General features: G+C 72.2%; 35 protein-coding genes and 2 pseudogenes. 18 read left to right on the forward strand and 19 right to left on the reverse strand.

Features of this window, described 5'->3' with window-relative positions; genetic code table 11:
- Positions 1-599 precede the first annotated feature (599 nt).
- From ACFTZL_RS03915 to ACFTZL_RS03935, 5 genes and pseudogenes are all read left to right on the forward strand, one after another.
- Positions 600-2,816 (forward strand): annotated as a pseudogene (locus ACFTZL_RS03915) (SpoIIE family protein phosphatase); the annotation flags it as partial.
- 485 nt (positions 2,817-3,301) lie between these two features.
- Positions 3,302-4,384 (forward strand): substrate-binding domain-containing protein, encoded by a 1,083-nt coding sequence (locus ACFTZL_RS03920; RefSeq protein WP_382577916.1) that lies wholly within the window; start codon positions 3,302-3,304, stop codon positions 4,382-4,384.
- A gap of 15 nt (positions 4,385-4,399) precedes the next feature.
- The gene (locus ACFTZL_RS03925) at positions 4,400-5,179 is read left to right on the forward strand and encodes an ATP-binding cassette domain-containing protein (protein WP_382577918.1); all 780 of its coding nucleotides are present in this window, start codon (positions 4,400-4,402) and stop codon (positions 5,177-5,179) included.
- On the forward strand, positions 5,170-6,462 hold the full coding sequence (locus tag ACFTZL_RS03930; RefSeq protein ID WP_382577920.1) for a sugar ABC transporter permease: 1,293 nt from the start codon (positions 5,170-5,172) through the stop codon (positions 6,460-6,462). Before ACFTZL_RS03925 ends, ACFTZL_RS03930 begins: the two co-directional genes overlap by 10 nt.
- Positions 6,463-6,520: 58 nt before the next feature.
- On the forward strand, positions 6,521-7,873 hold the full coding sequence (locus ACFTZL_RS03935) for an ABC transporter substrate-binding protein (RefSeq protein WP_382577923.1): 1,353 nt from the start codon (positions 6,521-6,523) through the stop codon (positions 7,871-7,873).
- 8 nt (positions 7,874-7,881) lie between these two features.
- Here the strand turns inward: ACFTZL_RS03935 and ACFTZL_RS03940 are convergent, their stop codons facing one another.
- Positions 7,882-9,378: a sensor histidine kinase gene (locus ACFTZL_RS03940; protein WP_382577925.1), complete on the reverse strand. Its 1,497-nt coding sequence runs from the start codon at positions 9,376-9,378 to the stop codon at positions 7,882-7,884.
- A gap of 144 nt (positions 9,379-9,522) precedes the next feature.
- Entirely contained in the window at positions 9,523-12,240 is a 2,718-nt protein-coding gene (acnA, locus tag ACFTZL_RS03945) for an aconitate hydratase AcnA (RefSeq protein WP_382577927.1), read from the reverse strand.
- Between the two features lie 276 nt (positions 12,241-12,516).
- Here acnA and ACFTZL_RS03950 point away from each other — a divergent pair, with 276 nt between their 5' ends.
- Positions 12,517-12,717 carry a DUF4236 domain-containing protein gene (locus ACFTZL_RS03950; protein WP_033308449.1) on the forward strand — a complete coding sequence of 67 codons (201 nt, stop codon included), beginning with the start codon at positions 12,517-12,519 and terminating at the stop codon, positions 12,715-12,717.
- Between the two features lie 84 nt (positions 12,718-12,801).
- A complete protein-coding gene (locus ACFTZL_RS03955) occupies positions 12,802-14,331 on the forward strand; it encodes a helix-turn-helix domain-containing protein (protein ID WP_382577929.1) in 1,530 nt (509 codons plus the stop codon).
- Positions 14,332-14,345: 14 nt separating this feature from the next.
- Here the strand turns inward: ACFTZL_RS03955 and ACFTZL_RS03960 are convergent, their stop codons facing one another.
- The gene (locus tag ACFTZL_RS03960; protein WP_382577930.1) at positions 14,346-14,978 is read right to left on the reverse strand and encodes a hypothetical protein; all 633 of its coding nucleotides are present in this window, start codon (positions 14,976-14,978) and stop codon (positions 14,346-14,348) included.
- A gap of 282 nt (positions 14,979-15,260) precedes the next feature.
- Between ACFTZL_RS03960 and ACFTZL_RS03965 the strand changes: the two genes are divergently transcribed.
- The 6 genes from ACFTZL_RS03965 (at position 15,261) to ACFTZL_RS03990 (ending at position 22,163) form a co-directional block, all read left to right on the forward strand.
- Positions 15,261-16,712 (forward strand): serine/threonine-protein kinase, encoded by a 1,452-nt coding sequence (locus ACFTZL_RS03965; protein WP_382577932.1) that lies wholly within the window; start codon positions 15,261-15,263, stop codon positions 16,710-16,712.
- 157 nt (positions 16,713-16,869) lie between these two features.
- Positions 16,870-18,336 carry a Y4yA family PLP-dependent enzyme gene (locus tag ACFTZL_RS03970; RefSeq protein WP_382577935.1) on the forward strand — a complete coding sequence of 489 codons (1,467 nt, stop codon included), beginning with the start codon at positions 16,870-16,872 and terminating at the stop codon, positions 18,334-18,336.
- Positions 18,333-19,652 carry a pyridoxal-phosphate dependent enzyme gene (locus ACFTZL_RS03975; RefSeq protein WP_382577937.1) on the forward strand — a complete coding sequence of 440 codons (1,320 nt, stop codon included), beginning with the start codon at positions 18,333-18,335 and terminating at the stop codon, positions 19,650-19,652. The genes ACFTZL_RS03970 and ACFTZL_RS03975 overlap by 4 nt, the downstream gene beginning before the upstream one ends.
- A gap of 5 nt (positions 19,653-19,657) precedes the next feature.
- Entirely contained in the window at positions 19,658-20,854 is a 1,197-nt protein-coding gene (locus tag ACFTZL_RS03980; protein WP_382577940.1) for an aminotransferase class V-fold PLP-dependent enzyme, read from the forward strand.
- Between the two features lie 91 nt (positions 20,855-20,945).
- A complete protein-coding gene (locus tag ACFTZL_RS03985; RefSeq protein WP_382577942.1) occupies positions 20,946-21,710 on the forward strand; it encodes a class I SAM-dependent methyltransferase in 765 nt (254 codons plus the stop codon).
- 153 nt (positions 21,711-21,863) lie between these two features.
- A complete protein-coding gene (locus ACFTZL_RS03990; RefSeq protein WP_382577943.1) occupies positions 21,864-22,163 on the forward strand; it encodes a hypothetical protein in 300 nt (99 codons plus the stop codon).
- A 29-nt stretch (positions 22,164-22,192) separates the two neighbouring features.
- Here the strand turns inward: ACFTZL_RS03990 and ACFTZL_RS03995 are convergent, their stop codons facing one another.
- The 6 genes from ACFTZL_RS03995 to ACFTZL_RS04020 form a co-directional block, all read right to left on the reverse strand.
- Positions 22,193-22,846: an ABC transporter ATP-binding protein gene (locus ACFTZL_RS03995; protein ID WP_382577946.1), complete on the reverse strand. Its 654-nt coding sequence runs from the start codon at positions 22,844-22,846 to the stop codon at positions 22,193-22,195.
- Positions 22,839-23,765, reverse strand: coding sequence for an ABC transporter ATP-binding protein (locus ACFTZL_RS04000; RefSeq protein ID WP_382577987.1), 927 nt, complete (start codon positions 23,763-23,765; stop codon positions 22,839-22,841). The genes ACFTZL_RS03995 and ACFTZL_RS04000 overlap by 8 nt, the downstream gene beginning before the upstream one ends.
- Positions 23,766-23,860: 95 nt before the next feature.
- A complete protein-coding gene (locus ACFTZL_RS04005; protein ID WP_382577948.1) occupies positions 23,861-24,760 on the reverse strand; it encodes an ABC transporter permease in 900 nt (299 codons plus the stop codon).
- A complete protein-coding gene (locus ACFTZL_RS04010; protein ID WP_382577950.1) occupies positions 24,750-25,718 on the reverse strand; it encodes an ABC transporter permease in 969 nt (322 codons plus the stop codon). Before ACFTZL_RS04010 ends, ACFTZL_RS04005 begins: the two co-directional genes overlap by 11 nt.
- Positions 25,719-25,738: 20 nt before the next feature.
- Positions 25,739-27,325: an ABC transporter substrate-binding protein gene (locus ACFTZL_RS04015; protein WP_382577952.1), complete on the reverse strand. Its 1,587-nt coding sequence runs from the start codon at positions 27,323-27,325 to the stop codon at positions 25,739-25,741.
- A gap of 117 nt (positions 27,326-27,442) precedes the next feature.
- Positions 27,443-27,883: a DUF6299 family protein gene (locus ACFTZL_RS04020; protein ID WP_382577955.1), complete on the reverse strand. Its 441-nt coding sequence runs from the start codon at positions 27,881-27,883 to the stop codon at positions 27,443-27,445.
- Between the two features lie 243 nt (positions 27,884-28,126).
- On the opposite strand from ACFTZL_RS04020, the gene ACFTZL_RS04025 reads away from it, so the two are divergent.
- On the forward strand, positions 28,127-28,321 hold the full coding sequence (locus ACFTZL_RS04025; protein ID WP_382577957.1) for a DUF5999 family protein: 195 nt from the start codon (positions 28,127-28,129) through the stop codon (positions 28,319-28,321).
- A gap of 8 nt (positions 28,322-28,329) precedes the next feature.
- Here the strand turns inward: ACFTZL_RS04025 and ACFTZL_RS04030 are convergent, their stop codons facing one another.
- Together ACFTZL_RS04030 and ACFTZL_RS04035 are read right to left on the reverse strand one after the other, a co-directional pair.
- Positions 28,330-28,728, reverse strand: coding sequence for a RidA family protein (locus tag ACFTZL_RS04030; protein WP_382577958.1), 399 nt, complete (start codon positions 28,726-28,728; stop codon positions 28,330-28,332).
- Positions 28,725-29,852, reverse strand: coding sequence for an acyl-CoA dehydrogenase family protein (locus tag ACFTZL_RS04035; RefSeq protein ID WP_382577960.1), 1,128 nt, complete (start codon positions 29,850-29,852; stop codon positions 28,725-28,727). The genes ACFTZL_RS04030 and ACFTZL_RS04035 overlap by 4 nt, the downstream gene beginning before the upstream one ends.
- 127 nt (positions 29,853-29,979) lie before the next feature.
- Here ACFTZL_RS04035 and ACFTZL_RS04040 point away from each other — a divergent pair, with 127 nt between their 5' ends.
- The 3 genes and pseudogenes from ACFTZL_RS04040 to ACFTZL_RS04050 all read left to right on the forward strand — a co-directional run.
- Complete coding sequence (locus ACFTZL_RS04040; protein WP_382577963.1) at positions 29,980-31,602, forward strand: AMP-binding protein; 1,623 nt, start codon at positions 29,980-29,982, stop codon at positions 31,600-31,602.
- A gap of 15 nt (positions 31,603-31,617) precedes the next feature.
- On the forward strand, positions 31,618-32,430 hold the full coding sequence (locus tag ACFTZL_RS04045) for a PaaX family transcriptional regulator C-terminal domain-containing protein (protein WP_382577965.1): 813 nt from the start codon (positions 31,618-31,620) through the stop codon (positions 32,428-32,430).
- 26 nt (positions 32,431-32,456) lie between these two features.
- Positions 32,457-32,648 (forward strand): annotated as a pseudogene (locus ACFTZL_RS04050) (isochorismatase family protein); the annotation flags it as partial.
- Positions 32,649-32,670: 22 nt separating this feature from the next.
- Here the strand turns inward: ACFTZL_RS04050 and ACFTZL_RS04055 are convergent.
- Both ACFTZL_RS04055 and ACFTZL_RS04060 read right to left on the reverse strand, forming a co-directional pair.
- A complete protein-coding gene (locus tag ACFTZL_RS04055) occupies positions 32,671-35,010 on the reverse strand; it encodes a bifunctional salicylyl-CoA 5-hydroxylase/oxidoreductase (protein ID WP_382577967.1) in 2,340 nt (779 codons plus the stop codon).
- Positions 35,007-35,834, reverse strand: a complete 828-nt coding sequence (locus tag ACFTZL_RS04060; protein ID WP_382577970.1) for an enoyl-CoA hydratase family protein — start codon at positions 35,832-35,834, stop codon at positions 35,007-35,009. Before ACFTZL_RS04060 ends, ACFTZL_RS04055 begins: the two co-directional genes overlap by 4 nt.
- A gap of 310 nt (positions 35,835-36,144) precedes the next feature.
- Here ACFTZL_RS04060 and ACFTZL_RS04065 point away from each other — a divergent pair, with 310 nt between their 5' ends.
- A complete protein-coding gene (locus ACFTZL_RS04065) occupies positions 36,145-36,612 on the forward strand; it encodes an ATP-binding protein (protein WP_382498220.1) in 468 nt (155 codons plus the stop codon).
- Positions 36,613-36,619: 7 nt separating this feature from the next.
- Here the strand turns inward: ACFTZL_RS04065 and argF are convergent, their stop codons facing one another.
- From argF to ACFTZL_RS04095, 6 genes are all read right to left on the reverse strand, one after another.
- Entirely contained in the window at positions 36,620-37,627 is a 1,008-nt protein-coding gene (gene argF, locus ACFTZL_RS04070; protein WP_382577972.1) for an ornithine carbamoyltransferase, read from the reverse strand.
- A gap of 61 nt (positions 37,628-37,688) precedes the next feature.
- Positions 37,689-38,912 carry an arginine deiminase gene (locus ACFTZL_RS04075; RefSeq protein WP_382577975.1) on the reverse strand — a complete coding sequence of 408 codons (1,224 nt, stop codon included), beginning with the start codon at positions 38,910-38,912 and terminating at the stop codon, positions 37,689-37,691.
- A 93-nt stretch (positions 38,913-39,005) separates the two neighbouring features.
- Positions 39,006-40,709: an aKG-HExxH-type peptide beta-hydroxylase gene (locus tag ACFTZL_RS04080; RefSeq protein WP_382577977.1), complete on the reverse strand. Its 1,704-nt coding sequence runs from the start codon at positions 40,707-40,709 to the stop codon at positions 39,006-39,008.
- 96 nt (positions 40,710-40,805) lie between these two features.
- Positions 40,806-41,042, reverse strand: coding sequence for a hypothetical protein (locus ACFTZL_RS04085; protein WP_382577980.1), 237 nt, complete (start codon positions 41,040-41,042; stop codon positions 40,806-40,808).
- A 97-nt stretch (positions 41,043-41,139) separates the two neighbouring features.
- A complete protein-coding gene (locus ACFTZL_RS04090) occupies positions 41,140-42,267 on the reverse strand; it encodes a caspase family protein (RefSeq protein ID WP_382577982.1) in 1,128 nt (375 codons plus the stop codon).
- On the reverse strand, positions 42,264-43,439 hold the full coding sequence (locus ACFTZL_RS04095; RefSeq protein ID WP_382577985.1) for a hypothetical protein: 1,176 nt from the start codon (positions 43,437-43,439) through the stop codon (positions 42,264-42,266). The genes ACFTZL_RS04090 and ACFTZL_RS04095 overlap by 4 nt, the downstream gene beginning before the upstream one ends.
- Between the last annotated feature and the right edge of the window lie 100 nt (positions 43,440-43,539).

The raw sequence follows: 43,539 nt of genomic DNA on the forward strand, positions 1-43,539 counted from the left end.
CGCCCGCGGCCGGGCGCGAGGTGCCCGGGGCCGGGGGTGGAAGTACGCCGATGCCCGAGAGCCCCGAGACCGGGGCCGGGGCCGGGGGTGGAAGTTCGCCCGTGGCCGGGAGTGAGGAGGCCGGGGCCGGGGGCGGAAGCACGCCGATGCCCGGAAGCCAGGAAACCGGCCCCGGGGCTGGTGGCTCGTCCGGGCCGGGGGGCAGTGGGGCATCCGAGCCGGAGGGCGAGGGCGGCTCGGCCAGGCCGGGACCGGGTGACTCGCCCCCGCCGGGACCTGACTCGACCAAGCCGGGACCAAGCGGCCCCACGGAGCCGGGCGGTAACGACGCCTCCGGGCCGGAGGGAGACCGCGCCCCATCCAGGCCAGAGGGAGACCGCACCCCCTCCAGGCCAGAGGGAGACCGCACCCCCTCCAGACCGGAGGAAGACCGCACCCCCTCCAGGCCGGAGGAAGACCGCACCCCATCCAGGCCGGAGGGCAGCGGCACCCCCTCCAGGCCGGAGGGCAGCGGCACCCCGTCCAGGCCGGAGGGCAGCCGCGTCCCACCCCTCCCCTCCCCCGCCGGCCCCCCAGGGGCGGAACACGCAGGGGCGGTCATCGCCAAGGCCTTTCGGACCGGGCGGGCGTTGTGGCTCGGGGGTGTGGTGTTCGCCGGTCGGGAGGAAGGCGGAGCCTCCGCCGCGCCGCTCGGGGCGTTGCCGCTGGGGGCCGCGGGTGGGTGGCTGGGCTGCCTTGTCGTGGTGGGAGAGGCCGGGGAGGGCTTCGGGGCCGAGCAGCGGGAGTTCCTGGAGCGGTATGCCGAGGCGGTCGCCGGGCGGCTGCGGGGCGAGGCCGACCGGTGCGCCCCCTCACCCCTGCTGGATTCGGCGCTGCGCGCCATGGGCGTCGGTTCCTTCGCCCTGGTGCCGGGCACCGGCCTGGTCGAGACGGACCAGGCCTTGCTCGAACTCGTCGGCATCCCGGAGAACGGCTTCGACGGCAAGACCGACACCCTGCTCTCGTGCAGCGTCCCGGAGGACGTCCCCGCCCTGATGTCGGTGATCGAACCGTCCGCGCAGACCCCCGGCCGCCGGGAACTGGAGTTCCGGATCCGCCGCCCCACCGGTGAACTGTGCTGGCTGCGCCTGAACTGCCGCGTGCGCAAGGGGCCCGAGGGCGCTCCGGAGCGGGTGCTCGGCGTGGTGACCGCCGCCCCCGTGCTGCGCCGGAGCGCCAGCGACGTCGCCCGGATCCAGTGGCTGACGGCCGCGCTCGACGACGCCGTGACGGTCCGGGACGTCAGCCGCGTGGTGGTCGCCGCGCTGCGCGAGCCGCTGGACGCCGACCGGGTGGCGCTCGCCGAGCTGCTGGAGGACCGGCTGGCGGTCACCGTGCTCGATCCGCCGAGTGCCGGCGCCTGGCCGGAGCTGTGGCGTGCCGAGTGGCGCTCGGAGTGGCCCGACGCGCCGGTCGCCGCCCTGCCCACGCTCCAGGCCGCGCTGCGGGACGGGCGGATGAGCCTGTGGCCGGCGGGTGCCGTACTGGAACCCGGGCTCGAGGGGATCGGCCCCGGCGGGCTCGCGGTCCTGCCGCTGCCGGCCAAGAGCAGGGTGACCGGGGTGTGCCTGGTCGGCTGGGACGCACCGCACGAGTTCGCCCCCGAGGAGCGGGCCCTGCTGACGGCGACCGCGGGGCTGGTGGGGCAGGCCCTGAAACGCGCGCACGCCTACGACGCCGAGCAGGAACTCGCGACGATGCTGCAGCGCAGCCTGCTGCCGCGCCGGCTGCCCCGGCTGCCCGGGGGCACCGCCGTGGCCCGCTATCTGCCAGCCCGGCGCGGGCTCCAGGTGGGCGGCGACTGGTACGACGTGATCGCGCTGTCGGAGGCGAAGGTGGCCCTGGTCATCGGTGATGTGCAGGGGCACAGCGCCGGGGCGGCGACGATCATGGGCCAGATGCGTACCGCGGTCCGGGCGTATGCCGTGGAGGGCCACCCTCCGGACGTGGTCGTCGGACACGCCAACCGGCTGCTCGTCGGCATGGAGACCGATCTGTTCGCCACCTGCTGCTATGTCGAACTGGACATGGAGGAGGGCAACGCGCTGTTCGTGCGGGCCGGGCATCTGTCCCCGCTGGTGCGTCTTCCGGACGGCGGCACCGAGGAGATCGCGGTGGAGGGCGGGCTCCCGCTGGGCGTCCTCGCGGACGCGGAGTTCCCGATGACGGCGCTCGCCCTGGCCCCTGGCTCGGTGCTCGCGCTGGTGACGGACGGTCTGGTCGAGTCGGCCGATCTGCAGGTGGACGAGGGCATGCGGCTCGTGCGCGAGGCGCTCGCCACGGCCGACCCCTCCGACCCGGGACGGATGGCCGACGATCTGCTGGGCGGCGCCGGCCGCCGTGAGGACGACGTGGCGTTGCTGCTGCTGCGCTACGACGGGATGCGGGTCCGGCCGGTGCGGGCGGGCTGGGTGGTGTGGCGGCTGCCGGACGCGGTCATGCACGCCCGCCGGTTCAGCGCGCGCACGCTGCGCTCGTGGGACGTCGTGGCCGAGGCCGACACCGTCCTGCTGGTGGTGTCGGAACTGGTCACCAACGCGCTGGTGCACACGCAGGGCGCGGTCCGTCTGGACCTGACCCTGGCCGCGGACCGGCTGCGGGTGACGGTGAGCGACTCCTCGCCGCGCGCGCCCGCCAAGCCGGTGGTGGTGGACTGGGAGTCGACGGGCGGCCGTGGGCTCTTCCTGGTCGAGGCGATGTCGACGGCCTGGGGTTCCGTGCCGGTCGGCGGCGGCAAGCAGGTGTGGAGCGAGATCGTCGTGTCCCGGCCGGATCCGGAACAGGAACCGGAACCCGAACCCGAGCAGGGGGCGGAACCACCGCGGGTCGAGCCGGAGCGTGTGCCGGAGCCGGGCCGGACCTGGGACCGCGGCTGGAGCCTGGTCCGCGACCGGAGCTGGGGCATGGGCCGAAACCGCGACCGGAACAAGGGCCGGGACCGGCCCCCGGACCCACCCCCGGGCCGCCGAATCCGTGGCCGGAACAGGGACCGGGACCAGACGCCGGACCCGAACCCGGGCCGCCGAGACCGTAGCCGGAGCAGGAACCGGGACCAGACACCGGACCCGAACCCGAGCCGGCCCCGCGACCGCGACCGCGACCGCGAGCCCGACCGGAACAGGCACAGCGACCGGAACCCGGAGCCGACCCCGAGCCTGGCCCCGGACCGGAACCCGGAGCTGGCCCCGAGCCGGAACCCGGACCGGAACCCCGAACGAAATCCCCGCCAGGGCCCGGCGCGGCCCGATGAAGGAGGTCCGCCGTGAGAGGGCGCAGATGGCGTGTGTTCGTCGCCCTGATGGCCGGTGTCCTGGCCACGTCCCTGGCCGGCTGTACCGAGAGCGGCGAAGAGGGCGACAACAGCCTGACCCTCGGCCTGCTGCTGCCGAGCCGCGCGGTCCCCCGCTGGGAGCAGTCCGACAAGCCCCTGATCGAGAAGCGGGTGAAGGAGCTGTGCCCCGAGTGCAAGGTGATGTACGCCAACGCCGAGAACGACGCGGGCAGCCAGCGGCAGCAGATGAACTCCATGATCACCAGGGGTGTCTCGGCCCTGATCCTGGACGTCGTGGATCCCAAGGCCCTGCGCTCCTCGGTCCGGGCGGCGGACCGCGAGGGCATCCCCGTGATCGCCTACGACCGGCTCGCCGAGGGCCCGATCTCGGGTTTCGTCAGTTTCAACGGCGGCCAGGTCGGCCGGCTCCAGGGCCAGGACCTGCTGAAGGGCATGGGTGCCAGGGCCGACGGCGGCGGCGTCGTCATGATGAACGGCGATCCCTCCAGCCCCAACGCCGCCTGGTACGAGGGCGGGTCCCGGTCCGTCCTGCGGAACAAGGTGCGGATCCTCAAGTCGTACAGCACCCTGGGGTGGCGCACGGAGAACGCGCACGACCACATGGCCGCCGCGATCAGCGACCTCGGCCCGAACCAGATCGACGGCGTGCTCGCGGCCAACGACTCGATCGCCGCCGGTGTCATCGCGGCCCTCAAGAGCGCCCGTGTCTCGCCGCTGCCCCCGGTCACCGGCCAGGACGCCGATCTCGACGCCGTGCGGCGCATCGTCGAGGGCGAGCAGTACATGACCGTCTACAAGCCCTTCCGGCTGGAGACCGAGGCGGCCGCCGCGATGGCCGTGGCCCTGGCGCGCGGCAACGACCTCGGCTCCCTCGTCACGCGGACCGTGGACAGCCCGACCACGAAGGACATCCCGGCGGTGCTGCTCACCCCGATCGCCGTGACGGCCGAGACCATCGGGCGGACCCTCGTCCGGGACGGCGTCTACACGATCGACCAGATCTGCCCCCCGAAGCTCCGGCCGGCCTGTGACCGGATCGGGCTCACCCGGTGAGGGACGTGATTCCCCGTGGCCCATCCCCCTGTTCTGGCGTTGCGCGGCATCTCCAAGCGGTTCGGCGGCGTGCAGGCGCTCGTGGACGTCGACCTCCAGGTCCGGGCCGGTGAGGTCGTGGCCCTGGCGGGCGACAACGGCGCCGGCAAGTCCACGCTGATCAAGGTGATCTCCGGTGTCAGCCCCGCCGACCGCGGCGTCATCGAGTGGGAGGGGCGGCTCGTGCAGATCAAACGCCCGCACGACGCCCACGCCCTGGGCATCGCGACCGTCTACCAGGACCTCGCCATGTGCGACAACCTGGACGTCGTAGGCAATCTCTTCCTCGGCCGTGAGATCGACCGGGTCGGTGTCCTCGACGAGGTGGAGATGGAGCGCCGCTCCCGTGACCTGATGCGCGCCCTGTCGATCCGGATCCCCGATGTGCGGGTGCCGGTCGCGGCGCTGTCCGCCGGTCAGCGGCAGGCCGTCGCGATCTCCCGCTCGCTCATGGGAGCGCCCAAGGTCCTGCTGCTCGACGAGCCCACCGCCGCCCTGGGCGTGGAGCAGACCAGCCATCTGCTCGACCTCATCGAGGAGGTGCGCGACCGCGGTATGGCGATCATCCTGATCAGTCACAACATGGGCGACATCAAGGCCGTCGCGGACCGGGTCGCGGTACTGCGGCTCGGGCGCAACAACGGTCTGTTCGACGTGAGCACCGTGACGCAGGAGCAGATCATCTCCTCCGTGACCGGGGCGGCGGACAACGCCGTGGCGCATCGTTCGAAGGGCGACGAGGAGGCATGGCCGTGAGCCGGGGCGGGCCGAACCGGGGCGGCGGGCCGGGCAGCGCCGGTCCGGTCGCGCCCGACCGCGGTCCGCGCACCCGGGGCTGGTCAGGGAATCTGCGCGGCTACGCCCTGGAGGTGCGCGGCAGTGTGCGGGACGGCGAGCGCGGGCCGCTGTTGGTCATCGCCGGGCTGATCGTGATCTGGTGCGTCTTCCAGGGTCTCGACGACAAGTTCCTCTCGCCGCGCAACCTGTCCAACCTCGGCGTGGGCATCGTCGGGACCGGTCTGGTCGCCGTCGGCATCGTGTTCGTGCTGCTGATCCGGGAGATCGATCTGTCGGTCGGCTCCGTCAGCGGCCTGGCAGGGGCCTCGTTCGCGGTGCTGAACGTGAACCAGGGGATACCGGAGTGGCTCGCGGTGGTCGTGGCGGTGGCGGTGGGCACGGCCGTGGGCGCCTTCCACGGGTTCTTCTTCGCCTCGCTGGGCGTGCCCGCGTTCGTCGTGACGCTGGCGGGCCTGCTGATCTGGAACGGCCTGACGCTCTACCTGCTGGGCGCGAGCGGCACGATCAACATCGACGAGGAGGGTCTGGTCGCGTCCCTGACCAGCCGCCACTTCGAGGACGACGCGGCGGCCTACACGGTGGCGGCGCTCGGCACGGCCGGGTACTTCCTGGCCGCCCGCCGCAAGCGTGCCCGCCATCTGGCCGCCGGGATGCCGCACCGGCCGACGGGTGACATCTGGCTGCGCACCGCTCTTCTCGCGGGGATCGCCTTCGCCGCGGCCTACACCCTCAACCGGTTCCAGGGGCTGCCGCTCGCGCTGCTGATCTTCCTGGTGGTCCTGGTCGTCTCGGACTACGTGCTGCGCCGCACCCGCTACGGGCGGCGGGTGTACGCGCTCGGCGGCGGGGTCGAGGCGGCGCGGCGGGCGGGCATCGGGGTGGAGCGGGTGCGGGTCGCCATGTTCATGGTGTCGGGGACGCTGGCAGCGTTCGGCGGGCTGTTCGTGGCCTCGGAGCTGACCTCGGCGAGCCCCACGACGGCCCGTGCCGCCGGCTCCGGCATGCTGCTGATCAACGCGATCGCGGCGGCCGTCATCGGCGGTACGAGTCTGTTCGGCGGGCGCGGCTCGCCCTGGTCGGTGCTGCTCGGGGTGCTGGTCATCCAGTCGATCGCCTCGGGCATGGGGCTGCTGGGGGTCGAGGACGCCGTGCAGTTCATGATCACCGGTGGGGTGCTGCTGGCCGCCGTCGCGGCCGACGCGCTCTCCAGACGCGGGGAGGCCCGCCGGGTTCGTAGATAATTCCCCTTTGCCCGCATATGCCTAAGAAATGGCAAAGATGGGTACTAGCCGGGTTGTCATGAAACGCAGCCGCCTCGCCCAGATGGCCATGGCAGCAACGGCCGTCCTGGGTCTGGTCCTCGCCGGATGCGGTGACACCGACCCGACCGGCGGCGACCAGGCCGACCTCAAGGTGCTCGCGATGGACGCGCCCCAGGTGCAGACCCTCAAGAAGCTCACCAAGGAGCACTTCACCGCGGAGACCGGCATCACGGTCGACTACACCCTGCTGCCGGAGAACGAGGCGCGGGAGCGGATGAACCGCGAGTTCGCGACCCAGGCCGGCAACTACGACGTGGCGAGCCTCAGCGCCTACGAGGTGCCGATCTACGCGAACAACGGCTGGCTCGCCCCGCTGGACTCCTATGTGAAGGCGGACGAGCACTTCGACCAGGGCGACGTCTTCCCCAACCTGGTGGAGTCGCTGACCGGGGAGGACGGCAAGGTCTACGCCGAGCCCTTCTACGGCGAGGGCTCCTTCCTGATGTACCGCAAGGACCTCTTCCGCAAGGAGGGGCTGGTCATGCCGCAGCACCCGACCTGGGAGCAGGTCGCCGACCTCGCCGCCGAGGTCGACGGTGTCGACGGCACCAGCGGCATCTGCCTGCGCGGCCTGCCCGGCTGGGGCCAGAACCTCGCCCCGATCAACACGGTCGTCAACACCTTCGGAGGCGCCTGGTACGACATGGACTGGAACGCCCGCCTGAACTCACCCGAGTTCAGGAAGGCCGTCGGGTTCTACGTCGATCTGCTCCGCTCCCACGGCCAGCCCGGCGCCGACCGGATGGGCGTGCTGGAGATCCTGGACCGCTTCGTCGAGGGCAAGTGCGCCATGATGTACGACGCCACGTCGCTGGCCTCGTCGATCGAGGCCGACGGTTCCTCGGTCAAGGGCAAGGTGGGCTACGTCCCGGCCCCGCACGACAGGACCGACCGGGCCGGCTGGCTGTGGACCTGGGCGTGGGGCGTCCAGAAGGCCTCCGACGACAAGGACGCCGCCTGGGAGTTCATCTCCTGGGCCTCCTCCAAGGAGTACCAGGAGCAGGTCGGCCAGGAGATGGGCTGGACCTCGGCGCCCGCCGGGAACCGCAAGTCGCTGTACTCCAATCCCGAGTACCAGCAGGCGGCCGGCGCCTGGTACCGGCAGGAGTACACGGCGGCGACGGACTCCGCCGACCCGAAGAGCCCCGGTGTGGGCCCCCGCCCGTACACCGGCATCGGCTTCCTGGGCATTCCCGAGTTCGCCGTGCTGGGTACGGCGGTCTCCCAGCAGATCGCCTCGGCCATCGCCGGGCAGCAGTCGGTGGACACGGCGCTGGACAAGGCGCAGGACCTCGCCCAGGCCGCGGCGGCGAAGTACCGGGGCGAGTGATCCGTCGGTCAGCGTTGCTCGGAGAGCTCCGGCACCTCGGCCGGCAACGGCAGTTCGCCCTCCGGCTCCGGGGCGGGAGGCAGCTCCACGGTGAATTCGGTGTGCCCCGGCGCGCTGCGCACGGTGGTGCGCCCGCCGTGCGCCGACGCGATCGCCTCGACGACGGCCAGGCCGAGGCCGGACCCGACGTCGCCCGGGCCGCTGCGCGAGCGGGAGGCGTCGGCTCGGGTGAAGCGGTCGAAGACCGAGGCGAGGAGGTGCGGCGGGATGCCGGGGCCGTCGTCCCGGACGCGGAGGACGCGGCGCTCGGCGGTGGCCTCCACCGCGGCCACGACCGTGGTGCCGGGCGGGGTGTGCGCGCGGGCGTTGGCTAGAAGGTTGGCCACCGCCTTGCCCAGCCCCGGCTCGTCGCCGACGACCAGTGCCGGCGCGTCCAGACGCAGCGCCAGTCGCCAGGTGCGGTCCGGGTCCGCCGCCCGTGCCTTCCGGACGGCCTCGGCGAGCAGGGCCACCAGGTCCACCTCGGCGGACCGCAGGGGGCGGCCCTCGTCCAGCCGGGCCAGCAGCAGGAGGTCCTCGACCAGGCCCGTCATACGCGCCGACTCGGCGGAGACCCGGCGCCAGGCCAGCATCGGCTCGACCGGGCCGGTGCCGCGGTTCATGAGCTCGGCGTATCCGGCGATCGACGCGAGCGGCGTACGGAGTTCATGGCCGGCGTCGGCGAGGAAGCGGCGCATGCGTTCCTCACCGCGGCGGCGGGCGGCACGGTCGCTCTCGACCTGGTCGATCATGCGGTTGAGCGCGGCGCCGACCTGCCCGGCCTCGCTGCCGGGGTCGGTGTCCGCCTCGGCCACCCGGGGCAGGCCGGTGAGCCGGTCGTGGCCGAGCGGTGCCTGGGCGAGATCGGCGGCGGTGGCGGCGACCCGGCCGAGGGGGCGCAACTGACGCCGTACGACGACGGCACAGACGCAGCCCGCGACGGCGAGTCCGGCGGCTCCCACGGCCGCCTCGACCACGACCAGGCGGTTCAGCACGTCCCGTACATCGTCCATGGGCAGCCCGGCGAGGACCCGGACCCCGCTCGCGTCCAGCCCCGTGACCCGGTAGGTGCCGAGGCCGGGGACGGTCCGGGTGTGGGGCCTGCCGTCGGGGGCGATGCCGCGCAGGGCGGCGCGCTGGCCTGCGGTGAGGGTCCGGGGCGTGCTGTCCGGGCCGGTGACCGCCGCGGCGGTGACCGCGCCGTGCGCGTCGAGGCGGGCCGCGAGCAGCCCGTCGGGGTGGCCGTTCCCGTCGAGGAACGTCAGGTCCCGGTCGTCGCCTGGCCGGACCGAGGCCCCGGCCAGGCCGTGTTCGGCGGCGTCCATGACCCGGCCGTCGAGATGGTCCAGCAGCAGCGCCCGTTGGGCGAGGACGGCGGCGAGCGCCATCGCGGCGCAGACGGCGACGAGGGCGGCGCCGATGCGGAGGAGGAGCCGGGTGCGCAGGGACCCGGGGGTGCCAGACATGTACCGATCCTGTCCCGGTCCGCTGGGGGAACCCTGTGTTCCGGCTGAGCACCGGCGATGTCCCCGTACGAACGGCGCGGGCCGCGCCCCCGGTCACCCGGGAACGCGGCCCTCGAACTGCCTCCGACTGCCTTGCCGGCCCGCTTACTTGCGGATCAGGCTGCGCAGCACGTACTGCAGGATGCCGCCGTTGCGGTAGTAGTCCGCCTCGCCGGGGGTGTCGATGCGGACGACCGCGTCGAACTCCACACCGGTGTCGGTGGTGACCTTGACCGTACGGGGGGTGGTGCCGTCGTTCAGCTCGGTGATGCCGGCGATGGAGAAGGCCTCCTCGCCGGTCAGGCCGAGGGACTCGGCGGACTGGCCCTCCGGGTACTGCAGCGGGATGACTCCCATGCCGATGAGGTTGGAGCGGTGGATGCGCTCGTAGGACTCGGCGACGACGGCCTTGACGCCGAGGAGCGCGGTGCCCTTGGCGGCCCAGTCGCGGGACGAACCGGAGCCGTACTCCTTGCCGGCCAGGATGACCAGCGGGGTGCCCTGCTCGATGTAGTTGCGCGAGGCGTCGTAGATGAAGGAGACCGGGCCGCCGTCGACGGTGAAGTCGCGGGTGTAGCCGCCCTCGGTGCCCGGCGCGATCTGGTTGCGCAGGCGGATGTTGGCGAAGGTGCCACGGATCATGACCTCGTGGTTGCCTCGGCGCGAGCCGTAGGAGTTGAAGTCACGCCGCTCGATGCCGTGCTCGGTGAGGTACTTGCCGGCCGGGGTGTCGGCCTTGATGGCACCGGCGGGCGAGATGTGGTCCGTCGTCACCGAGTCGCCCAGCTTGGCGAGCACGCGGGCGCCGGAGATGTCGGAGACCGGGGTGGTCTCCATCGTCATGCCCTCGAAGTACGGGGGCTTGCGGACGTAGGTCGACTCGGCGTCCCACTCGAAGGTGTTGCCGGTCGGGATCGGCAGCGCCTGCCACTGGGCGTCGCCCGCGAAGACGTCCGAGTAGGACTTGGAGAACATGTCCTCGCCGATGGCGTTGGCGACGACGTCGTTCACCTCGGCCTCGGAGGGCCAGATGTCCGCGAGGAAGACCGGCTTGCCGTCCTGGTCGGTGCCCAGGGCCTCACGGGTGATGTCGACCTTCATGGAGCCGGCGAGCGCGTAGGCCACGACCAGCGGCGGGGACGCCAGGTAGTTCATCTTGACGTCGGGGTTGATACGGCCCTCGAAGTTCCGGTTGCCGGAGAGGACCGAGGTGACCGCGAGGTCGTGGTCGTTGACGGCCTTGGAGACCTCGTCCGGCAGCGGGCCGGAGTTGCCGATGCAGGTGGTGCAGCCGTAGCCGACGAGGTTGAAGCCGACCTTGTCGAGGTACGGGGTCAGGCCCGACTTCTCGAAGTAGTCGGTGACGACCTTGGAGCCCGGGGCGAGGGTGGTCTTGACCCACGGCTTGCGGGTCAGGCCCTTCTCCACCGCCTTCTTGGCCACCAGGGCGGCGGCGACCATGACGTACGGGTTGGAGGTGTTGGTGCAGGAGGTGATGGCCGCGACCGTCACCGCACCGTGGTCGATCTCGTACGACGTGCCGTCGGGGGCGGTCACGGTGACCGGGTTGGACGGGGTGCCGTTCGGGGCGACGGCCGGGGCGTCGGAGGCCGGGAAGGACTCCTTGCCGGACTCGTCCACGGAGTCGACGTAGTTGAGGACGTCCGCCTTGAACTGCTCGGCGGCGTTGGCCAGGACGATACGGTCCTGCGGGCGCTTCGGGCCGGCGATGGACGGGACGACCGTCGACAGGTCGAGCTCGAGCTTCTCGGAGAAGTCGGGCTCGGCGGCCGGGTCGAGCCAGAGGCCCTGCTCCTTGGCGTACGCCTCCACGAGCGCGACCTGCTGCTCGGAGCGGCCGGTGAGCTTGAGGTAGTTCAGGGTCTCGCCGTCGATCGGGAAGATCGCGGCGGTGGAGCCGAACTCCGGCGACATGTTGCCGATGGTGGCGCGGTTGGCGAGCGACGTGGCGGCCACGCCCTCGCCGTAGAACTCGACGAACTTGCCGACGACGCCGTGCTTGCGCAGCATCTCGGTGATCGTGAGGACCAGGTCGGTGGCGGTGGTGCCCGGCTTCAGCTCACCGGTCAGCTTGAAGCCGACGACGCGCGGGATGAGCATGGAGACCGGCTGGCCGAGCATGGCGGCCTCGGCCTCGATGCCGCCGACGCCCCAGCCGAGGACGCCCAGGCCGTTGACCATGGTGGTGTGCGAGTCGGTGCCGACGAGGGTGTCGGGGTACGCCTGGCCGCCCCGGACCATCACCGTGCGGGCCAGGTGCTCGATGTTCACCTGGTGGACGATGCCGGTGCCGGGCGGGACGACCTTGAACTCGTCGAACGCGGTCTGGCCCCAGCGCAGGAACTGGTAGCGCTCCTTGTTGCGGCCGTACTCCAGCTCGACGTTCTGCTTGAAGGCGTCGTTCGTGCCGAACTTGTCGGCGATGACGGAGTGGTCGATGACCAGCTCGGCCGGGGCCAGGGGGTTGATCTTCGCCGGGTCGCCGCCCAGCTCCTTGACCGCCTCACGCATGGTCGCGAGGTCCACGACACAGGGAACGCCGGTGAAGTCCTGCATGATCACGCGGGCCGGCGTGAACTGGATCTCCTGGGAGGGCTGGGCCTGGGAGTCCCAGCCGCCAAGGGCGCGGATGTGGTCGGCGGTGATGTTCGCGCCGTCCTCGGTGCGGAGGAGGTTCTCCAGCAGCACCTTCAGGCTGTAAGGGAGGCGCGCGGCGCCCTCGACCTTGTCCAGCCGGAAGATCTCGTACGACTCGTCGCCCACCTGCAGCGTGCTGCGGGCGTCGAAGCTGTTCGCCGACACGACAGTCTCCTTCATTGATGTGCGCGTACCACCACGATCCTGCCGCCACGGCTACTTGGCCGATCCGCTAAGGTAAGGCTAAGTTAGGTAGGCCTTACCACCGGACCGGTGACGCCGCGCGGCTGCGGTGCACCTCGGCAGATATCTCGATGTCGAGATAACTCTAATACACGAGGGCCGGATGGTCATGCCCCGGCACCCGTCATGCGGTCATGTACCTCCCTTCCCGGGGTATCCGAACCAGGTATCCACGCCACGAACGGAAGGGAGACAGGCATGCCGCTCACGTTCCGCAAGAGTTTCCGGATCCTTCCGGGGGTGCGACTGAACATCAACAAGCGCTCCTGGTCCATCACCACCGGCGGCGGAAAGAACGGCCCGCGATACACCCGCAGCAGCACGGGACGTCGTACGACATCGATGGATCTGCCCGGACCTTTCGGATGGCGGCGCACCACGAAGGCGCGGCGACACTGAGCCCGCCGGGCGGGATTGACGTCCCGTCACCCGAATGGACCCCCTAGCCGGGTTCCATCTCATATCTGAGATAACCTCAACCACATGGCAGACGACTACCTCGTACGCATCGGCAAGCTCATCCGTGACGCCCGGCAGCACCGGGGCTGGACGCAGTCGCAGCTCGCCGAGGCGCTCGGAACCAGCCAGAGCGCCGTCAACCGGATCGAGCGCGGCAACCAGAACATCAGCCTTGAGATGATCGCGCGCATCGGGGAGGCCCTCGACAGCGAGATCGTGTCGCTCGGCTACGCCGGTCCGATGCATCTGCGGGTGGTCGGCGGGCGCCGGCTGTCCGGCGCCATCGACGTGAAGACGAGCAAGAACGCGTGCGTGGCGCTGCTGTGCGCCTCACTGCTCAACCAGGGGCGCACAGTGCTGCGCCGCGTCGCCCGCATCGAGGAGGTCTACCGCCTCCTGGAGGTGCTGGGCTCCATCGGCGTCCGCACCCGGTGGATCAACGACGGTGTCGACCTGGAGATCGTGCCGGCGGCCGAGCTGGACCTGGCGGCGATCGACGCGGACGCGGCCCGCCGCACCCGCTCGATCATCATGTTCCTCGGCCCGCTGCTGCACCGCATGGACCACTTCAAGCTGCCGTACGCCGGCGGCTGCGACCTCGGCACGCGCACGGTCGAACCGCACATGATCGCGCTGCGCCGGTTCGGTCTCGACATCGCCGCGACCGAGGGCCAGTACCACGGCATGGTGGACCGTTCGGTCCGCCCCGACCGCCCGATCGTGCTGACCGAGCGCGGCGACACGGTCACCGAGAACGCGCTGCTCGCCGCCGCCCGGCACGACGGCATCACCGTCATCCGCAACGCCTCGTCCAACTACATGGTCCAGGACCTGTGCTTCTTCCTGGAGGCGTTGGGCGTCAAGGTCGACGGCATCGGGACGACCACGCTCACCGTGCACGGCGTGCCCACCATCGACGTCGATGTGGACTACTCCCCCTCCGAGGACCCGGTCGAGGCGATGAGCCTGGTCGCCGCGGCCGTCGTCACCGAGTCGCAGCTGACGGTGCGCCGGGTGCCGATCGAGTTCCTGGAGATCGAGCTGGCCGTGCTCGAGGAGATGGGCCTCGACCACGACCGCACGCCCGAGTACTTCGCCGACAACGGCCGCACCCGGCTGGTGGACCTCACCGTCCGGCCCTCCAAGCTGGAGGCGCCGATCGACAAGATCCACCCCATGCCGTTCCCCGGCCTGAACATCGACAACGTCCCGTTCTTCGCGGCCATCGCGGCGGTCGCCCAAGGCCAGACCCTCATCCACGACTGGGTCTACGACAACCGCGCGATCTACCTGACCGACCTGAACCGCCTCGGCGGCCGCCTCCAGCTCCTCGACCCCCACCGCGTCCTGGTCGAGGGCCCGAGCCGCTGGCGCGCCGCCGAGATGATGTGCCCACCCGCCCTGCGCCCCGCCGTGGTCGTCCTCCTGGCGATGATGGCGGCCGAGGGCACGTCGGTACTGCGCAACGTGTACGTCATCAACCGGGGTTACGAGGATTTGGCGGAGCGGCTGAACTCGATCGGGGCGCAGATCGAGACGTTCCGGGACATCTGAGACCGCCGGGGCGGTCAGTACAGCTTGTTGACGGCCGTGACGGTGGTCGTCTTGAAGTCGGCCACCTGGGCGTGCTGGAAGTTGCCCATCTGACCCCACAGGACGACCGTCACGGTCCGGCCGTCGCGGCCGACCGAGAACAGGCCGATGTCGGAGGAGCCCCACGCCGAGGCGGTGTGGAGGCCGTAGACGTGGGCGCCCTCCTCGACGTTCAGCCGGCCGTAGGACTTCTGCGTCGCCGTCAGGTCGGGGTCCTGCTCCATCAGCTTCTGCGCGCAGCCGGTGATGTCCTTGCGCAGCAGCGCCGCGAAGTCCTTGGCTCGCTGTTCCGTGCGCTCCACGACCGTGATCTGCTGGGCGTTGGTGTCGAACTCGGTCCCGTACGAGCGGTGGCTGGCGATGGACGGCAGGGCATCGCCCACGCAGACCGGCAGCGGGTCCGGCTGACCGGCCGTGACGGGTCCGGCGTACCAGGGCGAGGTCGGGTGCGGCGGCAGTTCGGCCGGCTCCAGGAACCGAGGCGTGGCGGACGCCGGTGTGGTGGCGGCGGCGGCCGGTACCGCGACTGCGGCGACACCGGCCACGGCCGCCAGCGCGGCCACGGTGGTACGGATGCCTCGGGTGCGGATCTGCACGGTCTCCCCCATGTTTCCCCCATGGTCTTCTTGCCGATTGCGCGGGCTTCAGCCTTTGCACCCCGTACGACCCGCCACCGCCCGCATACGTTGCCCTGCCCGCCTGCTACGGATCCGTCCCGAATGTCACCGGCGGGCTACAGGGGATCGCCGTCAGGGGCGGGGGCGTGGCCGATCACGAGGGGAGGGCCGTGATCCCCCTCACTTCCGGCCCAGGTCGACCCAGGGTCGGCAGTTATGGTGACCAGGGCGCATCAAGGTGCCCAACACGGACAAGGTGGCGGAGGGCACACGGTGTCGGACCAGGGGCGACTCGTCGCCGGGCGCTATCGGCTCGCCGAGCGGATCGGCCGGGGCGGCATGGGCACGGTGTGGCTGGCCGACGACGAGGTGCTGGGGCGCCGGGTCGCGCTGAAGCGGCTGCACGAGCAGCCGCACCTGTCTGCCGACGAGCTCGGCACGCGCGACGAGCGCATGCGCCGTGAGGCGCGCAGCGCCGCGCGCATCGTCCACCCCAATGTGATCGTCGTGCACGACGTCGTGGAGGACGAGGGCCGGCCCTGCGTCGTCATGGAGTACGTCCCCGGCCACACGCTCGCCGACCTCCTCCAGGAAGGCCGCACCCTCCCGCCCCACGAGGCGGCCCGGATCGGCCTGGCCATGGTGTCCGCCCTGCGAGCCGCGCACGAGGCCGGAGTCCTGCACCGCGACGTCAAGCCCGGCAACGTCCTGCTCGGCACGGGCGACCGGGTCGTGCTCACCGACTTCGGCATAGCCACCACGGCCGGCTCGTCGACCCTGACCAGGACCGGCGAGATGGTCGGATCCATCGACTACATGGCCCCGGAACGCGTCAGAGGCCTCACCCCGGGCCCGGCCTCGGACCTGTGGGCCTTGGGCGCCACGCTGTACCAGACGGTGGAGGGACGCCCCCCGTTCCGTCGCCTCACAGCGATGGAAACGGCCTACGCCATCGCCACGGACCCCACACCCCCACCGACCCGGGCCGGCCCCCTGGACCCCCTCATCGAGTCCCTCCTGGCCAGGGAGCCGGAGAGCCGCCCGTCAACGGAGGAGACAGAACACTCCTTGCGGGCAGCAGTGGACGCCCTTCAGGGGCGCGGGGAACTGCGCGATCAACCACAAGCAACCCGCACCCGCCGACGCCGCCGCATCACCACCACCGCCGCGGCACTCACCGCCACCCTCGCCGTGGGCGCGACCCTCTACGTAGCAAACCCATACCAAACCGAAAAACCACGCAAAACTACAATCCGACCCACCGCCACACCCAGCCCCAGCCCCGTCCCCCAGGGCTACCACCTCGTCCACGACGAAAAGCTCGGCATCTCCTTCCCCATCCCGAACGACTGGAAGGCCCGCACCCGCACCGCGGAACAGGTCACCTACGCCGACCCCACCGGCCTCGCCGGCATCACCATCGGCACAGTCGCCCCGGCAGGACCGAACCCGGCCGACCACTTCGCCGACATCGAGGCGAACACCAAGCTCAACTACTCCACGTACCGCCGGCTGCGCATGCAGCGGACGACCTTCCGCGAACAGCCCGCCGCGATATGGGAGTTCACCTTCCAGGGCCGGGCCCGCCCGTTCCGCGCCATCGACCTCGGCTACGGCCGCGAGGGCGGACGCGAGTACGACATCTACCTCTCGGCACCCGAGGCGGAGTGGGACACCCACCGCCCCGTCTTCGACCATGTCAGGGACGGCTTCAGGACAGACTGAAGCAGTCCGTGATCCGCTTCACACCGGCGACCGGACAGGACCGGGCCTTTCAGGGCGTAAAGCGACCGAAGAATGGATATGGGCTATACGGCGAAACGCGGGGAGTGTCCGACGTGCCCGGATGCCGGGCGCAGCGGCTTCAGGGGAGGGAGCGCGCATGGACGGCCGGCCCTTGTTTCTCGAACCGCGGCTGGAGCCACGGCTGAGGTCGCTCGTGGCGGCGACCGGGACATCGCACTCGCTCATCGACGCGCTCGGCTCACCCCTGCACGTGGTGGTGCCGGACCAGATCGCCGAGAATCTGGAGCGCTTCCGGTCCGTGTACCGCGCGCATCATCTGTCGGGCCAGGTCTTCTACGCCCACAAGGCCAACCGGTCCAGCGCTCTGCTGCGCCGCCTGGCCGCCACGGACGCGGGCGTGGACGTCGCGTCGCTGGGCGAGTTACAGCACGCGCTCGGTGCCGGTTTCACCGCTGACCGGATCACGGCCACCGGGCCGAAGAACCCCGAGTTCCTGTGGCTCGCGGCCCGTGCGGGGGTCACGGTCAGCGTCGACGGCGTGGGCGAGCTCGACCAGCTTGCCACGCTGGTGCGCAAGCACGCGCTCGCCCCGGTGCGGGTGCTGCTGCGGCTGTCGGGGTTCGAGGCATCGGGGGTGAGAGTGCTCAGCCGGCGCAGCCGGTTCGGCACGCCCGTACGGGAGTTGGATGCGCTGCTGGAGGCGGTCGAGCGGCACGGTGACGCGGTGGAGGCGGTGGGCGCTGCCTTCCATCTGGACACCACCAGCGTCGCGGAGAAGGCGACCGCGCTCGAAGGGTGCCTGGCCGCTCTGGAGGCGTGCCGGAGCCGGGGGCTCAGGCCCCGGGCCGTGGACGTCGGCGGCGGGTTCGGGGTCAACTACCTCGCCGAGCGGGAGCAGTGGGAGGCGTACACGACGGCGCTCACCTCCGCCGTGCTGGGCCGCCGCCCGCCCCTGACGTGGGGCGGGCACGGCTACGGGCTGCGGAACGAGTCCGGCACCCTGCGCGGCACGCTCGGCCTCTACCCCGCCCACCGGGCCGTCGCCGGCGCGGCCTACCTGGACGAGCTGCTGGCCCAGCCCGCCGCCTCCTTGGACGGCCGTCCGCTGGCCGGACTGCTGCTGGAGCACCTGTACGACCTGCACACCGAGCCCGGCCGGGCGCTGCTGGACCAGTGCGGGCTGACGCTGGCGAAGGTGCTGGAGGTCCGCGAGCAGGAGACCGGCGGGGAGCTGCTCGTACGGCTGGCCGCGAAGGCGGACGACATCGCCCTGGAGGACCACGGAGTGCTGATGGACCCGGTCGTCATCCCCGGAAGCGGGGCCGGCCCGGGCGAGGGGCCCGTCGCCGTCCACCTCTTCGGCAGCCTCTGCCTGGAGACCGACCTGATCACCCGGCGCACGGTGTTCCTGCCCCGCCGTCCGGTCCCCGGCGACCTGCTGGCGTTCGCCAACACCGCCGGGTACGCCATGGACTTCCACGCCACCCGCGCCCAGCACCAGCCCGCCGCCCGCAAGGTCGCCGCCTGGCAGGACGGCGACGTGTGGCGCTGGTGCCTCGACGACCAGTTCTGGCCGATCACGCCCTCGGGGGGAGCCCAGTGAGGTACGACAGCATCACGGAGGCGATAGGCAACACCCCGCTGGTGCGGCTGGACCCGGCCGTGCACGGACTGCGGAACATCGACCTGTTCGCCAAGCTGGAGATGCTCAACCCCTGGGGCTCGGTCAAGGACCGGGCGGCCTGGAGCATGGCCCGCCCGCTGCTCTCCGACGGCGTCGAACACGGCAGCCAGGTCGTGGAGTTGTCCAGCGGCAACACGGCGAAGGCGCTGGCGGTCGTCGCGGGCATGCACGGACTGGGATTCAAGAGCGTCACCAACCGGATGCGGGTACCGGAGATCAAGGACCTCCTGCTGCTGCTCGGCGCGGAGATCGAGGAGCTGCCGGGGCAGAGCGAGTGTCTGGACCCGACCGCGACGGACGATCCGCTGACCCTCTTCCACCGGACGCTGTCCGCCTCCGGCAGCGCCTATCTGCACACCGATCAGTACTTCAACCCGCGCAACACCGAGGCCCATCTGACCGGGACCGGCCCGGAGATCGTCAAGGACCTGGACGGCCGGGTGCCGGACTGGTTCGTCGCGTGTGTGGGCACGGCCGGTTCCTCCACGGGCGTGGCCCGCGCGCTGCGGGAGGAGGACCCCTCGGTGCGGGTGGTCGGGCTGGTCGCGGCCAAGTCCGACTTCATCCCCGGGATCCGCACGATCGACGAGGTGCAGGAGGTCGGCCTGTTCGACCCGGAGACCTACGACACGATGGAGTCGGTGAGCGCCGACGAGGCCATCGAGGGGATGCTGACCCTGAACCGCCGCTGCGGCATCCTGGGCGGCCCCACCGGAGGGGCCGCCTACTTCGGTGCGGTCCGCCATCTGCGCGCCCTCGACGAGGAGTCGGGCGAGCGCCGGACGGCCGTGTTCATCGTCTGCGACCGGGTCGAGAGCTATCTGAGCTACGTCCGTCAGCGGCGGCCCGACCTGCTGGGCCGGCCGGCCCGGAAGAACTCCCCGGCCGACCTGACCGAGACCGAGGTGCGCGGGGCGCCGTCGGTCACCGTGGCCGACGCCCGGCGCTGGATCGACACCGACCGGCCGCTCGTGGTCGACCTGCGCAGTCCGTTCGCGTACGCGGCGCTGCACATCGACGGGTCGGTCAACATCGTCGACGAGCTGTTCGCCGAACTCCTGCGGGGCGGCTTGCCGTTCAGCCGGAGCCGGCCGGTGCTGCTGGCGTGTCCGGTGGGCGAGCAGTCCGCGCGGTACGCGGCGCTGCTGACCCGGATGGGCCATGCCGACGTGCGCAGCCTGACCGGCGGCATCATCGCCTGGCGGGACGCGGGCGCGCCCCTGGTGCGGGACTGACGGCCATGACCGCACCGATGACCCGCGAGGATCCGCACCAGTGGCAGCAGGCGCTGCGCGCCCAGTTCCCGATCGTCACCGGGCACCCGGAACTGGCGTACCTGGACAGCGCGGCCACGGCCCAGAAGCCGCAGGCCGTCCTGGACGCCGTGCAGACGTACCTCACCACCAGCAACGCCAACGCCGCGCGCGGCACCTACACCTGGGCCAACCGGACCACGGAGCTGGTGGAGCGGACCCGCGAGCGCGTCGCCCGGTTCCTCGGGGACGGCCGGCCGGAGCGGTCGGCCGTCCACTTCACCAGCGGCACGACCGAGGGGCTGCGGACGATCGCCCGCGACTGGCTGCCGGGGTTCCTGCGCGACGGCGACGAGATCGTCGTACCCGACGCCGACCACCAGGCCAACATCGCGCCCTGGCTGGAGGCCCAGCGGCTGCTCGCCCGGGAGGGCGTGCGCGTCCGGGTGCTGCCGATGCCGTACCAGAGCGGTTCCGGGGACTACGACCACACCGCGCTGGCCGAACGGGCCGGGCCGCGCACCCGGTTCGTCGCCACGACCCACGTCCACCACGTGTACGGCGGCGACATGAATGTGCACCGCATCCGCAGGGCGGTCGGCCCGGACGCGGTCATCTGTCTGGACGCGGCGCAGAGCGTCGGGCATCTGCCGGTGTCCGTGGCCGATTCGGACGTCGATTTCGTGGTCTTCTCGGGGCACAAGGCGCTGGCCCTGCCGGGTTCCGGCGCGGTCTGGGCCCGGCAGGCGCGCGGCCCGGCGTTCACGCCCGGCGGGTGGAGCGGCACGCCGAACACCGTGGGCATCGCCTCGCTCGAAGCGGCCCTGGACTGGCTGGACGCCGCCGGAGTGGAGCGCATCGAGCGGTGGACGGTCGGCCTGGCGGCCCGGCTCACCGACGGGCTGCGCCGTCTGGACGCCTACGAGATCCTCGGCTGCCCGCTCAGCCTGGCGGCCGACTCGACGGTGCAGCGGCGCCAGAGCATCGTGACGCTGCGGCACCGCGCCATCGACTCGGGCGACCTGGGCTTCATCCTCTTCAGCCACGGTTTCATGGTCCGCTCCGACCACCACTGCCAGGGCGACGCGGGCGAGAAGACCGGTTCGGTGCGGGTGAGTCTGCATGTGTACAACACCGACGAGGAGATCGACCGGCTGCTGTCCGTTCTCGCGTCACTCCAGTGACTCCGCCGTCTATGCGTAATGGGAACCGTTTCCACCTGTAGGCTCAGGCCCGGCAGGAGTCAGGTGCGAGACGGCAAGGTGGCGCGTCCGGATGGGGCTGAGTCTGGAGACGGCGGAGCGGTGGGTGGAGCGCTGGGAGCTCCAGCAGCAGCGGTACGCCGTCGACCGCGAGGAGCGGTTCACCGTGATCGCCGATGTCGTCGAGCACGTCACGGCGGGGCGCGCGGGCCGGCCGCTCGTCGTCGACCTGGGCTGCGGGCCCGGCTCCCTGGCGGCCCGGCTGGTCCGGCGGCTGCCGGACGCGGAGATCGTGGCCGTGGACCGCGACCCCGTCCTGCTGGAGCTGGGCCGGACCCACCACCCCGACGCGGCCCGCTATGTGGACGCGGAGATCGGCGCACCCGGCTGGACCGGGACGCTGGGCCTGGACCGGCCCCTGGACGCCGCCGTCTCCACGACGGCCCTGCACTACCTCGACCGCGACACCCTGCTGCGCACCTACCGGCAGCTCGCCGCGCTGCTGCGGCCCGGGGGCGTCCTCGTCAACGGCGACCATCTCCCCCAGGACGCCGACGGGCCGGACGGGATCGCCACCCATGTCGGGCGGTGCCGGGCCGACCGGCAGCGGGCGTTCGCCCATGAGGACTGGGGCTCCTGGTGGGCCGCACTCTCCCGCGACCCCGAGCTGACCGACCTCCTCGCGGAGCGCCGCCGCCGGGAGGAGCCTCTCGACAGCGGTCCGCCTGCCGACCTTCCCCTCTCCGCCCACCTCGAGCTGTTGCGGCAGGCGGGGTTCGGCACAGCGGGACCGGTCTGGCAGTACGGCGACAGTTGTGTCGTCGTGGCGGTCCGCTAGAGCCGGCATCACCCCTACACCCTCCGTCAGATGGCGGGCGGCGGCGAGTGCTCGGACAATACACGCAGAAATCGCCATATATTCATGCCGCCACACCGCAGCCCCGACCGAAGGGCCACGGGCCGTAGCGCCCACACATGAGGAGCCACCCCCATGACCACCGCCGAGCACATCACGCACGAGGACCACCCGCACGCCCACGGCGACGACTGCGGGCACATCGCCTTCGCCCACGGCGACCACACCGACTACGCCCATGACGGCCACATCCACCGGATGCACCAGGGCCACGTCGACGAGTGCGCGAACGGCGGCCACACGGTGCACCACAACCACGACCACCAGCACGGCGACGACTGCGGCCATCTGGCCGTGCGGCACGGCGACCACACCGACTACGTGCACGACGGTCACCGTCACGCCACCCACGAAGGACACTGGGACGATCACTGAACCGCGCCCGAACCCCGCGGTAGCGCGGTTCAGGACAGGCTGTCCCAGTCGACGGTGCGGTCGCACCAGCGCCCGAGCAGCGTGCGGTCGTGGCCGACGGCCAGCAGCGCGGCGCCGGTCGCGGCCCGGTAGTCCTCCACGGCCGCGACCAGGGCGGCGGCCGTGGAGGCGTCGAGCATGGCGGTCATCTCGTCGCACACCAGCAGGCGCGGGCGCAGCACGAGGGCGCGGGCGAGGCAGGCGCGTTGCAACTGGCCGTCGCTGACCTCGTGCGGCCGTCGGGTCAGCAGGTCCGGGGTGAGGCCGACGGCGGGGGCCAACTCGGCCACACGGTCGGGGATTTCCCTGCCACGGCCGGTGGCACGAAGGGGTTCGGCGATCAGGTCGGCGAGCGGCAGCCGGGGGTCGGCGGAAAGCCTGGCCTGCTGGAAGACGACCCCGAAGGCAGTGCGCAGGGCGCGCGGGGCGCGGTGCCGCCAGTGCCGTACGGCGTCGCCGTCGAGGACGACGGTTCCGGAGTCGGGCCGGTGCAGCAGGGCCGCGACCCGCGCCAGGGTGGACTTGCCGCAGCCGCTCGGGCCGAGCAGGCCGACGGACTCGCCCGGCGCCACGGTCAGGGAGACGTCCCGGACCACCGGGGCGTTCCTGGTGTATCCGGCGGTGATGGAGCGCAGTTCAAGCACGGACGCCCTCCGGCATGTGCGGGTGGTGGCAGGCGACCGTGCCCGGGGGCGGCGGAGCGGCACAGGCGCCGGTGGCCCGGTCGCAGCGGGCGGCGAAGGCGCAGCCGTCGGGGAGGTCGCCGAGTTCGGGCGGCATGCCGGGGATGGGCTTGAAGGCACGGTCGGGAAGGGCCTGGAGCAGGCCGCGGCTGTAGGGGTGGCGGGGCCCTGGTGAGCCGAAGAAGTCCGCGGCGGCGGCCAGTTCGACGATCCGGCCCGCGTACATCACGGCGACCCGGTCGGCGATGCGCTCGGCGGCCGCCAGGTCATGGGTGATCATCAGCAGGCCCCGTCCGCTGCCGCCGGCCTCCCCCGGCCCGTCGACGTGCCGCCGCAGTTCGTCCACCGTACGGTCGACCAGGTCGCGGTCGAGCCCGGTGGTCGGTTCGTCGGCGAGCAGCAGGGGCGCGTCGCCGACGAGAGCGAGGGCGGTGGCGGCGCGCTGGGCCAGGCCTCCGGAGAGCTGGTGGGGGTGGCGGTCGAGGTGGTCCGCGGGGAACGCGGCCCGTTCGGCGGCGGCCTCGGCGGCGGCACGCAGGGCGGCGCGCCCCCGGGTGGCGGTCAACGCGGCGACCGTCTCCTCCAGTTGGGAGCGGACGGTGCGCACGGGGGTGAGGTGGGCGGCCGGGCTCTGCGGTACGAGGCCGATGAGCCGGCCCCGTACGGTACGGGCGAGGGTCCGCTCGTCGGCCTCGAGCAGATCCAGGTCGCCGAGGTGGGCGGCTCCGGCGGTCTGCGCGTTGCCGGGGAGCAGGCCGAGCAGGGCGGAGGCCAGCACGGACTTGCCGCAGCCGCTCTCCCCGATCAGGGCCAGGCACTCACCGGCCGCCACGTCGAACCGGGCATCGGTGACGGCGGCGACACGTCGTCCACCGGCCATGAGGAACCGTACGGAGAGGCCGCGCACCGACAGCACGGGCCCGTCTCCGGCCGGCCCCGCGGCGACTTGGCCCGAGTCGGTTTCGACTCCGGTGCTCACAGCATCAGCTCCGATCGACGGCGGGGATGGATCCGCTCCCGCCAGGCTCCGGCGAGGCCGGCGATCGCGAGGGTGGGGATGATGAGGAACAGGCCCGGGAACAGGGTCGGCCACCACTGTCCGGCGAGCAGGGAGCCGCGGGCCGTCTGGATCAGGGTGCCGAGGCTCGCCGTGTGGGTGGGCAGTCCGAGTCCGAGGAAGGACAGCGCCGACTCGTGCCACATGGCGTGCGGCACCATCAGCACGGCGGCGAGGGCGGCTTGGGGCAGGACGGCGGGCAGCAGATGCCGTACCGTCACCCGCCACCGGGACGCCCCGCCGGAGACGGCGGCGTCGACGTACGGCCTGGACCGCAGGGACAGCACCTCGGCGCGGACGATCCGCGCGGTGGACAGCCAGTGGGTGAGCGCGACGGAGACGACCACCGGCCAGACGCCGGGGCGGAACATCGCGACGATGAAGATGCCGAGCAGCAGGTGGGGCACGGACGAGAACGCGTCGACCACCCGCATCAGGGCGCGATCGGCCCAGCCGCCCAGGGCGCCCGCCGTCGCGCCCACGGCGGTGCCGACCACCGTCGCCGTCAGGGCCGCCGCCACTCCGACGAGCAGCGAGACGCGCAGGCCGTAGACGCAGCGCAGCAGCAGGTCGCGGCCGACGTCGTCGGTGCCGAAGGGGTGGGCCCAGGACGGCGGTCGCAGCTTGGCGGCCAGGTCGACCGCCTGCTGGTCGAGCTGGACCAGCGGCGGGACGAGCAGCACGGCGAGGACGGTCGCGCCCACCAGCACGGCGGAGGTGCGCACGCGCAGCGTGCGGGTGGAGCGGCGTTTCGGGCCGTGCGAGCGCCACTCGGTCTCGGCCGGGGCGCCGGCCGGCGCCGGTGCGTCACATGTCACTGAGCTTCACCCTCGGGTCGAACAGTCCGTAGAGCAGGTCGGCGAGCAGATTCCCGGCGAGGACGGCGGCGGTGGCCAGGGTCGTCAGGGCGGCGAGCAGCGGGAAGTCGACGGCGGTGGCCGCCTCGACGGTGGCGGCGGCGATGCCCGGCCAGCTGAAGACGCTCTCCACCAGCAGGGCCCCTGTGATGAGTTCGGGCACGCGGGAGCCGATCAGGGTGAGCACCGGCAGCACTCCGGAGCGCAGGGCGTGGCCGAGCAGGACGGTGCGTTCGCTCAGGCCGCGTGCGCGGGCGCCGCGTACGGGGTCCTCCGCGAGGGCGTCGCCGACGCCCTGGCGGACGTAGAGCGTGAACCAGGGCAGTTGGGAGACGGCGAGGACTCCGGCGGGCAGCACCAGGTGGCTCGTGACCTGCCCGGCCGTGACCTGTTCGCTGGCGGTGTCCGTCAGGCCGCCCGCCGGCAGGACGTCCCACTGGAGGGCGAACAGCCAGACGGCGAGCAGGGCGATCCAGAAGACCGGGGCCGCCTCCAGGGTGTAGGCGAGGGAGGTGACGGTCCGGTCGAGGAGCGACCCGGGCCGGCGGGCGGCGAGCACGCCGAGGACCGTGCCCACCAGCACGGCGGCGGCGAAGGCGACCGCGCACAGCAGCGAGGACCACACGAGCCGTTCGCCGATGACCTGGGCGACCGGCTGCCGCAGCACGCTGGAGTGGCCGAGGTCGCCGGTGAGCGCGGAGGTCAGCCACTGCCACCAGCGGGCGGCGAAGGGCCGGTCCGCGCCGAGGTTCTCGCGCAGCCGGTCCAGGGTCTGCTGGTCGGCGCCGAGCGCGGCGGTGCCGGCGTACGCCTTGACGGGGTCGAACGGGGAGGCGGCGGCGATCGCGAACACGCCGAAGGTGACGACGAGCAGGACGGGGACGGCGAACAGCGCCCGCCGTCCCGCCAGCCGTGCCATCGCTCCCCAGGGGAGGCGGGTCACTTCTTCGGCTGCCAGTCCTCGATGTTCCACCAGGGGCCGCTGGCGAAGCCGTGCTCGTGCGGTTCGAGCTGGGTGCTCAGGCCGTCCCAGCGGTCGGCCAGGACGTAGAGGTGGTCGATGTGGGTGAGGAAGGTGTAGCCGGGGTCCTGGACCAGGGCGCGCTGGAGCTTGTCGTAGGCGGCCGTGCGCTCCGCCGGGTCCTGGCCGCGGCGGCCGTTGTCGAGGGCTCGGTCCACGGCCGGGTTGTCGTAGCGGGCCATGTTGTTGAAGCCGTCGCCGGCGAGGGAGGAGTGCAGCAGGGTGTACAGGCCGAAGTCGGGGTCGCCTGTGCTGCCGAAGCCCGCGAGGACGGCGGTGTCCTTCATGCGCGGCTCGATGACCTCCCAGGTGGCGCTCTCCGCCTTCACCTCGATGCCGGCCTTCTTGGCGTCGGAGGCGTAGGCGAGGGCGTGGTCCTGGCGGACCTTGTCGCCGGAGGGGTAGAGGAGGGTGAAGGACGCCCGCTGTCCGCCCTTGGCGCGGATGCCGTCCCCGGCGGGCTTCCAGCCGGCCTCGTCCAGGATCTTCCTGGCCCTGCCGAGGTCCTGGGCGCGCTCAATGGCCTTGGTGAAGGCGGGGTCGTCGACGGGCAGCGGCCCGTACGCCGGGCGGCCGGCGCCGTCGAGGATCTTGCCGACCATGGCCTCGCGGTCCACGGCGGCGTCGAGGGCCTGCCGGACGGCGCGGTCGCCGGTGACCTTGTTCGGGGTGGGGAGGGTGACGGCCCGGAAGTCGTAGGACCGGGCGTCGTAGGTGCGCCTGCCGTCGTCGTTCTTGAACGTGGCGGCGAGGTTGGGCGGGAGAACCGCGCCGTCGAGGTCGCCGGAGCGCAGCCGGGTGGCGCGTACGTTGTCGTCGGCGATGACCGCCATGGTGAAGGTCCGCACCTTCGGTTCGCCGCCCCAGTAGCGGGGGTTGGCCTTGAAGGTGAGCTTCTCGCCCTTGCTCCACTTCGAGAGGACGTACGGGCCGGTGCCGACCGGCTCGGTGTTGAAGGAGCCGGTGTTGGGGTCCTGCTTCCCGGCGAGGTGCTCGGGGACGATGGGCAGCACGGTGCGGGCGGCGAAGGCGGCGTAGGGGTACCGGAGCGTGAAGACGACCTTGTCGTCGCCGCTCGCCCGGACCTCCTTGACGGCGTCCAGCTCGCTCTTGAAGGTGTTGTTGGTCTTGGCGTCGAGGGCGGTCCGGTACGTGTAGACGACGTCGGCGGCCGTCAGCGGCTCGCCGTCGCTGAACTCCACCCCGTCGCGCAGCGTGTAGGTGTACGTGCGGCCGCCGTCGGCGATCTCGGGAAGCGCCGCCGCCAGGGCGGGCTTCAGCTTCAGGTCGGCGTCGCGGGCGAGCAGCCCGTCGAAGATCTTGGAGTTGCCGTCCTTGCCGTAGCCGAGCAGCGGGCTGAGGGTGTCCGGCTCGGATGCCACCCCGATGACGACGGATCCGGACTTGGCGTCGCCCTCGCCGCCACTGCTGGGGGCCGAGCAGGCGGTGACCGCCGCGGCCAGCGCCGCCGTGACGGCGGCTCCTCGTATCCGACGGGTCGACATATGACCTCACCCCGTTGTTGCTCTAGTCATGTTCTTGCACAGGCCTCGCAATTAAACAGTCAAGGAGGGCCTCCGCGCACCACCGCGGTGCGGGAGGCCCAGGTCACCGGCCCGTGCTCAGGGCCGGGTCAGGGTGATGTCCCGTCCGTGGACCGCGTGGAAGCTGGGCAGCGGCAGGCCGCTGAAGGTGCGCAGCTCCATCAGGGTGGCCTCGACGTGGGCCGCTCCGGGCGCGAGCGCGCCCGGCTTGGGCCGGCCCGTGTTCACCCAGCGGTGCTTCACGCCGTCGCACACGGCCCGGGTGCCGCCGATGCCGTAGCGGGTGGTGGAGACGCCCTGGCTCACGGAGGAGCTGACGAAGACCGGGCCGATGGCGCTCCGGCAGCGGTAGGTGCCGGAGAGGGTGACGGTGCCGTCGGCGGTGATCCGGCCCACCGAGTCGACCGTCACGGCCTCGTACGGGGCCGCGGCGGACGCGGTGGCGGGTGCCGCGGTGGCACCGGTGAGCAGGAGCAGCGCGGCACCGGCCGTCGCGCCGAGCAGGGGACGAACACGCATGGGGGGAACCTCCCGAAAGGAGTGGTTTTTTGTTCCACTCGTACCCGGCGCCCGGACCCACGCCCGCGCCCCTCACTCCTTCGGTGGCGGATCCGCACCGACCGTCGTGGAACGGTCCGGGGAATGTCCGGGGCGTGTCACGCTTCCTGACGGGCCGTTCCGATGAGTTCGAGTCGGGAGCATGGTCTGTACGTAAGAGTCATACGAATCCTCCGGATGGCCCTACCGACGTGGAGGTGCGCCATGTGTGCCCACCAGACCCAGTGCTCCGCGACCGACTCCTCCGCGGCGCATGTCGTCGCCGCCCACCCCGAGCAGGGCTGGAGCCTGCTGTGCGACGGGGCGATCGTCTTCGACGACACCGGTGAGCTGCTGCCGGACGGACGCGTGGTGGAGCCGCACCGGGTGACGGCTCAGCGGCTGGCCGTCGCGGCCTGAGAGCGGTTCTAGGGCAGCACCGCGAAGCCGTCGAGTTCGACCATCGCCTCTTCGTCCCACAGCCGGACGACCTCGACGACCGCCATGGCGGGGTAGTCGCGCCCGGCCGCCTCGCGCCACAGCCGGCCCAGTTGGGGGGCGTGGAGGCGGTACGCGGCGACGTCCGTGGCGTACACGGTGACGCGGGCGAGGTCGGAGGGCGTGCCGCCGGCCGCCGTGAGAGCGGCCAGCAGGTTCGCCAGCGCCTTCTCGAACTGTTCCGGCAGGGTCCGCCCCACCACCTTGCCGTCGGCGTCGAGGGCGGTCTGGCCCGCCAGGAACACCACCCTCGACCCGGAGGCCACAACCGCGTGGGAGAAGCCGGTGGGCGGGGACAGCTCGGGCGGATTGACGCGCTCGGTGGTCACCGGGCCTCCTGGTGGGCGTACAACTCCTTGGCGATGATGCCGCGTTGCACCTCGCTGGCCCCTTCGTAGACGCGCGGCGCGCGCACCTCGCGGTAGAGGTGTTCGAGCAGGTGCCCGCGTTGCAGCGCCCGGGCTCCGTGCAACTGGACGGCCGTGTCGACGACGTACTGCGCGGTCTCGGTGGCGAGCAGTTTCGCCATGGCGGCGCGCTGGGGCACGTCCGGGGCGTCCTCGTCGTAGGCCGTCGCCGCCGCGTAGACCATCAGGCGGGCCGCCTCCGTGCGCAGGGCCATCTCGGCGACCTGGTGGGAGACGGCCTGGAGGTCCCTCAGCTTGCCGCCGAAGGCGTCCCGCCCGGCGGTGTGGGCGAGGGTCGCGTCGAGGGCCGCCCGGGCCATGCCGACCGCGAAGGCGCCGACGCTGGGGCGGAACAGATTGAGCGTACCCATCGCGACCCGGAACCCCCGGTCCACCTCTCCGAGCACGTCCTCGGCCGTCACCGGTACGGCGTCGAAGTCGAGCGCGCCGATGGGGTGCGGGGAGAGCATGTCGAGGCCGGTGCCGGTCAGACCCGGACGGTCGGCGGGCACCAGGAAGGCCGTGACGCCCCGGGCCCCGGCATCGGGGACGGTCCGGGCGAAGACGGTGTAGAAGTCGGCCTCGGGGGCGTTGGAGATCCAGCACTTCTCGCCGGTGAGGCGCCAGCGGGCCGGGCCGTCCCGCTCCGCTCGCAGGGCCAGCGCCGCCGCGTCCGACCCCGCGCCCGGCTCGCTCAGCGCGAACGCCGCGACCGCCGTGCCGTCGGCCACCCGGGGGAGCCAGCGGGCGCGCTGGGACTCGGTGCCGTGGGCGTGGACCGGGTGGGCGCCGAGGCCCTGGAGGGCGAGGGCCGTCTCGGCCTCCGTGCAGCCGTGGGCCAGGGACTCGCGCATCAGGCACAGATCGAGGGCGCCGGACGTGAAGAGCCGCTCCAGCAGGCCCAGTCGGCCGAGTTCGGCGACCAGCGCGCGGTTCACATGACCCGGTTCGCCCTTCTCGGCCAGCGGGCGGAGCCGCTCGGCGGCCAGGGTGCGCAGCTCGGCGCACCAGGCGAGTTGTGCCGGTTCGAGCGAGAATGCGGTCATTGCCGGTCCCTTCTCCGCCACCCTGCTTCCCGGCCGGGCCACTCCGAGGCTATCGCGAACCGTTGACTGTCGTCACCAACACGATACGCTCCAGGGGCGAGCCCACCACGCCAAGGGGGCGAACCGTATGAATCCACGGGACACGGCGCACGTCGACACCTTCGCCCGCGACCATCTGCCGCCCCCGGACCACTGGCCCGAGCTCCGCTTCGACCTGCCGGAGCTGCGCTACCCCGAACGGCTCAACTGCGCGGCCGAACTGCTCCACGGCCCTCCGGACGATCGGCCCGCGTTCCTCACCCCCACCGGTGAGCCATGGACGTACGGCGAGTTGCGCGCCCGGGTCGACCGCATCGCGCACCTGCTCACCGGCGACCTCGGCGTCGTCCCCGGCAACCGGGTGCTGCTGCGCGGCCCCACCACACCGTGGCTCGCCGCCTGCTGGCTGGCCGTGCTGAAGGCGGGGGCCGTGGCGGTCACGGTGCTCGCCCAGCAGCGTCCGCACGAGCTGGGCACGATGTGCGAGATCGCCCGGGTCCGGCACGCGCTGTGCGACATCCGGGCCGTCGACGACCTCGCCAAGGCCGAGATCCCGGACCTGCGGATCACGACCTACGGCGGTGACGCCCCGGACGACCTGCTCAATCGCCCGGCGCCCGGCACGCCGTACGAGGCCGTCCGGACGGCGGCCGACGACGTGGCGCTGATCGCCTTCACCTCCGGCACCACCGGCCGCCCCAAGGGCTGTATGCACTTCCACCGGGACGTGCTGGCGATCGCCGACACCTTCTCCCGGCATGTGCTGAAGCCCCGCGCCGACGACGTCTTCACCGGCAGTCCGCCCCTGGGCTTCACCTTCGGGCTGGGCGGGCTGGTGGTCTTCCCGCTGCGGGCCGGGGCGAGCGCCCTGCTGCTGGAGCAGGCGGGCCCCAGGCAGCTGCTGCCCGCCATCGCCCGGCACCGGGTCTCCGTCCTGTTCACCGCGCCGACGGCCTACCGCGCGATGCTCGACGAGCTCGACGGCCACGACGTCTCGTCCCTGCGCCGCTGCGTCTCCGCCGGCGAGAACCTGCCCGCGGCCACCTGGCAGGCCTGGCACGAACGCACAGGCGTGCGCGTCATCAACGGCATCGGCGCCACCGAGCTGCTGCACATCTTCATCTCCGCGGCCGACGACCGGATCCGGCCCGGGGCGACGGGCGTTCCCGTACCGGGCTGGCACGCGCGCGTCCAGGACGCGGACGGCCGGCCGGTGCCCGACGGGCAGCCGGGGCTGCTCGCCGTGCGCGGACCGGTCGGCTGCCGGTATCTCGCCGACCCGCGGCAGCGGGAGTACGTACGCGGCGGCTGGAACATCACCGGAGACACCTACGTCCGCGAACCCGACGGCTACTTCCGCTACGTCGCCCGCGCCGACGACATGATCATCTCGGCCGGGTACAACATCGCCGGACCCGAGGTCGAGGACGCGCTGCTGCGGCACCCGGACGTGCTGGAGGCGGCGGTCGTGGGACGGCCCGACGAGGCGCGCGGGCAGGTCGTGGTGGCCTACGCCGTCCTCAAGGAGGGCGCGGAACGGGACGCCGGGGCGCTGCGCGACTTCGTGAAGAGCGAGCTGGCCCCGTACAAGTGCCCGCGCGAGATCGTCTTCCTGGACGCGCTGCCGCGCACCGCCACCGGCAAGCTCCAGCGATTCCGGCTGCGCACCGGAGGAGTCCCGGACGGCGGCACCGAAGGCGACCAGGATTGAGCCGTACGACCTAAGATGATCAACGTGTCCGACCAGCATGCACCACGGTCTCTCATCGTCACGCTCTACGGAGCGTACGGCCGCTTCGTACCGGGCCCCGTGCCGGTAGCCGAACTGATCCGGCTGCTGGCCGCGGTCGGTGTGGACGCCCCGTCCGTACGCTCCTCGGTGTCGCGGCTCAAGAGACGCGGACTGCTCGTGCCCGCCCGCACCGCGAACGGTGCGGCCGGGTACGAACTGTCCCCGGACGCCCGGCAATTGCTCGACGACGGCGACCGGCGCATCTACGCCACGGCTCCGCCCGAGGACGAGGGCTGGGTGCTCGCCGTGTTCTCCGTGCCGGAGTCGGAGCGGCAGAAGCGGCACGTGCTGCGCTCCCGGCTGGCCGGCCTCGGTTTCGGCACGGCCGCTCCGGGCGTGTGGATCGCGCCCGCGCGGCTGTACGAGGAGTCCCGGCACACCCTCCAGCGGCTGCGGCTCGACGGGTACGTCGACTTCTTCCGCGGCGGCCACCTCGGCTTCGCGCCGACCGCCGAGGCCGTCACGCGCTGGTGGGACCTGGCCGCCATCGCCAAGGAGCACGAGGCGTTCCTCGACCGCCACGCGCCCGTGCTGCACGGCTGGGAGAAGCGCGAGGACACCCCGCCCGAGGAGGCCTACCGCGACTACCTGCTCGCCCTGGACTCCTGGCGCCACCTCCCCTACACCGACCCCGGCCTGCCGTCCGCCCTGCTTCCCCGGGACTGGCCCGGGGAGCGCTCGTCGGCGGTGTTCCGGGGGCTGCACGAGCGGCTGCGGGACGCGGGGGCGGAATTCGTGGGCCTGTAGATCGCGTCCCCTCGTTTGGGCCCACGGTCACCGAGCAGTGCGTCCTCTACTCCGCCCTCGACGCGCACATCCGCCATCTGGAGGTCACGGTGCCCAGGGACGCCGTCGCCTCCATCCACCCCCATCTGGCGTCCGCCGCCCTGGAGATGATGGAGCGCAACATGGGCGCCGGGATCACCGCGGCGAAGGAGACGGACTTCGCGCCCACCGCGCCCTAGGCGGAGCGACCCAGGGGGTTGTTCACAAACTCAGCCGCGGCTTCGGCGCGTCCGTGCGGCCCGTCTGGGGCCGGCGGCTGCCCGCGCGGTACGGGGCCGGCCAGGCGACGCCCGGGCCCGTGTAGCCCTGTTCGGCTGCCGCGTGCAGAGTCCAGTGCGGGTCGTAGAGGTGCGGGCGGGCCAGGGCGCACAGGTCCGTGCGGCCCGCCAGGATCAGGGAGTTGACGTCGTCCCAGGAGGAGATCGCGCCGACCGCGATCACCGGGACGCCGACGGCGCGACGGATACGGTCCGCGAACGGCGTCTGGTACGACCGCCCGAACTCCGGCCGCTCGTCCGCCACGACCTGTCCCGTCGACACGTCGATCGCGTCGGCGCCGTGCGCGGCGAAGGCCCGGGCGATCTCGACGGCTTCCTCGCCCGTGGTCCCGCCCTCGGCCCAGTCGGTGGCGGAGATCCGCACGGTCAGAGGCCGCTCCCCCGGCCACACGTTCCGTACGGCGTCGAACACCTCCAGCGGGAAACGGAGCCGCTTCTCCGGCGAGCCGCCGTAGGCGTCGGTACGCCGGTTGGTCAGCGGGGAGAGGAATCCGGAGAGCAGGTAGCCGTGGGCGCAGTGCAGTTCGAGCAGATCGAAGCCGGCCCGGGCGGCACGGCAGGCGGCTGCCGTGAACTGCTCACGGATGTCGGTGAGCTGGGCCCGGGACAGCGCGCGCGGGGTCTGGCTGTACGGCTTGTACGGGAGCGCGGAGGCGGCCACGAGCGGCCAGTTGCCCTCCTGGAGGGGCTCGTCCATGCCCTCCCACATCAGCTTCGTGGAGCCCTTGCGGCCGCTGTGGCCGAGCTGCACGCCGATCGCGGTGCCGGGCGCCTGGGCGTGCACGAAGTCGGTGATACGCCGCCACGCCTCGGCCTGCCGTCCGGTGTACAGGCCGGCGCAGCCGGGCGTGATCCGGCCCTCCTCGCTGACGCACACCATCTCGGTCATCACCAGCCCGGCCCCGCCCAGCGCCCGCGCGCCCAGATGGACCAGGTGGAAGTCGCCGGGGACGCCGTCGACCGCCGAGTACATGTCCATGGGCGAGACGACGACCCGGTTGCGCAGGGTCAGACCGCGCAGCCGGAACGGGGTGAACATCGGGGGCGTGCCGGGCGGGCAGCCGAACTCGCGCTCCACCGCCTCCGTGAAGTCCGGGTCGCGCAGCCGCAGATTGTCGTGGGTGACGCGGCGGCTGCGGGTGAGCAGGTTGAAGGCGAACTGGCGGGGCGGCTGGTCCAGGTACAGGCCGAGGTTCTCGAACCACTCCAGGCTGGCGCGGGCCGCACGCTGGGTGGAGGCGACGACGGGCCGCCGCTCCGCCTCGTACGCGGCCAGGGCCTCCTCCAGTGGGGCCCGCTCCTCCAGGCAGGCGGCCAGGGCCAGGGCGTCCTCGACGGCGAGCTTGGTGCCGGAGCCGATGGAGAAATGGGCGGTGTGGGCGGCGTCGCCGAGCAGGACGAGGTTGCCGTGCGACCAGCGGTCGTTGACGACCGTGCGGAAGGTCGTCCACGCCGAGTTGTTGGACCGCAGAGGGCGGCCGCGGAGTGCTTCCGCGAAGATCTTGCCGCAGCGTTCGATCGACTCGGTCTCGTCGAGCTCGTCGAAACCGGCCCTCTGCCAGACCACCTCGCGCATCTCGATGATCACGGTGGAGGCGCCGAGTTGATTCTGCGGCCCGGAGGGCCTCGTTGAGGGGTGGTGGTCGGGAGACGGGCGGGCAAAGGGGTAGCCGTGCAGTTGCATCACGCCGTGTTCGGTCTCGGCGATGTCGAAGCGGAACGAGTCGAAGGCGAAGTCGGCGGCGAGCCAGATGTAGCGGCAGTGGTGGGTGGTGACCTGGGGATGGAAGACGTCCGCGTAGGTCTCGCGGGTGGTGCTGTGGATGCCGTCCGCCGCGATGACCAGGTCGTGGGTCTGGGGGAGGTCTTTCGGGGCCTCGGTGTGGAAGCGGAGGGCTACGCCGAGTTCGCGGCAGCGGGTGTGGAGGATTTCGAGGAGCCGTTTGCGGCCGAGGGCCGCGAAACCGTGGCCTCCGGAGGTGTGGCGGGTGTTGCGGTGGGTGATGTCGATGTCGTCCCAGCGGATGAAGTCCCTCTGGAGGGCTTCGTAGACCTGGGGGTCTGCATGCTCTATGCCGCCGAGGGTTTCGTCGGAGAGGACCACTCCGAAGCCGAAGGTGTCGTCGGGGGCGTTGCGTTCCCAGACAGTGATGTCGCGGGACGGGTCGAGGCGTTTCAGCAGGGCTGCGGCGTAGAGGCCTCCGGGGCCGCCGCCGATGATCGCTACGCGTAGGCCCAGCGCCCCTGAGGGGGTCGCGCTCACCGTCCGCTCCACTTCGGGGGGCGCTTTTCTGTGAAAGCGGCGTGGAACTCCGCGTAGTCCTCCCCGGTCATCAGGAGGGCCTGTGTCGAGGCGTCGAGTTCGACCGATGCCGCCAGGGGCATGTCCAGCTCGGCCGTGAGGAGAGCCTTCGTCTGGGCGAAGGCCAGGGCCGGGCCGTCCGCCAGGCGGTGGGCCAGTTGCTGGGCGGCCTCGTCGGCGGCGCCCTCCTCCGTCAGTTCGCTGATCAGGCCGATGCGCTCGGCCTCGGGGGCGCGGACCGGGTCGCCCAGCATCAGGAGGCGGGTCGCGTGCCCCAGGCCCACGACCCTGGGCAGGAGGTAGGCCGCGCCCATGTCGCCGCCGGAGAGGCCGACCCGGGTGAAGAGGAAGGCGAAGCGGGCCGAGGGGTCGGCGACGCGGAAGTCCGCTGCCAGGGCGAGCACCGCTCCGGCGCCCGCCGCCACGCCGTGCACCGCCGCGATCACCGGGAAGGGGCACTCCCGGATGGCACGCACCACCTGGCCGGTCATGCGGTTGAAGTCCAGGAGCCGGGCGGTGTCCATACCGAGGGTGGCGCCGATGATCTCGTCGACGTCGCCCCCGGAACAGAAGCCGCGACCCTCGCCGGCCAGCACCAGGGCCCGTACGGCCCGCTCCCGGGACAGCTCCGCGAGCAGGTCGCGCAGGTCGGCGTAGGCGCCGAAGGTGAGCGCGTTGAGCTTCTCGGGGCGGGCCAGGGTGACGGTGGCGACGCCGTCGGTGAGATCGACGCGCAGGTGCTCCCAGCGGGGGGTGCGGGCGGCGGAGCCGGTGAAAGGACTCATGACGTGCGGCCTCCTCGGGCGGGCACTGCCTCACTGAGCTCTACCCCACGAAGCTATCACTCATCCGTGACTGTCGTCATGAGTGCGCGATAGACCGTCCGGGTAGGACTTCTGTGTGGATCCGGGGTGGCCCGGGCCGGTCACATCCGTCACAGATCATCCACACCGGCGTAACGGCGGGAGCAGCGGCGCGCGGCACCGCGTTCACCTGGGTAAGCCGTCCGGCAAGGGGGCGAAGGCGCCCCCCGACGGTGGCCCCTCGGACGCCTCTGAAGAGCGGCGCCGTACCATTCGTAAGGTTGAAAGCAGGATGTCCTGCTCCATGAACGGACCCGCCTTGTACGAACTCCCCTCCGCTCCCGCCTCCTGGCGCATCGCGCTGCCGCACACCGTCGCGGCGGTGCCGGTGGCCCGTGCCCTGGTCCGTACGGCGCTGGCCGAGCTGGAGTACGGGGCCGACTGCGACACGGCGGAGCTGCTCACGGCGGAGCTGGTGGCCAACGCGGTGGAGCACACCACCGGTGAGGCACCGATAGAGCTGGTGGTGGAGCTGATGCCGTCGGGATGTCAGGTCGAGGTGCACGACACCGACCCGGCACCGCCCGGCGACCTCACCCGCCCGGCCGGCGGGCCGCCCGACCCCTGGCAGGAGCACGGGCGCGGGCTGCTGCTGATCCGCGCCCTGAGCTCGTCGTGCGGGCACCGGCCGACCGAGTCCGGCAAGGCGGTGTGGTTCAGGCTGCCCGCGGTGCCGGCTCAGCGGCGCCCGTCGGCTTGAGGCCTGTTCAGGCCAGGGTCGCCACCATGACCGCCTTGATGGTGTGCATCCGGTTCTCCGCCTCGTCGAAGACCACCGAGTGGGCCGACTCGAAGACCTCGTCGGAGACCTCGAGGTACGCCAGGCCGTGCGACGCGTGGATCTCGCGGCCGACCTTGGTGCCCAGGTCGTGGAAGGCGGGCAGGCAGTGCAGGAACCTCACGTCCGGGTTGCCGGTGGCGCGCAGGACGTCCATGGTCACGGCGTACGGGCCGAGGGCGGTGATGCGCTCGTCCCAGACCTCCTTCGGCTCACCCATGGAGACCCAGACGTCCGTGGCGACGAAGTCGACGCCACGGACGCCGTCGTCCAGGGTCTCGGTGAGCGTGATCCGGGCGCCGCTGCTCTCGGCGAGCGCTCGGGCCCGGTCGACGACCTCCTCGGCCGGCCAGTAGGCCTTCGGCGCGACCAGACGGACGTCCATGCCGAGCAGGGCGCCGGTGACCAGGTAGGAGTTGCCCATGTTGAAGCGGGCGTCGCCCAGGTAGGCGAAGGCGATCTCCCCGAGCGGCTTGGCGCAGTGCTCGGTCATGGTCAGCACGTCGGCCAGCATCTGGGTGGGGTGCCAGTCGTCGGTGAGGCCGTTGAAGACGGGCACACCGGCGTGCGCCGCCAGCTCCTCGACCTTCTGCTGACTGTCGCCCCGGTACTCGATCCCGTCGTACATCCGGCCCAGCACCCGCGCGGTGTCCCTGACCGACTCCTTGTGACCGATCTGGGAGCCGGACGGATCGAGGTACGTGGTCGAGGCGCCCTGGTCGGCGGCCGCGACCTCGAACGCGCAGCGGGTGCGGGTGGAGGTCTTCTCGAAGATCAGCGCGATGTTCCGGCCCCGCAGGTACTGGGTCTCGGTCCCGGCCTTCTTGGCGGCCTTCAGCTCGGCGGCCAGCTCGACCAGACCGCGGAACTCCTCCTCGGTGAAGTCCAGCTCCTTGAGGAAGTGGCGGCCGGCGAGGGCGCTCGGGGCTGTCGCCATGGGGGCGCTCCAGGGATACGGGGACACAGACTCCTGGAATACTATACGAAGCTCAGCATGTCTATACGGGCTCCCGTTCGACAGGGCAGCTCATGCAGCGCGGTCCGCCTCTCCCCCGCCCCAGCTCACTGCCAGGGATCTCTATCACCTCGATGCCCTGTTTGCGCAGGTGGGTGTTGGTGGTGGCGTTCCGTTCGTAGGCGACCACGACGCCCGGTTCGACGGCCAGGACGTTGCAGCCGTCGTCCCACTGCTCGCGCTCGGCGGCGTGCACGTCCTGGGTGGCGGTCAGCACCCTGATCTCGTTCAGGCCGAGCGCGGCGGCGATCGCGCGGTGCATGTGCTCCGCCGGATGGTCGGTGACCTTCAGCTCCTTCTCTCCGACGCCCGGCTCGATGGTGTACGAGCGGAGCATGCCGAGGCCCGCGTACTGAGTGAAGGTGTCGCCGTCGACCATCGTCATCACGGTGTCGAGGTGCATGAAGGCACGCCGCTTGGGCATGTCGAGCGCCACGATCGTCTCGGCGGAACCGGCGGCGAACAGCTTGTGCGCGAGCATCTCGACGGCCTGCGGTGTGGTGCGCTCGCTCATACCGATGAGGACGGCGCCGTTGCCGATGACCAGTACGTCCCCGCCCTCGATGGTCGACGGATAGTCGGCCTGTCCCTCGGACCACAGGTGGAAGGTCTCGTCCCGGAACAGCGGGTGATGCCGGTAGATCGCCTCGAAGTGCACGGTCTCGCGCTGCCGGGCGGGCCAGCGCATGGCGTTGATGGAGACGCCGTCGTAGATCCAGGCGGAGGTGTCGCGGGTGAAGAGGTGGTTGGGCAGGGGGTCCAGCAGGAAGTCGTCCAGGTCCATGACGTGGAAGCGCACGGAGGTCGGCTCCGGGTGCCCGTCCAGGAACTCGCGTTTCGTCATGCCGCCGACCAGGAGCTCGGCCAGTTCCCACGCGGGCAGATCCTCGAAGGCGGCTCTGATGTGGTCGGTGGCCAGGGGGCCGTACTCCTTCTCGTCGAAGACCCGGTCCAGGACGAGGGTTCTGGCCGCCGGGACCTGAAGCGTCTCGGCCAGGAGATCACCGAAGAGGTGGACGGTGACGCCCCGGTCGCGCAGCACGTCGGCGAATCCGTCGTGCTCGGCGCGGGCCCTGCGCACCCACAGCACGTCGTCGAAGAGCAGCGAGGTCTTGTTGCTGGGGGTGAGCCTTTTGAGCTCGAGATCGGGCCGGTGCAGGATGACGCGGCGCAGCCGCCCGGCCTCGGAGTGGACGTGGTATGCCATGCCTCCATCCTGACCATCGCGGCGCCCGTTGACGCGCTGCTCGCGCGTTTCCACGAACTCTTGTTTGCGTCTCCGTGACGACAACCGGCAGGGTCATCCGCTGGGCAGCGGCTGGAGCAGTTCCGGCCGGGCCAGCATCCGCCGGGTCGTCCGCCCCGGGTCAAGGACAGCGCGGGCGACGATCCAGCCGGCCAGGGCGTGCGGTTCGGCGGGATCGGTGGCGAGCTGGTCGGCGTACCGGGCGAGCGCGGCTGCGGCGTCCCCCGCGGCGAGCTGCTCGTCGGCGGTGTGGGGGGCGACGGGGCGGGCCGCGAAGGCGTGGGTGCGGACGTCGGGCCAGGAGGTGCGGTCGGGGCGGAAGCGAGGGTTTCCGGATCCGGAGGAGGGCGGGGCGACATTGCGCAGGCGCCACTCGGTGCGGTGCAGTGCGGCGGCTGCGCGGGCTCGGCTCAGCGCGGCCGGAGGGACCGGCTCCCGCAGCCAGCCATCGAGGGTGCGGGCGAGCCCGGACACGAGGGCGCAGCCCTGTACGGTCAGCCGGCCGCTGGTCAGCAGGGTGCGCACGGCCAGGCGGCTCTGCAGGCGACGCAGGGCGAAGAAGTAGGCGGCCCGCTCGACCGCCTCGGCCCCCTCCGCATCGACCAGCCGGTCCCGCCAGAAACCCGCGACACCGGTGAAGGCGTACGCGCCGTGCAGCAGGCCGGTGAGGTGGCGGGGGTCGGTGCGCCAGGGGGCGTAGTAGCGCTCGGCCCGGTCGTCCTCCAGCAGCGGGAACAGGTGAAGGAGGGCGGCCAGCTTGCTGTGCTGGAGTTCGTGCACCAGGGTTTCGGCGAGCGCGAGCGCGGAGGCCGGGCGGACTATGAGCATGCCGCCGAAGGAGTCGCCGCTGGAGGCCGACACCTGGACGAAGGGCAGCGGGGGCGGGCTGACGGCGGTGCGTCCGAAGGGCACGATCGCCAGGATCATGGCGAGGTCGACCCGCCCGGGGCCCGGTGCGCCCGGGCGTGCGAGGATCCGCGCGGCCTCGTCGAACAACCGCTGCCACTCCTGTGCCTCGTCCTCGTCGAGTCGGTCTGGGGGCAGGTGGTCGTCGAGGTCTCTGTAGGGGTCGAGGTCTTCGAGTACGACGCTGACGGGCGTCGTGCCATCGGGGCCGGTGTGGGTGAGGGCTCGCAGCGGAAGCCAGCTGCTCCCCTCTGTCACTGCCCCGGCGGCGGCGCGCTGCCTCAGCGGGCGACACGTCACCCGCACCGTTACGGCCGCCCTTCCCGGCCCCTCGACGGTCAGCTCTCCCCCCGACGTCATGGCCCGGCCGACCGCCAAGCCCTCTTTCGCGTCGGGAAGTCGGACCATGCCGAGACCGGGCACGGGCAGCCGCCCGCTGATGAGGGGGACGTCGAGGGCCGTCTCGGTGTCCGCGTGCAAGGAGGCCGCGAGGGCCAGCGCACACAGGTGGCCCGCCTCCGCCCACAGCGGCGGCCCGGTCGCCGTGCCGTGCACCCGGCGCAGCATGTGGGAGATCCAGCCGCCGGTCGCCGGGGCCAGCAGCAGGCGTTCGACCGGCTCCGGCGACTCCTCGGCCGCCTCCTTGAGCACCCGCCAGGCCTCGGCGACCGGGGTGAGGGGGGTGGGCAGGGCGTCGAGATGGTTGAGGAGGGTGCGCAGGAGCAGCAACCGTCGCGCGCGTTCTGCTCGTTCGAGGAAGGCGACGGCCGCTGCGGAGCCACCTCCAGCGGCCAGCTCCGCGAAGAGCCGGTCCGGCATGCGGAAGGGAGCGAGGTGCTGCTCGCTGGTCATCGTCGCGGGCCTCCGGTCGGGTTGGCGGACATGCGGGGACCCCGGTGCGCGTGTGGGTGTCGCACCGGGGCTCTGCCGTCGGGACGCGGTCGGCGGCTAGTCGGCTCGGGCGCCCTGGCCTCCTCCTTCGCCGCTCCTCATGCTGCTGCGGGCGCGTAGTACCTCGGTCAGCAGGCGTGTGGTGGGGGGCAGGGTGGGGAGACCGTCCACGGCGCTCAGGGGCAGCGCCGCGAGGTCCGCCAGATCGGATTCCCACACATCGGTCCCCGCGGCGGCGACGACCGGTTCAGGTGCGGCGGCTCCGGTGTGGTGCAGAGCGGGCGGCTGGTCCAAGATGCTCCCCCTTCTCGCACGGTGGCACGCGATGCCCCGTGTCTTTCCATCATGACCAATACCCCCCGGGGCGAAAACCGTACGATCACGCCACTGATCATCGCCGATCACACCGCCGCGGCGAAGTGGAAGCCAACTCGCTGATTGCGGCCGCCAGTTCGACCTTCAGCTCCGGATCGTCGTCGACGGACACCACGGCGTCGAACAGGTCCCACAGTGCCTCCGGGTCCCGCCGGGCGAGCCCTCCGAGGATGTTGACGACGTCGGTGCGTGCCCTGCTGTGGCGGCGGAGTGCTGCTGTGACACGGGGGTTCAGCGCGGCGACGACCGTCTGCCGCTCGTCCGGGTCGTTCACCAGGGGGTAGGCGAGGAGGGCCTCCACCGCGCGCTGCAATGCCGCGAGGGGGCGCGGCGCGGCGGGCGGTCCGGCCGGAGGCAGGGTCTCCGTACGGTCGGGGCCCTGGAGCCGGATCTCGGGATGCTGAAGAGTACGGCCCTCTTCCCTGAGGGCCGCGATGCGCGCCCGAACGGCCGGAAACAGTTCCTCCGGATCGGGCGGCGCGGGCAGAACGGCCGCCCGGTCGGCCAGCAGACCGAGCAGGACGTCGGAGAACAGCCCGGTGGCACGGACCGGGTCGTTGGCCGCCGCCCTGCCCCGGCCGGCGGCGCGCAACACGGTCTGCCGGTGCACGTGGTTGGGCCGGCCCACGGGCAGGGCGTCGGCGGGCAGCGCCTCCTGGAAGGCGAGGTCCTCCTCGAAGGTCTCGCAGGCGTCCACGATCCACATCTGCTCGCGCAGACCGGGCACGGCGTCACCCGCGTACCGGGCCAGTGCGGATTCCAGGTCGATGCCCACTTTGTCGGCGACGCCCGCGTCCGCGCAGAAGAGCCGGAGCCGCCCGGCCCGGTCCAGCACACCGTGCCCGCCCCACCACACCCACAGCATGTCGCCCTGCGCCGGGGACAGTTCGCGGACGAGCGCCCGACGCAAGGTCGCCCGGTCCGCTCGCCCGTAAGGGACTTGCGGGTCGTACGGCGGCAACGGGGCCAGGTGCAGCCGCACTTGAGACTCCGGCACCCCGGCGTCCCGCAGCAGCCGCCAGAACCGTACGGCGTCCCGGGCGGGCCCGGGCAGCCGCCAGGCGTCCCCGGCCTCGTACGCCTCGATCCCGACAACGAGGGCGTGCACCCGGGCGGGGTCGACGGACGGCATCGCCCCGGTCACGGCAGGTGGTCCACGATGTGGCGGTACACGGCGGGGTTCGTCCAGTAGGCGCTGTGCGCGGCGGGGAAGGGCTGACCGCTGTCGACGGCGACATCGGTAACGCGGCCGGGGAAGAGCGCCGCGCCGAGATAGCCGAGCAGATCGCGCGGGTCGTACAGGTTCAGCCAAGCGGGGACGTACGACGGCAGGGGCGCGGGGTGTTCGAGGGACGGCAGGGAGCCCGACTCGTAGAGGAAGGGCCCCTGGGAGCCCGCCGTCACCAGGAGCCGGACCTGCGGCAGTGGGGCGGCGATCAGCGTGTCGAGGGCGATGATGCCGCCGAGGCTGTGGCCGATCACGGCGACGGGCGACTCCAGGCCCGCGACGAGGGTGTGCAGGCCGTCCCGGAAGGCGGCGCCCCGGCTCAGGTAGCGCAGGATGTCGCCGGCGGCGGGGTGGGCCGCCTCGGTGAGGGCACGCCGACGACGCTCGACGGCACGCGACGCCACTGCTCCGGCCGCCCGCAGCAGGGAGGAGCGCAGCCCTCGCTCCGTGCCCCGGGGCGGTGCGCCGAGGGCCTCGGCGATCCGGTCGGTGACGGCGTCACGGGTCTCGCCGACCGGCACGAGCGGGGAGTCGGCGTCGAGGGCGTCGGCGATGAGGCGGGCGGTCAGTGAGCGGGCGGCGAGAACGGCGAGGTCCGCCGCATCGAGGGCGTCGGCGGCGGGGCCGAGCAGGGGGTGGGCGGCCAGGTCGGTGGCGGCGCGGGCCAGTCCGGGGCCCAACTCGGCGACGGACGCGTCCCCTTGGGCGGCGAGAGCGGTGAGCAGCGCCCGTATGCCCTGGTGCGGCGGTACGGAGCCGGGCGGGCGTTCGACGGCCGGGCCGGATCGGGCAGCGGCGAGGGCCAGTTCGGCGTACGGGTCGGCGTAGAGGGCGGCCCATGCCGCGGTCACCTGGTCGCCCGGGTCCGACCCCGCCGGGCCTTCGCCGAGACCGCGCGTGGTGCCGGACCGGGGCGGCAGACTCGCCCCGTCGGCCGCGAGCGTGGCACCGTGTGCCGCTCCCCAGGAGTAGGGCAGGACCCGAAGCCCGTGGCGCTGTGCGGCCAGTCCGGCCGTCACACGTCCCACCAGCGCTGAGTGGGCCGGCTCGCGAACCCCGGTCCCATGGACGAAGACGACCGCGGTCATGCGCCCCCCGTGCCCCGACTGCCCTGATGATGTCAACGTACCAGTCTGACAAGGAAGTTGAGGCCAGGCAAACAAACGGTTGAGGCCCGCGGCCCGGGAG

The sequence above is a fragment of the Streptomyces sp. NPDC056948 genome (genome assembly GCF_042674225.1).
GTDB lineage: Bacteria > Actinomycetota > Actinomycetes > Streptomycetales > Streptomycetaceae > Streptomyces > Streptomyces purpurascens.

Excerpts from the sequence above, each read along its gene's own strand:
- ACFTZL_RS04075 (WP_382577975.1), bottom strand. The coding sequence starts at position 38,912 with ATGGCATACCACGTCCACTCCGAGGCCGGGCGGCTGCGCCGCGTCATC.
- ACFTZL_RS04095 (WP_382577985.1), bottom strand. The coding sequence starts at position 43,439 with ATGACCGCGGTCGTCTTCGTCCATGGGACCGGGGTTCGCGAGCCGGCC.
- ACFTZL_RS04000 (WP_382577987.1), bottom strand. The coding sequence starts at position 23,765 with ATGGCCGGTGGACGACGTGTCGCCGCCGTCACCGATGCCCGGTTCGAC.
- ACFTZL_RS04040 (WP_382577963.1), top strand. The coding sequence starts at position 29,980 with ATGAATCCACGGGACACGGCGCACGTCGACACCTTCGCCCGCGACCAT.
- ACFTZL_RS03980 (WP_382577940.1), top strand. The coding sequence starts at position 19,658 with ATGACCGCACCGATGACCCGCGAGGATCCGCACCAGTGGCAGCAGGCG.
- ACFTZL_RS03940 (WP_382577925.1), bottom strand. The coding sequence starts at position 9,378 with ATGTCTGGCACCCCCGGGTCCCTGCGCACCCGGCTCCTCCTCCGCATC.
- ACFTZL_RS04010 (WP_382577950.1), bottom strand. The coding sequence starts at position 25,718 with ATGGCACGGCTGGCGGGACGGCGGGCGCTGTTCGCCGTCCCCGTCCTG.
- ACFTZL_RS03985 (WP_382577942.1), top strand. The coding sequence starts at position 20,946 with ATGGGGCTGAGTCTGGAGACGGCGGAGCGGTGGGTGGAGCGCTGGGAG.
- ACFTZL_RS04065 (WP_382498220.1), top strand. The coding sequence starts at position 36,145 with ATGTCCTGCTCCATGAACGGACCCGCCTTGTACGAACTCCCCTCCGCT.
- ACFTZL_RS04045 (WP_382577965.1), top strand. The coding sequence starts at position 31,618 with ATGATCAACGTGTCCGACCAGCATGCACCACGGTCTCTCATCGTCACG.
- ACFTZL_RS04015 (WP_382577952.1), bottom strand. The coding sequence starts at position 27,325 with ATGTCGACCCGTCGGATACGAGGAGCCGCCGTCACGGCGGCGCTGGCC.
- ACFTZL_RS04020 (WP_382577955.1), bottom strand. The coding sequence starts at position 27,883 with ATGCGTGTTCGTCCCCTGCTCGGCGCGACGGCCGGTGCCGCGCTGCTC.
- ACFTZL_RS03950 (WP_033308449.1), top strand. The coding sequence starts at position 12,517 with ATGCCGCTCACGTTCCGCAAGAGTTTCCGGATCCTTCCGGGGGTGCGA.
- ACFTZL_RS04080 (WP_382577977.1), bottom strand. The coding sequence starts at position 40,709 with ATGACCAGCGAGCAGCACCTCGCTCCCTTCCGCATGCCGGACCGGCTC.
- ACFTZL_RS04035 (WP_382577960.1), bottom strand. The coding sequence starts at position 29,852 with ATGACCGCATTCTCGCTCGAACCGGCACAACTCGCCTGGTGCGCCGAG.
- ACFTZL_RS03990 (WP_382577943.1), top strand. The coding sequence starts at position 21,864 with ATGACCACCGCCGAGCACATCACGCACGAGGACCACCCGCACGCCCAC.
- ACFTZL_RS04025 (WP_382577957.1), top strand. The coding sequence starts at position 28,127 with ATGTGTGCCCACCAGACCCAGTGCTCCGCGACCGACTCCTCCGCGGCG.
- ACFTZL_RS03960 (WP_382577930.1), bottom strand. The coding sequence starts at position 14,978 with ATGGGGGAGACCGTGCAGATCCGCACCCGAGGCATCCGTACCACCGTG.
- ACFTZL_RS03935 (WP_382577923.1), top strand. The coding sequence starts at position 6,521 with ATGAAACGCAGCCGCCTCGCCCAGATGGCCATGGCAGCAACGGCCGTC.
- argF (WP_382577972.1), bottom strand. The coding sequence starts at position 37,627 with ATGGCGACAGCCCCGAGCGCCCTCGCCGGCCGCCACTTCCTCAAGGAG.
- ACFTZL_RS03970 (WP_382577935.1), top strand. The coding sequence starts at position 16,870 with ATGGACGGCCGGCCCTTGTTTCTCGAACCGCGGCTGGAGCCACGGCTG.
- ACFTZL_RS04060 (WP_382577970.1), bottom strand. The coding sequence starts at position 35,834 with ATGAGTCCTTTCACCGGCTCCGCCGCCCGCACCCCCCGCTGGGAGCAC.
- ACFTZL_RS03955 (WP_382577929.1), top strand. The coding sequence starts at position 12,802 with ATGGCAGACGACTACCTCGTACGCATCGGCAAGCTCATCCGTGACGCC.
- ACFTZL_RS03930 (WP_382577920.1), top strand. The coding sequence starts at position 5,170 with ATGGCCGTGAGCCGGGGCGGGCCGAACCGGGGCGGCGGGCCGGGCAGC.